Raw genomic sequence first — 52,971 nt, 5'->3', positions numbered from 1 at the left:
AGCACGTTGTTGCAGCCGATGAAGCCGGCCGCGCCGGTGACGAGAATGCTCATTTCTTTTTCCTGAATGTTGGGCGGCCCGCCTCTCACGGGGAGCCGCCTGGGGAACGGTGCTGCGAAAGGACTCCGGGCTTATTCGCCGAAGAGCTCCTCGTAGGAAACGGATGCGGTGCCGAGCTTGCCGACGACGATGCCGCCCGCGCGGTTGGCGATGGGAACGGCCTCCTCGATGGGCATGCCGGTGGCGAGCATCGCCGCGAGAATGCCGATCACGGTGTCGCCCGCGCCCGAGACGTCATAGACCTCGCGGGCCTGGGCGGGGACATTGAGCTGCCCGTCGGGCCCGAAGAGCGTCATGCCTTCCTCGCTGCGGGTGAGGAGCAGGTACTGCAGATCGAGCTCGCGGCGCAGGTTCTGCGCGCGCTCGATCAGGGCCTCCTCGCTCGACCAGCTGCCGATCACCTGGCGCAGTTCGGAGCGGTTCGGCGTGATCACCGTCGCGCCGCGGTAGCGGCTGTAGTCATCGCCCTTCGGGTCGATGAGGATCGGGATCTGCGCGGCGCGGGCGCCGGCGATCATCGCGATGATGTGGGAGAGCCCGCCCTTGCCGTAGTCGGAGAGCACGAGCGCCTCGTTCGTGCGCATGAGCTCGGTGAAGAGACCGAGGTGGCGCTTCAGGCACTCCTCGCCGGGCGCGGCTTCGAAGTCGCAGCGCACGAGCTGCTGCTGACGGGCGACCACGCGCAGCTTCACGGTGGTCTTCAGAGCATCGTCGAACTCAAGCTTCGGCGTGATGCCCTCGGCGATGAGGAGCCGCTCGATCGAGCGGCCGGCCTCGTCACCGCCCACGACGGAAAGGAGCGTCGAGGAGGCGCCCACTGCGGCGATGCTGCGGGCGACGTTGGCGGCGCCGCCGAGACGTTCCTCGGTGCGCACCACATTGACGACCGGCACGGGAGCCTCGGGCGAGATGCGGTCCACGTCGCCGAACCAGTAGCGGTCAAGCATCGCGTCGCCGGCAACGAGCACACGGGCGTTTTTGAGCAGGGTTCTGTCCATAAAAAATCTCCAGTGCTGACGTGCCGGGAGGGCACGTCAGCCGTGCGACGAATTTTAAGGGAGCCACTGCGTGTGCGCGAGGGTGGTTAAAAGTGGCTCGAACTGCAGGGTGCACAAGGCTAAAATTGAAAGTTCTACCTCAGGCAGGGACGTGTCGGCGGGATGCCGAGTCCAATTTGCCCGACGCGCGGAGAGACCCCTCTGCGCGGCTGAGGAGCCCGAACAAAACTGGAGAATTTTCTGATGCAGCTCGATCCGTCCATTTTCAAGGCCTACGACATCCGCGGTGTTGTCGACAGCACGCTCACCGAGGAGGCGGTCCGCGCGATCGGCCGCGTGCTCGGCACGCTTGCGATCGAGGCGGGCGCGCCCTCCTTCTGCGTGGCGCGCGACGGCCGTGTGTCGGGTGAGCGCCTGCTCGGCGCCCTGATCGACGGCATCTCCTCGACGGGCATCAAGGTGCTCAACGCCGGCGCCGTCCCGACCCCGGTCCTCTACTACGCCACCAAGCACTTCGGCAACGGCACGGGCGTCGCGGTCACGGGCTCGCACAACCCGCCCGACTGGAACGGCCTCAAGATGATGGTCGCCGGCGTCACGCTCTTCGCCGACAAGATCCAGGACATCCGCCGCCGCGCCGAAGCCGGCGACTGGATCACGGCTGAGCAGCCGGGCGAGGTCGAGTCGGTCGACGCGGTCGATCCCTACATCGAGAAGGCCCTGAACGGGATCAAGATCTCCCGCCGCCTCAAGGTCGTCGCTGACGCCGGCAACGGCATCGGCGGCCCGACCCTTCTCGCGCTCCTCTCGCGCCTTGACGTCGACGTGACGCCGCTCTTCTGCGAGCCCGACGGCACGTTCCCGAACCACCACCCGGATCCCTCGAAGCCGAAGAACCTCGCCGACCTCATCGCGAAGGTGAAGGAAATCGGCGCCGACTACGGCTTCGCGCTCGACGGCGACGGCGACCGCCTCGGCGTCGTCACGAACACGGGCGACGTGATCTTCCCCGACCGCCTGATGATGCTCTTCGCAGCGGACATTCTCACGCGCCACCCGGGCGAGCCGATCGTCTACGACGTGAAGTGCTCGCGCCGTCTCGTCGACTGGATCGCCGAGAAGGGCGGCGTGCCGACGATCAGCCCGACGGGCCACTCGCTCGTCAAGGCCAAGCTCCGTGAGACGCAGGCCCCGTTCGCGGGCGAGATGTCCGGCCACATCTTCTTCAACGACGAGCGCTGGACGGGCTTTGACGACGGTCTCTACTCGGCCGTGCGCCTCCTTGAGATCCTCTCGCGCTCCGACGATCCCTCGGAGACGCTCCGGAGCCTCCCGAACGCGGTGAACACCCCCGAGCTCCAGATCCCGATGAACGAAGGGGAGCCGAAGCGCTTCATCGAGCGCTTCAAGAGCGAGTGCAAGTTTGACGATGCCGAGCACGTGATCACCGTGGACGGCGTGCGCGTCGAGTGGAAGGACGGCTTCGCGCTCGCCCGCTCGTCCAACACCACCCCGGTCGTCGTGATCCGTTTCGAGGGCGACACCGAGGAAGCGCTCAAGCGCATCGAAAAGCGCTTCACCGAGGAGATGCGCCGCGTCGAACCGACGCTCCGTCTTCCCGAATAATTTCCCGGAACAGAACCCTCAAGCCTGCTGAAATCTCCACCATGCCGAAGAAGGAAAAGAACCAGAACATGCAGCCGAGCCACATTCCTTTCCTGCGCGAGAGCGCGCCCGAACGCGCGGTTGCCTGCGCCTGCGGCATCAAGCTTGACATCTCCCGCCAGCGTCTCACGGGCGAGGACCTGGACGAACTGATCGGTTTCGCCGAGAAGAAGGACCTTCTCGGCGCGCATGCCCGCATGTGCGCGGGCGAGACCGTGAACGCCGCCGAGGGCCGCGCGGCTCTGCACACGTCGCTGCGCGCCTTCTCGGCCGCGGCGCCGAAGTACGACGAGGTCGTCGCCGAGCGCAACCGTCTCTTCGCCTTCACGAAGGCGGTCCGCGAGGGCCGCTGGCGCGGCTGCCGCGGCGACCGCATCACGGACGTGATCAACATCGGCATCGGCGGCTCCGAGATGGGCCCGCACGCCGTCTGGCAGGCGCTCCGCACGGCGAACCCTGATCTCAAGCTCCACTTCCTCGCTTCCGTGGACGGCGTGCTCCTCGAGCGCATCCTCTCGGTCTGCAAGCCCCGCTCGACCCTCGTGATCGTGAGCTCGAAGAGCTTCACGACCCGCGAGACGCAGGTCAACGCCGCGGCCGTGGACCAGTGGCTCCTCGAGGGCGGCGTCGTGGGCGGCGACCGCGCCCGCCACATGGTGGTGGTCTCCTCCAACACGGCGGCGGCCGACGCGATGTGCCTGCCCCCGGAGAACCAGTTCCGCATCTGGGACTGGGTGGGCGGCCGCTTCTCCGTCTGGAGCGCGATCGGACTCCCCGTGATGCTCGCTCTCGGCACCGAGGCCTTCACGGAGTTCCTCATGGGCGCGAACGAGATGGACCGCCATTCGCTCGAGACGCCCGTGGGGCAGAACCTCCCGGCGCTCCTCGCGCTCCTTGAGTACTGGAACGCCAACCGTCTCGGCATCACCTCGCACTGCATGCTCCCCTATGACGAGCGTCTGCGCACGCTCGTGCCCTGGCTGCAGCAGCTCGAGATGGAGTCGCTCGGCAAGACCACGGGCGCCGACGGCAAGCACGTCGAGGGCTTCACGGGCCTGCAGGTCTGGGGCCACAACGGCAACGAGGGCCAGCACAGCTTCTACCAGTGGCTGCGTGACGGCACGGGCCGCACGAGCATTGACCTCCTCTGGAGCGAGATGCCCGGCCACCGCTATGCCGAGCACTACCGCGTGCTCCTCGCGAACGCCCGCGCTCAGGCCGAGGCGCTCGTGATGCGCGGTCCCGGCAACCCCTTCTTCAACGCGGTCTCGACGATCGTGCTCGACGCCGTGACGCCGCGCCGTCTCGGCGCCCTCATGGCGATGTACGAGCACAAGACCACGATGCTCGGCCACATCCTCGGACTCAATCCGTTCGACCAGCCCGGCGTCGAGCTCGGCAAGCGCCTCTCGCGGCGCGCGGAGGGCGGCGCTGACCTTCAGGCCATCCTTGCCGAGGTTGCGCTTCAATGAGCACGCCGAAGAAGATCCTGATCATCAAGTCCTCCTCCATGGGGGACATCATCCATGCGCTCCCCGTGGCGCATGACATCCGGAAGGCTCTCCCTGACGTGCGCATCGACTGGGTCGCCGAGGAGAGCTTCCGGGACATTCCGACGCTCGCCCCCGCGGTGGAGAAGGTCCAGGTGACCGCCTTCCGCCGCTGGCGGAAGTCGCTCCTCTCGGCCGGGACCCGCGCCGAGATAGCCGCCTTCAAAGAGGGGCTCCGTGCCGAGCGCTATGACTGCGTGCTCGACATCCAGGGCCTGATGCGCTCCGGCCTCGTCGCCCGCTGGACGGGCGTCCCCTCGACGGGCTACACCTTCGGCACCATCCGCGAGCCCCTCGCGGCGCTCGCCTACTCGAGGCGCCTCGATCTCCCCGAGTCGCTCGGCGCCGTGAAGCGCTATCGCATGGCAGCGGCCGAGACGCTCGGCTACACGATCGACCCGGAGCACCCGGTCTTCGGGCTTGAGGCCCGCGGGAAGGCTCCGGTCGAGGCCGATGGCCCCACGGTCTCCTTCGCGGTCAACACGAGCCGCGACGAGAAGCTCTGGCCCGAGACGCACTGGACCGAGCTCGGTCTCGCGCTCCGCGCCCGCGGCTTCACGCCCGTCATCTACTGGGGCGGCAAGGCCGAGGAGGAGAGGGCGAAGCGCATCGCCGCCACGATCCCCGGCGCGCTCGTGTCGCCCAGGGCCCGTCTCTCCGACGTGGCCGCTGGCCTGCAGAAGGCGAGCCTCATGATCGGCGTCGACACGGGCCTCGCGCACCTCGCCGCGGCGCTCGGCTGCCCGAGCGTCGGCATCTTCGTCGCCACGCCCACCGAGACGCTGGGCCTGATCGGTGACGGCCCGACGGAAAACCTCGGCGGCAAGGGACAGATCCCCTCGGCCGCCGCCGTGCTCGCCGCCTGCGAGCGCGTGCTTGAGAAGAAGAACAACCGATGAAAATCACGCCCGGGATATACCGCTGCGTCACCACGGTGGCGCTTCCGCTGGCGAGCCTCTATCTGATGTGGCGCTCCCGCCGCCAGCCCGCCTATCGCGACTACTGGGACGAGCGCTTCGCCTGGGGCACGTATCCGCTGCGCCAGGACTCCCGCCCCCGCGTGTGGATCCACGCGGTGAGCGTGGGCGAGACGAACGCGGCGCGTCCGCTCCTTGAGGCGATGCTCAAGGCCTGGCCCGAGTGCGACGTGGTGCTCACGCACATGACGCCCACGGGCCGCGAGGCCGGCAAGAAGCTCGTGCGCCTCGCGCCCGAGCGCATCCACCAGTGCTACCTGCCCTATGACGCGCCCTACGCGGTCGAGAAGTTCGTCCGTCAGACGCGCCCCACGCTCGGCGTCATCATGGAGACCGAGGTGTGGCCGAACCTGATCGAGGAACTCGCCCGCCGCCAGATCCCCGTCGTGCTCGCCAACGCCCGCGAGAGCGAGAAGTCCCGCGCGCAGGCTGAGAAGGTGATCGACGTGATGCGCCCGGCCTTCGGGTCCTTCTCGGCGGTGCTCGCGCAGAGCGACGAGGACAAGGAACGCCTCGAGAGCCTCGGCGCCCGCGACGTCGAGGTGACCGGCAGCCTCAAGTTCGACATCCGCGCCGACGCTTCGCAGGTGGCGACCGCGCACATCTGGCGCGAGGCCATCGGCCGCCCGGTGCTGCTTCTCGCCTCCACCCGCCAGGGCGAGGAGGAGATGTTCCTCGATGCCCTCAAAAAGCATCCCGAGCTCACGAAGACCGTTCAGATCGTGCTCGTTCCGCGCCATCCCGAGCGCTTCACCCCCGTCGCGGAGCAGATCCGCGCCGCGGGCCTCAAAGTCGCGCGCCGCTCCGGGCTCTCGGACCCGAAGGACATCCCCGAGGGCACCGACGTGATCCTCGGCGACAGCATGGGCGAGATGAGCTTTTACTGCGCACTCGCGACCTTCACGATCATGGGCGGCTCGTTCGCTAACTGCGGCTCGCAGAACGTGGTCGAGCCCGCGCTCGCCGGGTCCCCGGTCATCGTGGGGCCCTCGACCTTCAACTTTGACCGCATCATCCGCGAGGGCATCGCCGCGGGCGGCATGGTGCAGGTGAAGGACGCCGACGGCGCCTTCGGCGTTGTCGAGGGCTGGATCGCCGAGCCCGGGCGCCGCGCCGCCGCGGCCGAGGCCGCGCGCACGTTCGCCCAGGGGTGCGCCGGCGCCACGGACCGCATGATGAAGATTCTGGAGAAGCTATGGAGCTACGCAAGGAAGAACGAGTCCCGAATGTACTGACCATCGCGGGCATTGATCCCTCGGGCGGCGCGGGACTGCTCGCCGACGTGAAGGCCATGAGCGCGCTCGGCGTCTACGCCGCGGGCGTGCCCACGGCGCTCACCGCGCAGAACACGCGGGGCGTCACGGGCGTGCAGGCGATCACGCCGGAGTTCGTGCGCGCCGAGCTCGAGGCCGTCTTCTCCGACCTCGCGATCGACGCGGTGAAGATCGGGATGCTCAACGACAGCGCCGTGATCGGCGAGGTCGCCGGCGCCTTGAGGAAGTACCGCCTCCGCTGGGTCGTGCTCGACCCGGTGATGGTCGCGAAGAGCGGCGACAGGCTGCTGCGCGCCGATGCGCTCGATGCGCTGCGCCGCGTGCTCCTTCCCTGCGCGACCCTCATCACGCCGAACATCCCCGAGGCGCTTGACCTTCTCGATCTGCCGGAGAACGCCATCACCACCCGCGAGACCATGTCCCGCGCGGCGAGGGCGCTGCAGAGCCGCTTCGGCGTGCCCTGGGTGCTCGTGAAGGGCGGCCATCTCACGGGCGAGGAGTCCCCGGACTGCCTCGCCGGCCCCGGAAACGCGCTCGTGTGGTTCGAGGGGAAGCGGACGCCCACGAAGAACACGCACGGCACGGGCTGCACGCTCTCGTCCTCGATCGCGGCGCGTCTCGCCTATCTGAACGACGTTGCCCAGGCGATCCAGGAGGCGAAGGAGTACCTCTCGGTCGCGATCGCGCACGCCGACGAACTCAATGCCGGCGGGGGCCACGGCCCCGTCCACCACTTCTGGTCTCTCTGGAATGCAACAAAATGTAACTGAACTCAAGGTCACCCTTGACGGATGGTTCTAGGTCAGGCAATATTCGCATCCTCACGGCGCATTAGCTCAGTCGGTTAGAGCAGAGGAATCATAATCCTTGTGTCCGCGGTTCGAGTCCGTGATGCGCCACCAGACATCCTGAAGAAAGCCTCGCGGAATCCGCGGGGCTTTTTTCTTAAGCCGCCTCCGGATCTAAACCGTGCCCGCGACAGACACCCCCAAGCTTTCCAAGCTTTACCTGCGCAGCTTCGGCTGCCAGATGAACGACTACGATTCCGCCCGCATCGCCGACCTCCTGAAGGAGGACATGGGTCTCGAGAAGACCGATGTCCTTGAGGAAGCCGATGTCGTGGTTCTCAACACCTGCTCGATCCGTGAGAAGGCCCAGGAAAAGGTCTTCTCCGACCTCGGACGCATCCGTGAGGCGAAGAAGCTTCACCCCGGCATGATGATCGCCGTGGGCGGATGCGTGGCGAGCCAGGAGGGCGAAAAGATCCTGAAGCGCGCCCCCTGGGTCGACGCGGTCTTCGGCCCCCAGACGCTCCACCGCCTCCCCGAGATGCTCCGCGAGCGCGCCGCCACCGGCCGCCCGCAGGTGGACATCAGCTTCCCCGAGATCGAGAAGTTCGACGCGCTCCCCGCCCCGCAGGCCGAGGGCGCCGCTGCCTTCGTCTCGATCATGGAGGGGTGCTCCAAGTACTGCACCTACTGCGTCGTGCCCTACACCCGCGGCGAGGAGATCTCGCGTCCGCTCGTTGATGTCCTCGTCGAGTGCGCGCAGCTCGCCGACCAGGGCGTGAAGGAGGTGACGCTCCTCGGCCAGAACGTGAACGCCTACCAGGGCAGGACCCCGGACGGCGACACGGCTGACTTCGCTCTGCTCCTTGAGTATGTGAGCGAGATCTCCGGCATCGAGCGCATCCGCTACACGACGAACCATCCGAGGGAGTTCACGCAGCGCCTGATCGACGCCTATGCGAAGCTCCCGAAGCTCGTGAACCACGTGCACCTGCCCGTCCAGTCGGGCTCGGACCGCATCCTCGCGGCGATGAAGCGCGGCTACACGGTGCTCGAGTACAAGTCGATCATCAGGCGTCTCCGTGCGGTGCGCCCGAACATCTCGATCGCGACCGACTTCATCGTGGGCTTCCCCGGCGAGACCGCAGAGGACTTCGAGCGCACGATGGACCTGATTGAGTTCGCGCACTTCGACGCGAGCTTCAGCTTCGTCTACAGCCCGCGCCCGGGCACGCCCGCGGCGCGCCTGCCCGATGACACGCCCTATCAGGTGAAGCTCGAGCGCCTGCAGCGCCTGCAGAAGCGGATCGACGAGAATGCGACCGAGATCAGTGAGGGCATGCTCGGGAATCTCGAGCGCGTGCTCGTTCTCGGACCGTCGCGCCGCGGCGGCAGCGAGCTCATGGCGAGGACGGACAACAACCGCATCGTGAACTTCGAGGGCTCCCCCGATCTCATCAACCGCATGGCGACCGTGCGCATCACTTCGGTGTATCCGCATTCCCTCGGCGGCGAACTCGTCACCGAATAACTTCCAGAGAGGACAGAGAGTGGCAGACGAAAAGAAGAACCCGGTCGAGCACTACACGCTCGCGGCGGACGCTGCCGGCACGGTGCTCGCGCACCTCTGCGGGCCGCTTGACGAGAACATCCGCCAGATCGAGACGATCCTCTCGGTGACGATCTCGCGCCGCGGCGGCCAGTTCCGCGTCTCGGGCGAGCAGCACGCCGCCCGCAGGGCGCTCCGTGCGCTCGAGGTGCTCCTTGACCGCGTGAAGCGCACCGGGGTCGAGCTCTCCCCCGATGACATCCAGTGGCACTTCGTCGGCAATGACGACGAGGCGAGGGAGGCCGAGGGCGATGGCGCCGGCACGGGCGAGATCATGCTGAAGACCCGCCGCCGCGACCTGCGCGGCCGCACGCCCAACCAGCGCGCCTACCTGCAGGCCATCCTCTCGCACGACATCAGCTTCGGCATCGGGCCGGCGGGCACGGGCAAGACCTACCTTGCCGTCGCGGCGGCCGTCGACGCCTTCGAGCGCGGCACCGTCGAACGCATCGTGCTCACGCGCCCCGCGGTCGAGGCGGGCGAACGCCTTGGGTTCCTCCCGGGCGACCTCGCGCAGAAGGTCGACCCCTATCTGCGTCCGCTCTATGACGCGCTCTTCGACCTGATGGGCTTTGACAAGGCGCAGCGCCTGATGGAGCGTCAGGCGATCGAGGTGGCGCCCCTTGCCTACATGCGCGGCCGCACGCTCAACAACGCCTTCGTCATCCTCGACGAGGCGCAGAACACCACGGGCGAGCAGATGAAGATGTTCCTCACCCGCATCGGCTTCGGCTCGAAGGCGGTGATCACGGGCGACATCACGCAGATCGACCTCCCGAAGGGCGTCCTCTCGGGCCTCAAGCAGGCCTCGAAGGTGCTCGAGGGCGTGCGCGGCATCAGCTTCACCCACTTCCGCTCGAGCGACGTCGTCCGCCACCCGCTCGTGGCGCGTATCGTTGAGGCGTACGAGGCGGCTTCCGCTGCCGAGGAAGCCGCGAGAAAGGCCGAGCGCGAGGCGAGGAAGGCCGCGCACCTGGCCGCGGAGAAGGAAGAATGACGACTGAGAAGAAGCCGGAGCTCACGCTCCACCTGCAGCAGGCCGCGATGTTCCGCGACAAGCTCCCCGACCGCAAGGTGATGGCGCGCTGGATGCGCGCCGCGCTCGAGCACGACGGCGAGTTCACCGTCCGCTTCGTCGACGAGGAGGAGGGCAGGGCGCTCAACAGCCAGTACCGCGGCAAGGATTACGCGACGAACGTGCTCACCTTCGACTACACCCGCGAGCCCGTCGTCACCGCCGACATCGTGATCTGCCCGGCGGTGCTCGAGCGCCAGGCCGCGGAGCAGGAGAAGCCCTTCCGCGACCACCTCGCGCACCTGCTCGTGCACGGGGTGCTCCACGCCGAGGGGTACGACCACCTCGACGACGAGGAAGCCGAGGAGATGGAGTCCCGCGAGACCGAGATTCTCACCGGTCTCGGTTTTCCAAATCCTTACAGTGACCGAATCGGTATGGTCCACGACTGAGGCCCGAAAAAGGCTAATATCGAAGACGTTTCCCCCATCAACCGACTTAAATGTCCACCGAAGAACCATCCTCACAAAGCCGGAAACAAGGCTTTTTTGACCGCATCACCTCCCACTTCCGCGACGAACCGGACGACGAGGGAACCGCGAAGAACGATCTCGCCGAGGCGCTCTCCGAAGCCCGCGCAAGCGGCGTCATCGCGGCCGATGCGTTTTCCATGATCGAGGGCGCGCTGAAGGTCTCCGACCTGCGCGCCTCGGATCTGATGATCCCGCGCGCTCAGGTTGACGCCGTTGACCTCACGGACAACCAGAACGACTGGATCCGCAAGGTGATCGAGTCCGGGCACTCGCGCTTCCCTGCCGTCGAGGGCGACCTTGACGAAGTGGCCGGCATCCTGCACGCGAAGGACCTCCTCAAGCTCCTCATCGACCCCAAGATCGACCCGAGGACGATGCTGCGCCCGGCGCGCTTCATCCCGGAGAGCCAGCCGATCAACGTGCTGCTCAAGGACTTCAAGGCGACGCGCAGCCACCTCGCGCTCGTGATCGACGAGTTCGGCAGCATCTCGGGTCTCATCACGATCGAGGATGTGCTCGAGCAGATCGTCGGCGACATCTCCGACGAATTCGACCGTGATGACTCGAAGGCGAACATCGTCCCCGAGGGGGACGGCACCTGGCGCGTGCGCGCCTACACGCCGATCGAGCAGTTCAACGACTACTTCGGCGCCCGTCTGCAGGACGACTACTGCGAGACGATCGGCGGTCTGGTGACGGACCGCTTCGAGCACGTGCCGAAGGTGGGCGAGACCATCGAGGAGAACGGCTTCCTCTTCCGCATCATCCGCGGCGACGACCGTCAGGTCGAGCTCCTCAGTGTGGAGCGCCACTGACGTGGGTGATCCGTTCGCGCCTCTGAACAAGTTTGTTCACTCCCGCAGCGGCCGCTGGCTCACGGCGGTCGCGGCGGTTGCCTTGGGCGGCCTCTACTCGACCGCCTTCGCGCCCCTTTCGCTCAAGGTTCCGGGCTTCATCGGCCTCACTGCGGGCCTCGTTCTCATGGCAGCCCATCGGAGCGCCTGGCCTGCGTTCTTCCTCGGGTTCCTCTTCGCGCTCGGCGCCTTCGTGCCGGGTCTCTCCTGGACGGTGCGCTCCATGGCGGAGTTCGGCCGGATTCCGATGCCGGTCGCCCTCCTCGGGCTCGTGGCGCTCGCCGCTCTCTGCGCGCTCTTCTGGGCCGTCGCGGCTGCGGTGACGGCGAAGTTCTGCCGGACCTTCACGCCGAGGCTTCTCGGGCTGGCCGGCGCGCTCACGGTCTTTGAGTGGCTGCGCGGCTCCGGATTCGCTGACTTCGGGTGGCTGACGCCCGCGCTCGCGACGCTCGACACGGCGTTCACGGGCTTCGCGCCCCTCGGGGGCGGCCATCTCGTCAACCTGATGCTGCTCCTTTCGCTTGCCGGCTTCGCGGCGGCTCTCATCGGCAGGGCGAGAAGGCAACTCCTGCCCACGTTCCTCCTCGCGCTCCCCGCCGTGCTCATCATGGCCGGCATCTGGAGCGGGGCGCACACGTGGTCCGAGCCCGCGGGCAAGGTGAACGTGCGCCTCGTTCAGGCGAACCTGCCCGTAGTGGACGGCTGGACGCGTGCCAGCGCCGCCGACCGTCTTGATGTCGCTTCAGAATTGATGCGCACGCCCTGGGACGCTGAGGTGAAGTCCCCGAGACTCGTCCTCACCGCCGAGGGCATCATCTCGAGCGACATCCTTCGCTTGAATCAGAAGGGCCAGGAGGCGCTCGAGAAGTTCCTCGAGAGCGCGGGCGGCCCGGTGCTCTTCAACGGCTTCCGCAGGGACGAGAACCGCAGCTGGCTCAACTCCTCGTTCCTCGTCGAGGGCGCGACCGTCGCGGTCACCGACAAGCGCAAGCTCGTGCCCTTCGGCGAATACGTCCCGCCGGGCTTCCGCTGGTTCGTGGACGCGATGGGCATTCCGTTGACAGACCTCACCGCGGGCGGGTTCGAACAGACGGCGCTTCCCGTCGCGGGCATCCGCGCGGGCATTCTCATCTGCTACGAGAACCTGGACGGCGAGGTCCTGAGGAGCCTCTGGCGCGATCCCGAGGCCGCGCCGAACCTCCTCGTCGTCACCGCGAACCTCGGCTGGTTCTCGCCCTCGATCATCCCGCAGCACCTCGACATGACGAGGCTTCTCGCCATCGCCTCGGCGAGACCCGCCGCGAGTGTGAACATGAGCGGAAGATCCGCTCTGATCGATGAAAAGGGGCGCAGGATAGCCCAGGCTCCGGTGAAGGGAGCCGCGGTTCTGACGCGCGAGATCTCCGTCACCGCCGGTTCGCCCACGCCGTTCATCCGCTTCGGCGATGTCCCGGCGCTGATCCTCGCTGTGCTCACGCTCCTCGGCTGCGCGGTTTACTCGAGGAAATTCAGCTGATCCAACCCCTCCGGAGGTACCGTTCTCCGGGCTGAAGAGACTTCAAGGGCGCATCACCTGCTTCGCCGGGAGGTGCGCCTTTTCGCATCCGGGGAGGCGTGGCTCAAAGCGAACTGAGAGCGATTGCGAGAGTGGGAAACGGCGTGCGAATACGAGCGAATCTCATTCTGTTGCTTAACTAACACAGTCTAGTTTTTTGCTAAGTAACTGTTATTTGGGGAAGTGCTCGGGGGCTCCTGAAACGAAATGAGACGAATTGCTAACGAACCTGTACGATCAGCGTCAGCCTTCAGGAAACGGTGACTCCGACTCCGTGTGTCTGAACGGCACCGGGAAGACGAAAGTCCTTCCTGAACGCACAAATTTACGTTCATGTCGCGAGGGCTCGCGACAGGACAACTCTCAGGGCTTTACACATCATGAAGAAGACTCTTGCTGCTCTCGCCGTCCTCGGCGCTTTTGCCGGCACGGCTGCCGCCGCTGACGTCACGCTCTACGGCGTGGTCGATACCGGCCTTATGTATTCCTATTCCAAGTCGAACTCCTTCACCGCCAACGGCGATGACGTGAACAAGCTTGAAATGTCCTCCGGCGTCAACTCCGGCTCGCGCTTCGGCCTGAAGGGCACCGAGGATCTCGGCAACGGCATCAAGATCGGCTTCCGTCTTGAGAACGGCTTCAGCTCTGACGACGGCACGCTCGGTCAGGGCGGCCGCCTCTTCGGCCGTGAGGCTCAGGTCTCCGTCTACACCGACTACGGCACGCTGTCCCTCGGCCGCATGGGCGCCCTCGGTGGTGCTGCTGGCACGTACGACATCATCTACGCGATCGGCGACTCCTTTGACGGCGGCGACGAGTTCGTCTTCGGCATGCCCGGCACGGATCGCTTTGACAACCTCGTTGTCTACCAGACCCCGCAGTTCGCCGGCCTCCAGGTGACCGGCATGTACTCCTTCAAGAAGGATTCTTCTGGCCAGGGCACGGAAGGCACCTTCTCGAGCGAAGACCGCTATGCTGGCCTCTCGCTGACGGGTGAGTACGGCCCCGCCCAGTTCGTCCTCGCCGGCGAAATGACGAAGTATGGCTATAACGGTGCTGGTGCCTCCCGCACGCTCCCGGACGATGCCTACATCATCTCCCTCGGCGGCAACTACAACTTCGAGGTTGTTCAGGTCTTCGCGATGGCGCAGTACTTCAAGAACCTTGATGACTTCACGGTTTCGGATGAAGACACCGGCTTTGGCCTTACCCCGGCCAAGGGCTATAAGGGCTACAGCGTGCATCTCGGTGCGATCGCCCCGATCGCCGGCGGCGACCTGACGGTCGGTGCGTACTACACGGATGGCTCGGCTGAGGAAGTCGCCACTGGTGTTGATGCTGACCTCACCTACTACGGTCTCGCTGCCCGCTACTGCTACCCGCTCTCCGAGCGCACCACGATCTACGTGGGCGGCGGCTACGGCGAAGTCACTGCTGACAAGTACGATGCTGCTCACACGCAGGATGCTGAGTACAAGCTCGGCGGCGTCTACGTCGGTCTCGACCACCACTTCTAATCCGTCAGACCGCCTGAGCATCACGGCTCAGGCCTGAGGATTAAAAGATGCTTTCGGCGCATTCTCTTCGGAGGGTGCGCCGAATTCTTTTTGGGTGCTGTCCACACTGGCGGACGGTTCCGGCCTGAAGACGGGCGCCGAGGGTCGCGAAGCCCCGGGCGGGCCTCGTATAATTCAATATTTGCTCGAAACGCCGCTTCGAACCCCGGGGCGGCTCTTTCCTTTCACTCAAGCGCCGCCCGCCAGAGCGGTGCGGACAAGACAATGATTACTTTTCAGGAAGTGATCCTGCGCCTGCAGGAATACTGGAACCGGCAGGGCTGCGCGCTGCTGCAGCCGATCGACATGGAGGTCGGCGCCGGCACCTCCCACACCGCCACGTTCCTGCGCGCCCTCGGCCCCGAGCCCTGGCGTGCCGCGTACGTCCAGCCCTCGCGCCGTCCGAAGGACGGCCGCTACGGCGAGAACCCCAACCGCCTGCACCAGCATCACCAGTACCAGGTCGTGCTGAAGCCCGCCCCCACGAACATCGTTGACCTCTACCTCGGCTCGCTCCGCGCCCTTGGCGTCGACACCGAGGTGAACGACATCCGCTTCGTCGAGGACAACTGGGAGAACCCGACCTTGGGCGCCTGGGGTCTCGGCTGGGAAGTCTGGATGAACGGCATGGAAGTGACGCAGTTCACCTACTTCCAGCAGGTCGGCGGCCTCGAGTGCAAGCCGATCACCGGTGAGATCACCTACGGTCTCGAGCGTCTGACGATGTACCTGCAGAACTGCGACAACGTCTTCGACCTCGTCTTCACGACCTGGAAGGAGCCCGACGGCTCCGAGCGCAAGCTCACCTACGGCGACGTCTTCCACCAAAACGAGGTGGAGCAGTCGACCTACAACTTCGAGGCGAGCGACTGCCAGAAGCTTCTCGGCCAGTTCGACTACTACGAGACCGAGGCGAAGCGCCTGATGGATCTCAACCTCGCCCTCCCGGCCTACGAGATGGTTCTCAAGGCCGGCCATACCTTCAACCTGCTCGACGCCCACGGCGCGATCTCGGTGACGGAACGCGCGCACTACATCGCCCGCATCCGTGCCATTTCGAGGAACGTCGCCCAGAGCTACTACGACTCGCGTGAACGCCTCGGCTTCCCGATGCTGCGCAAGCCCGCGGCCTGCTGATCGACAAGGAAGGAGAAAAGAACAAAATGACGAATCTTCTCGTTGAATTGCAGACCGAGGAACTCCCGCCGAAGGCGCTCCGCAAGCTCTCCGACGCGTTTGCCGAGGGTGTGAGGAAGAGCCTTGAGGAAGGTCACTTCCTCGAGGCCTCGAGCCAGGTCAAGGCCTACGGCGCCCCGCGCCGCCTCGCCGTGCACATCACGGACGTCCGCGCCAAGAGCCCGGACGAGACCTTCCGCCAGAAGCTCGTGCCGGTCAAGGTCGGCATCGCCGCCGACGGCTCCGCCACGCCCGCCCTCGTGAAGAAGATGGCCGCGCTCGGCATCACCTGCGATGTCGCCAAGCTCGAGCGCGTCTCCGACGGCAAGAACGAACAGCTCGTCTACGAAGGCGTCCGTCCGGGCGTCGAGCTCGCCCCGGCCCTTCAGAAGGCCCTTGACTACGCCGTCAAGCACCTCCCGATCCCGAAGGTCATGACCTACCAGCTCGCCGACGGCGAGACCACGGTCTCCTTCGTCCGCCCGGTCCGCTATCTCACGGCCCTCTACGGCGCCGAGATCGTCCCGGTCGAACTCTTCGGCCTCAAGTCCGGCCGCACGACGCGCGGTCACCGCTTCCACGCGCCCGAGCCCGTCGAGATCCCGAATGCCGACGCCTACGAGTCCGTGATGAACTCGGTCAAGGTCAACCCGAGCTTCGACGCCCGCCGCGACGAGATCAAGGCTCAGCTCGAAGAGCGCGCCGCCGCGCTCTCCGCCACCGCGATCATGCCCGAGGACCTCCTTGAGGAAGTCACGGCTCTGACCGAGTGGCCGGTGATCTATGAGAGCACGTTCGAGAAGGAGTTCCTCTCGGTTCCCGAGGAATGCCTCATTCTCACGATGCAGCTCAATCAGAAGTACTTCGCGCTGCGCGACGCCGAGGGCAAGCTCATGAACCGCTTCCTCCTCGTCAGCCAGCTCGTCGCCAAGGACGGCGGCAAGGCGATCAGCGAGGGCAACGCCCGCGTGGTCCGCGCCCGCCTCGCCGACGCGAAGTTCTTCTACGACCAGGATCAGCTCCACACGCTCGAGAGCCGCGTCGAAGGCCTTGAGCACGTCGTCTACCACAACAAGCTCGGCAGCCAGCACGAGCGCATGCTCCGCGTGCGCGCGATCGCGGGCGGCATCGCCGATCTGATCGGTGCGGACCGCACGCAGGCCGAGCGCGCCGCCACCCTTGCGAAGGCTGACCTCCGCACGCTGATGGTGGGCGAGTTCCCCGAGCTCCAGGGCATCATGGGCGAGTACTACGCCCGTCACGACGGCGAACCGGCCGACGTGGCCCTCGCGATCCGCGAGCACTACCAGCCCCGCTACGCCGGCGACGAGCTTCCCTCGACGCCCGTGAGCCTCGCCGTCGCGCTCGCCGACAAGCTCGAGACCCTCGTGGGCCTCTTCGGCATCGGCCAGCTCCCGACCGGTGAGAAGGATCCGTTCGCGCTGCGCCGTCATGCGCTCGGCGTCCTTCGCATGCTCATTGAGAAGCAGCTCGACGTGAGCCTCCCCGAGATGATCGACGCGGCCTGGGCGGCCGAGCAGACCGTCGCGGGCGTCACGGACAACCGTGCCGCGCTCCTCGAGTTCTTCGCCGACCGTCTGCGCGTGATGCTCCGCGACCGCGGCGCCTCCGCCCAGGAAGCCGACGCCATCCTCGCCCTCAACCCCGCGAAGCTCGCCGACATCCCGGCCCGCGTGGCGGCCCTCCAGGCCTTCATGCAGCTTCCCGAGGCCGAGTCCCTCACCGCCGCCAACAAGCGCATCGGCAACATCCTGCGCAAGGCCGAGGGCGTGGTCGAGAGCACGGTCAACGAGTCGCTTCTCACCGAGGCCGAGGAGCGTGCGCTCTTCGCCGCCCTCACCGAGGTCGAGCCGAAGGCCGAGGCGCTCTACGCCGAGGGTCGCTTCGAGGACATGCTCGTCGCGATCGCGGCGCTGCGCGCCCCCGTCGACGCCTTCTTCGAGAAGGTCATGGTGAACGCCGAGGATCCCGCGCTCCGTGCGAACCGTCTCGCGCTTCTCTCGCGCCTCTACGGCGTGATGAACCGCGTCGCGGAAATCGCCCGCCTCGCGAAGTAATCCATCCCTCTTTTGAGCGGGGCCGCCCCGGGCGGCCTCGTCAGAAAGAGTTCCGAGGGCCCGCGGCCCGCTTCTGATAATCTTCTCCGCAGTCGCCGGCGGGAGGGTTTATGGGCGGCGCGGGCCTTTGCTTTATGGGGATTTCAGTCTCATGAATTTCATCCACACGCTGCGCGGATGGCTCTTCTATCTGCTCTTCTCGGTGACCGTCATCCTGCTCACGGCCGCGCTCCTCGTGACGTGGCCCTTCATGAGCTACGAGCGCCGCTACGAGCTCGTCTGCCGCCCCTGGGCGAAGATGATCCTCTGGCTCCTCAAGGTCACCTGCGGGGTGGACTACCGCGCCTCGGGCCTTGAGAACATGCCCGACTACCCCGTGGTCGTGCTCGCGAAGCACCAGTCGGCCTGGGATCCCTTCTGGCTCGGCGCCTACCTGAGGCACCCGCCCTGCTTCATCTACAAGAAGTCGCTCCACCTGCTTCCGTTCTTCGGCTGGGCGCTCAAGAGCATGAACATGATGGCGATCGACCGCGGCAAGGGCAGGAAGGCCTTCGAGCAGGTCATGAGCCGCGGTCCCGAGTTCGAGAAGCGCGGCTGGTGGATCACGCTCTTCCCCGAGGGCACGCGCGTGCCGCCGGGCGAGCACGTCCGCTGGAAGACGGGCGGCGCGCGCTTCGCCTGCGCCCTGGGCCTTCCCGTCCTGCCGGTCGCGCACAACGCCGGCTACTGCTGGCCGAAGAACAGCGTCGCCAAGATTCCCGGCACGATCGACGTGGTCGTGGGGCCTGTCATTGAGACCAAGGGCCGTGATCCGCACGAGGTGACCGACGAGGTCGAGCAGTGGATCGAGGCCAATGTGAAGCTTCGCTGAGAAAAAGCACCATGCCGTTCAGACTGCCGAGAAAGGAAATAATTGCCGTCGCAACGCCCAAAGGGACGTTCCGAGTGCTGATCATTCGCAGCGGACGTACAAAGACCAGCACACTCCGCGTGGATACTGCGATGACAGGGCGCCTTTACATGACGGCCTCTGATGGACTGACAAGGGAGCGCGTGATCGGGTATGTGTCCGAGAATGCCGACTGGGTTTACGGAGAACTCGGTCGGGCAGGCATTTCGCCTGAGGAGTCGTTTGATGCCTTGGAGAAATGCGCCGTCAGCAGGGGGATCAATGTTGTCCGACGCGAGATCGGCGGGGTGATGACGGAGGTCAGGCTGGTAAGAAACAGCCGCCTTGAGTCGATAAGACCGGAATGGACGGAGCCCTCAATTCTGACGGTTGAAATGGATCCCTGGACATCCGAGTCGGCTGTCATGAAGTGGCTGGATAGGAAGGGGGAGTGGATCGCAGGCAGCAGGCCGTCCGAACAGGGCTCGCTCTCGGCACGAAATGAGACAAGTGAAACGCCGGAGAGGAAGGAGAGTCCGATAGTCTCTGACGAAGAACTGGAATCGCTGTACCGGAAATTCTGCGGGGAATGGGCTCAGTGCGTGATGATCAGGACGCTGAAGTCAGATTGGAGGGAACTGCTTCGCGAGGATCATAAAGATCAGTTTTGGTATGGAAGCAAGAAGGAAGCAGTGCTTCTGAAGATGCCGTGGGGAAGACACAGGGTGGTTCTGGAATATTTGGACACGGAAGAAACCCCTGATGGCGGACTTGACAATGTAACCGGGGTCTTCCGTTTTACTGTGCCCAAGGGAATGACAAGATCGCGGGCGATTGAAATCTTGCAGGAGGAGAGAACAATAAATTTCATGCGCAGCAATCTGGATCTGCAGGGAATTACCGTGCAGGACTCTTCAGACAGCGTTTCTCCTCGCCCGTTGCCGGACAAGATGTGGGCTTTCGAGTACGACCTGGCGGATCTAAAGGTTGCAGTACTGGTATCCCGGGATGCGCGTCTGAGAAGAAGCCTCTATTCGGTGAACGGAATGGCAAGGACAATCATGCTGTGGCTCGGTCCGTTCAGTCCGGAAGATACGCCGAGAAAATGGCTTAAAAGAAAGGAACGGCATCTTAGAAGCATGTTCCCCGATATTCCGGAGTTGCCGGAATTAAAGGCAATGCTGATCGATGCGCGTTCGAGATTCAGTTCCCGTGAAGAATTTTATCTGGCTACGGGAACTGTAATGGGACGCCTAAAAAAGAAAGTCTCTGAAGGGTCGTAATCTTGAATTCACGTAACCTCGATCCGCAGAGCGTGGAGATTCGCGGCGTGCGAATTCCCTACGTGATCCGTGAGAACGGCCGCCGCCGCAGACTTTCTCTCTATGCCGTGGGCGGCGCCCTCGAGGCCCGCGTTCCTCCGGGAACGACGCGCCGGGAAATAGAGGCCTTCATCCTCAGGAGCGCGGACTGGGTGCTCGCGCAGATCAGGCCTGGCGAGGAGCAGAGACCGCGGCTCACGGCTGACCGGCTCTCCGACGGCGTTGAGATCCCCTGGCGCGGCGGCAGGGCCGTGCTGAGGCTCGGGATGAAGACCTGCGTCAAGATGCCGATGGGCGACGGGAAACTGGAGCTCTGGCTTAAAAGCCCGGCTGATGCGCCGAAGGAGAAGATCCGTGATGAGCTCGTCGGAATGCTCAAGGAAGAGGCCGACCGCGTCTTCAACGCGTGCTTCACGCGGTTGATCGGCGACGCCTCGCATCTGCCGCAGCGCCTGCCCTTCAGGATCTCCATCACCTCAGCGCGCGGGCGCTGGGGAAGCTGCTCGGCGAAGGGCAGCATTCGCCTCACGTGGCGCATGATGGCGCTCACCGACGGCGAGATCGAATACGTGATCGCCCACGAACTCGCGCATCTCGTGGAGTTCAATCACTCGGCGCGCTTCTGGGCCGAGGTGGGGCGCATCTGTCCCGGATGGGAAGAGGCCGAGAAGCAGATGCGGGCGAGGAAGCCCGACGAACTGCTTCACGACCTCTGAGGCGGGTTTATTCCGCAGTTGCCCTGGCCGCAGCGGCGGCGTTGGCGAGCGCGATGAAGTCCTCGACCGCGAGCGTCTCGGCACGTGCCGTGGGGTCAATGCCCGCGGCGCGGATGCCTTCCTCGGTGAGGAAGGCCGAGATGGCGTTCCGCATCGTCTTCCTGCGCTGCTGGAAGGCGGCGGCGACGAGCTCGCCGAACACCTCCTCGTTGACGGGGGCGAGCGACTCGACGGGGCGCGGCACCATGCGCACGATCGACGAGGTCACCTTCGGCGCCGGCGTGAAGGCCCCGGGCGGCACGTCAAAGAGCTTGTGCATGACGTAACGGCGCTGGAGCATCACGGAGAGGCGCCCGTAGGTCTTCGAGCCCGGGCCCGCGATCATGCGGTCCACGACCTCGCGCTGCAGCATGAAGTGCTGGTCGATCACGCGGCCGGCCGCGGGGAGCAGCGCAAAGAGAATGGGCGAGGAGATGTTGTAGGGGAGGTTGCCGAAGATGCGGAGGCGCTCGCCCGGCTTGATCCCGGCCCAGTCAAGCGTGAGCGCGTCGGCCTCAATGAGCTCGAGCGACCCGTCCGGGAACTGCGTGCGAAGAAAGGCCGCGAGGTCACGGTCGATCTCGACGGCGGTTTCCTTCCCGGCAAGGGCGATCACCTCGCGGGTGAGCGCGGCCTGGCCCGGGCCGATCTCAATCAGGGCGTCACCGGGCTTCGGGTCGATCGAGCGCGCGATGCGCTCGATCCAGTGGTGATCGTGGAGGAAGTTCTGTCCGAAGCGTTTGCGGGCGCGGTGCCCTTCAAGCCATTGCTGAGTCACGGTTGTCTGCGAGGGTTTGAGCAAGAAGAATGGCAGCGGTCATGCTGCGGGCGTCGGCGATGCCGCGGCCGGCGATGTCAAGCGCCGTGCCGTGGTCGACCGAGGTGCGCACGTAGGGGAGGCCCAGCGTCACGTTGACACCGCGCTCGAACCCGACGTGCTTCAGGGTCGGCAGCCCCTGGTCATGGTACATGCAGAGGACGGCGTCCCACCGCTTCATCTTCGAGGGAACGAAGATCGTGTCGGCGGGGAGGGGCCCGACAAGCTCCGCCGTGTCGCCGAAGAGAATGCGGGCGCGGCCGAGCGCGGGCTCGATCACCTCGATCTCCTCGCGGCCCATGTGGCCGTTCTCGCCCGCGTGCGGATTGAGGCCCGCGACGGCGATGACGGGCTTCCTGATCGCCCAGGAGCGGTGGAGGTCGTTGACCAGGATCGAGAGCACCTCGCGCAGCAGGTCCGGCGTGATCGCGTCGGGCACCTCGCGCAGCGGCAGGTGCGTCGTGGCGAGCGCCACGCGCAGCGCGTCCGCCTCGGGCGAGGAGACGAGCATCATCACGACGCGGGAGACGCCGGCCGCCTCGGCGAAGAACTCCGTGTGGCCCGTGAAGCAGTGCCCGGCCTCGATGAGGATGCTCTTCTGCACGGGGGCGGTGACGATCGCGCGCGCCGCGCCCTCGGTGACGAGCCGGTGGGCCTCGGCGAGCGTCCTGATCACGTATTCGGAATTGGCGAGCGAGAGCTCGCCCGGCACGGGCGTCGTGCCAAGCGGCACGTGGTGGAAGGTGACGCACGCGGGGGGCTCGGGCGCAAGCCCCAGTCTGCGGGCGGTCTCAAGCAGCATGCCGCGGTCGCCGACGAGGACGAGCGGCGTCTCCGCGGCCCAGGCGGCGCGCACGGACACTTCCGGTCCGATGCCGGCGGGTTCGCCCGTCGTGATGGCGAGCGGCTTCGGGTAGGCGGTCATTTCGGAAAAAATCGGGGAGGGAGAAACAAATCGAGGACGGCCGCGGGGCCGTCCTCAGTCGGAAAAGTTGACCTGAGTCCTTTTCGGGAATCAGCGGCCCAGCGTTTCCTTCAGCTGCGGGTCACGGATCTCAACATAGGCCTCGTCACGCAGTTCGCGCTCCCAGTTGTAGCTCGCCTCGGCGAGCTTCTTCTGGCGGATGGCCTGGCGGGCGGCGACGCGCATGCGTTCGGGGTTGCCTTCCTTCTCGGTGCGGCGCTCGACCACCTGGATCAGATGGTAGCCGTAGGGCGTGCGCACCGGCTCGGAGATCTGGCCGGGACGGAGACCGGCGAGGGCCTGCTCGAACTCGGGAACCGTGTCGCCGGGCTGGAGCCAGCCGAGGTCACCGCCGCGGGTCGCGGTCGAGTCGACGGAGTGCAGGCGGGCCATCGTGGCGAAGTCCGCCTCTCCCGACTGGACGCGGTTGCGGATGTCGTTGAGGCGCCGGATCACATCGCCCTCGGGCGTGATCTCGGAGACGAACATCAGGATGTGGCGGGCGTGAGTCTGCTCGACCGGGCCGCCGCCGAGCTTCGCCTGAACGCCGTCGCGCTTGTCGGAGACCTTCACGACGTGCCAGGCGCGCTTGTCGGAGAAGACGTAGATCTTCTCGTTCGGGCGCTCGCGCAGGATGTCGGAGAGCGCGACCGGCATGTCGGAGAGCGTCTTCCAGCCGAGGTCGCCGCCCGTCATCGCGTCATCGGCGCGGGAGAAGGCGGCGGCGAGCTGGGCGAAGTCCTCGCCGTTCCTCGCGCGCTCGGCGAGCGAGTCGGCGGCGCGGTGCACGCTTTCCTCCTCCTCGGCGGTCTCGACCGGAATGAGGATGTGCTCGAGGTGATACTCGGTCGCGGAGTCGCCCTTGAAGCCGGCCTGCTCGAGGAGGAAGGCGTCGATCTCGCTCTCGTTGATCTCGAGCTTCTCGTTCACTTCGCGTTCGCGCAGGCGCTGCGAGGTGATCTCGTCGCGGATCTCGTTGCGGAAGGCCGCGAACGTCACGCCGTCGGCGAGCAGACGCTGGCGGAGCTCCTCGACCGTGAGGTTGTTCTGGCGGGCGATCTGCTCGATCGAGGCGTTCACCATCTGGTCATCGACGCGGATGCCGGTCTGGCGGGCGCGCTGCAGGATCGAGCGCTCGGAGATGAGGCGCTCGAGCACCTGGGCGCGCAGCAGCTCCATCGGCGGGAGGTTGATCTGCTGGCGGCGCAGGTTGATGGCCACCGTGTGGACACGCTGCTCGAGCTCGTGCTCGGTGATCACGTCGTTGTTGACGATGGCCACGATGCGGTCAAGCTCGGCGGTGATGGCAGTCGGCTGCTGTTCCGACCCGGCAGCGTCGGTCATGGTCGCGGCGCCGGCCGTGCCGGCGAAGAACGCGATCGTCGCGGAAAGGCCGAGCGCGGGAAGGAGATTGAATTTAGTCATAGTAGTCGTAGGGACCTGTCGCAGTGGGCAGCGGATTGGTCGACTGGTAGCCGCGGATGTTGCGGCGCAGTTCGTTAAGCGGATTGATGCCTATGCTACCGAGGCCGTTGAGCTCGAGTTGTAAGAAGAAGTTGGTTTCCTCCTCGTTGGCGGCCGTGGTGTAGCGCTGTGCGGCGAAGCGCAGCGTCCAGCAGTCGTCGAGCCACTCGAAGCCGCCGATCAGCTCGATGGGCTTCTTGCGGTAGAGCGAGTAGTTATAGCGGAAGAGGGCGTAGAGGCGCTCGGTGATCGGCCACTGCATCTGGAAATCGATCTGCTTGATGTTGTCGCCGTCGATGCCCGTGGAGGTGGCCGAGTAGTTGTAGCGGTAGTAGAGACCGAGGACGGAGCGGTTGTCCGGCTTCCAGGTGACGCCGGTCTTCGCCTTCACCACTCGGTTCAGGGAGGACGAGTACTGCACCGTCGCCGAGCCGTAGAGGTCGCGGGTGAGGCGCGCGCCCACGCTGCCCAGGAGGTCGCTTCGCACGTCGGTGTTCGGATCGTTGATGCCCGCGTAGTACGGGTCGTAGAGCGCGCCGCTCCTCTTCTCCTCGGGAATGAAGCGCACGTTCTGGTCGCTGAAGTACTGGCGCTGGCCGACGCTTGCGCGGAAGAGCTCGAGGCCGGTGTCGCGGTCGATGTAGCGCGTCGAGAGCACTGCGGTGAGCTGGTTCGCCTCGGAGACGCGGTCGTAGCCCGAGTAGAGGTTCGGCGTGAAGAGCGTCGCGAACGAGAGGTCGGTCACGGTCGAGTCGAAGACCGGGATGTCGTCCTGGTTGCGGTACGGCGTGTAGGCGTAGTAGATGCGCGGCTCGAGGGTCTGGAAGGCGCTGCGGCCGAAGTAGCTCGAGTCGCGCTCGAAGACGAGGCCCGCGTCAAGGGAGAGCGTATGGGTGTAGCGGCTCGGATTGCTGTCGCGGCCGTTGTAGTAGGCGTCGCGGGACATGTCCTCGAGCTCGTACCAGGCGCCCATGAACTCCGCCTTCGGGATGATGAACCAGCCCGCGCCGCGAAGCGGATAGCTCACGGTCTGGTTCGCGACGACACGCGTGCCGCCCATGCGGAAGGGGTGCGTGAAGTGCGTCGCGTCGAACACGGTCGAGAGCTCGAACCCGCCCACGTCCGCGGCGTAGCCGTTGAAGACGAACTGCGGCTCGCGCTCGTACGGGATGATCGTCGTCACGCCCGAGATTCTGAGCGTCTGGTTCTGGGTGACGCGAAGCCTCGCGTTCCAGTAGGTGTCCGTCCAGCTGAGCGCGTAGTCCTGCGGGAGCACGGCCTCGGAGGATTCGCGGATGCTGCCCGAGAAGTCCGTGAGGAAGTCGTCGTCCGACACACGGTTGTAGTCCATGTTGAACGCGAGCTTGTCCCAGCGGTAGGAGGCCGCGATGTGGGCGCTCCAGCGCTTCTCGCTCGTCAGGCGGTCGTTCGGGAGGTAGTTGACGTCAACGAGGCCCTCGAAGTTGTAGTACTTCGCGCGGATCTCGTTGCCGAGCATCACGCCGCGCTTGCTCATCACGCGCGGGGTGAGCGTGTAGTCGTAGTTCGGCGCGAGGTTGAAGTAGTAGGGCACGGCGATGTCGACGCCGCGCGTCGAGCTCATGCCGTAGGTGGGCGTCAGGATGCCCGAGCGGCGCTCGCCAGAGATCGGGAAGGCGAACCACGGGGTGCCGAGGATCGGCACGCCCTGGAAGTGCAAGAGCGCGCCCGTGCCGGAGGCCGTCTGGTCGTACTCGTCGATCTCCATCTCGTTCATGGAGATGTACCACGAGTCGTCGCCGCGCTTGCAGGTGGTGAGCGTCACGTCCTCGAAGGTCGTGCGGTCGCCCGAGAGGAAGCGCACGTTTTTCGCGCACCCGCGGACGTTTCTCGGCCCGTACTCCCAGTCGGCCTCGTCCATGGAGCCCGAGCGGCTCGTGAGACGGAACTGCATGCTCGGGCCCGAGAAGCTCACGCCCTCGCGCGACATGCGCGCGTTGCCCGTGGCGGAGACCTCGTCGGTGCGCTGCACGTAGGTGATCCTGTCGGCCGTGAGCACGGTGCCCGCATGACGGACCTCGGCGTCGCCGATCAGGTGGAGCTCGTCCTCGGGGCTGCCCTCGATGCGCTCGGCGCTCGCGATGCTCATCGCCTCGCCGTCGGGGGTCTGGGCTCTCGCGGGATCAAGTGAACTCACGCTTTCGAGGTCAACGCGCACGTTGCTCGGAGCGGCTGAGGCGCTCTCGGCGGCGGAAATGGCTGCGAGCGCGGCGGCCACGCTGAGCGCAAGCGCTCGGACGGGAGGCAGATGCATGGAGGACTGTAAAATGTTCGACTTCACGGGAAAAGCCGCGGTCATCTCCGACGGCGGCCGTTCACCCGTCCCGAGGGACGGGGACGGATGCCCCGGACCTTCAGAAAGTCCGGAGCGTCCGAAATTTTAACAGTTTAGCCTCTGCCTTCCCGCGGGTTCCCTCCCGCAGCGGGGAAAGCGGGGCGGGACACGGGGCCCGGAGGCCCCGATCAGAAGGAACCTCACCGATGACAGACCGCGACAGCGCGCTCCATGCCTGGCTCGAGAAAGAGCAGCCGAGGCTCGGCTTTGACCTTGACAGCATGGCGCCGGCGAGCTCCGACGCGGGCTTCCGCCGCTACTTCCGCGTGACCTGCCCCGGCGGCGGCACGCTGATCGTGATGGACGCGCCCCCGGCCACCGAGAACCTGCCCGCGTTCCTGCGCATCGACCGCCTGATGGCCGACGCCGGCCTCAACGTCCCCGTGATCCACGCCGCTGACGAGGAGCAGGGCTTCGCGATCATCTCGGACCTCGGCCGCGAGACCTTCCTCAATGTGATCAACGAGGAAAACGCCGCCCGCCTGATGGACGCCGCCACGACGGCGTTGGTCAAGTGGCAGCTCGCGAGCCGTCCCGGCGTGCTCCCGCCCTATGACCGCGCGGTGCTGCTCCGTGAGATGAATCTCTTCCCCGAGTGGTACGTCGGCCGCCACCTGGGCGTCACCTGGGACGCCAAGCGCGAGGAGTGGTGGAAGATGACCACCGACGCGATCATCGAGGTGAACCTCGCCGATCCGACGGTCTTCGTGCACCGCGACTTCATGCCGAGGAACCTCATGATGAGCGATCCGCTCCCGGGCGTCATCGACTTCCAGGACGCGCTCATGGGGCCGATCACGTACGACATCGCGTCGCTCCTTCGTGACGCCTTCGTCTCCTGGTCCGAGTCCTTCGTGCTTGACATCACGATCCGCTACTGGGAGAAGGCGAGGAAGGCCGGGCTCCCCGTTCCGGAGGACTTCGGCAGCTTCTGGAGAAGCGTCGAGTTCATGGGGCTGCAGCGCCATCTCAAGGTGCTCGGCATCTTCGCGCGCATCAACTACCGCGACGGGAAGCCGAAGTACCTCGCCGACACGCCGCGCTTCATGGCCTACGCCCGCCAGACCGCGGGCCGCTACCGCGAGCTCTCGCCCCTGAGGCACCTCCTCGACGAGCTCGAGGGCGTCCAGGAAAAAGCGGGCTACACCTTCTGATGCGTGCGCTCATCCTTGCCGCGGGCGAGGGCAGAAGGCTCCGTCCGCTCACGCAGATTCATCCGAAGCCCCTGACGTGCGTCGCGGGCGTGCCGATGATCGAGCGGCAGATCGCCGCATTGAAGGCGGCCGGCATCCGCGAGTTCGTCGTGAACGCCGCCCACGGGGCGCGCGTGCTGACGGGCGCGCTCGGGGACGGCTCGCACTTGGGCGTCCGCATCCTCTGGTCGCACGAGGGCGACTCGGCCGGCGAGGCGCTCGAGACCCGGGGCGGCATCGTGCGGGCGCTCCCGCTCCTCGCCGAAGGCGGGGAGGGCGGCGGCTTCATCGTGGTCGCGGGCGACATCGTCACCGACTATGACTACCGTGCGCTCGTCGGCCGCGCCGCCGCGCTCTCGGAGGAGGGGGCCCTCGCGCACCTGATCCTCGTGCCGAACCCGGACTTTCATCCGCAGGGCGACCTCGCGCTCACCCCGGACGGCCTCATCGCCCGGGAGGGCACGAAATACACCTTCTCGAGCCTCGCCGCCTACCATCCGGCGCTCTTCCGGGGCGTCCCCGACGGCCGCGCGAAGCTCTTTCCCTGGCTCCTCGGCGCCGTCGACGCGGGGCGCGTCACGGGCGAGCTTTTCTCCGGCCGCTGGGCCAACGTGGGCACGCCCGTCGAGCTCGAGCGCGCGGAGAAGCTCTTCGGGAGCGATGCGGCGTGAAAATCGGCGCGCACCAGCTCCCCGATCCCGCGCTGATGCTCGCCCCGATGGCGGGCTTCACGGATCTCCCGTTCCGCGAGCTCTGCCGCAGCTGGGGCGCGGACTACGCCGTCGCCGAGATGACCGCGAGCCGCGCGGACCTGAGGGACCGTGAGAAGAGTCTCACGCGCTGGGTCGAGCCCGGGGAGTCCGGCATAAAGGTCGTGCAGCTTCTCGGCGCCGACCCGGCCGTGATGGCCGAGGCCGCCGCGGCCGCCGAGGCCGACGGCGCGGACGTGATCGACATCAACATGGGGTGCCCCGCGAAGAAGGTGCTCCACGCCGAGTGCGGCAGCGCCCTCATGCGCGACGAGGGGCTCGTGCGCGAGATCCTCACCGCCGTCACCGGGGCGGTCACGATCCCCGTCACCCTCAAGATCCGCACGGGCTGGGAGCGGGCGCACCGGAACGCCCCGGCGGTCGCGCGGATCGCCGAGGAGTCGGGCATCGCGATGCTCGCGATCCACGGCCGCACCCGCGAGGACGCCTTCCGCGGCGAGGCCGAGTACGAGACGATCGCCGCGGTGAAGCGCTTCTCCTCGATTCCCGTCGTCGCGAACGGCGACATCACCTGTCCCGCAAAGGCGCTCCGGGTGCTCGAGCTCACCCGCGCCGACGGCCTGATGATCGGCCGCGGCGCCGTCGGGCGCCCCTGGATCTTCGCCGCGGTGCGCGCGGCCATTGAGGGGAAACCCTTCAGCGAACCCGGGCCCGGGGAGCTTCTCAGGGTCATTCTCGATCACAGGGCCCGGCATTTCGACTACTATGATGGCCGCCGCGCGGTGCGCACGTTCCGCAAGCATCTCGCCGCCTATCTCAGGCCGCTCGCAGGGTCCGAAGAGGCTCTTCCCGCCCTCCTCGCCGAGGAGGATCCCGAGCGGCAGATCGCGATGGTGCGTGCGTTCCTTGAGCGTGCGCGAGCGTTCTCCGAGCCTTCCTCAAGTCCGGATCCCGAATGACCCCTGAAGCCTTTCCTGATGAACCGTTTCCCGCCGATGACGCCGGGAACGGGGCGGATGACGCCGAAGCGTTCGAATTCCAGGACGAGGGCAATTCGCTTGAGGAAGCCGTCGTCCGTCAGCTCGACCTCTATTTCGCCCGGCTCGGCGGCCGGACCCCGCATCCCCTTTATGAACTTGTCGTGCACGCCGTGGAGCGGCCTCTCATCGACTACGCGATGACGATGTGCCGGAACAACCAGTGCGCGGCAGCGGAATTACTTGGCATTAACCGGAACACTCTGCGCAAGAAGCTCCAGGAACATGGAATCGTTCAGGCCCGGGGTGTTCCACGAAAATTGAAGGAAAAGTGAACCATGCGCAAACAGGCACTTCTTAGCGTCTCCGACAAGACGGGCATCGTCGACTTCGCCCGCGGTCTCGTCGAGGCCGGCTATCACATCCTCTCGACGGGCGGCACCGCCAAGCTCCTCGCGAAGGAAGGCATCGAGGTCGAGGAGGTCGCTCACTACACGGGCTTCCCCGAGATGCTCGACGGCCGCGTCAAGACCCTCAACCCGAAGATCCACGCCGGCATCCTCGCCCGCCGTCCCTCCGAGGAGCACATGGCCGCCCTCGCCGCGCACGGCATCGACCCGATCGACATCGTCTGCGTGAACCTCTATCCGTTCGAGCAGACCGTCGCCCGCCCGGACTGCACGCTCGAGGACGCCATCGAGAACATCGACATCGGCGGCCCCACGATGATCCGCGCCGCCGCGAAGAACTGCGAGTCCGTCGCGGTCGTGGTCGACCCGGCCGACTATGACGACGTGCTCGAGGAGATCCGCGCCACCGGCGGCGTCGAGCCGGCCACGCGCTTCGCCCTCGCGAAGAAGGTCTTCGCCCACACCGCCCGCTACGACGGCATGATCACCAACTACCTCACGAGCCTCGACGAGGAGAACCATCCGGGCAAGTTCCCCGAGGTCCTCACGCGCCAGTGGGAGAAGGTGCAGGATCTGCGCTACGGCGAGAATCCCCACCAGTCCGGCGCCTTCTACCGCGAGGTCCACGTCGCCCCGGGCCTGCTCGCCGGTTACGAGCAGCTCCAGGGCAAGGAGCTCTCCTACAACAACATCGCCGACAGCGACGCCGCCTGGGAGTGCGTCCGCTCGTTCGAGGCTCCGGCCTGCGTGATCATCAAGCACGCGAACCCCTGCGGCGTCGCCGTCGCGGAGAACTGCGAGGCCGCCTACGCCAAGGCCTTCCTCACGGACAGCAAGTCGGCCTTCGGCGGCATCATCGCCTTCAACGGCCCGGTGACGCTCGGCTGCGCCGAGAAGGTCTCGCACCAGTTCGCCGAGGTCATCATCGCGCCGGAGTTCGAGCCCGCCGCGCTTGAGCTCTTCTCGAAGAAGAAGAACCTGCGCCTCCTGAAGATCGCCCGCGGCCGCGCCCACAACGACTTTGACTTCAAGCGCGTCGGTGGCGGCATCCTCGTGCAGTCGCCCGACATCCAGCTCGCCACGGCCGAGCAGCTGCGCTGCGTCACCGAGAAGCAGCCCACCCAGGCCCAGATCATTGACCTGCTCTTCGCCTGGAACGTCGCCCGCTTCGTGAAGTCGAACACGATCGTCTACGCCCGCGACGGCATGACGCTCGGCGTCGGCGCCGGCCAGATGAGCCGCGTCGACTCCGCCCGCATCGCCGCCATCAAGGCCGAGGAAGGCGGTCTCTCGCTCGTCGGCAGCGTCGCCGCCTCGGACGCCTTCTTCCCGTTCCGTGACGGTCTCGACGTCGTGGTCGACGCCGGCTGCACCGCCGTCATCCAGCCGGGCGGCTCGATCCGTGACCAGGAGGTGATTGACGCCGCCAACGAGCGCGGCATCGCCATGGTCTTCACGGGCGAGCGCCACTTCCGTCACTAAGACTGACTGACGAAAGAGCGGCAACTTCTGTTGCACTTCGGCGCCGGGACCCGCAGGGACACCCCGGCGCCGTTTCGCGTATATTGATTCAAGAATTTTCAGTCCGCGCCTTCGCTCCCCGTCTCCGGGGTTCATCCCTTCGGAGCGAAAAGGGCGCGTCATCTCCGGAGTACCAAAGAGTGAAAGAGTCGAGCGAATCGATGCGTCTCTCGCGCCGCGCGCTCCTCGGCGCCGGCCTGTCGGCCGGCGTGCTCGGAGCCTGTCCGGCGCTTGCCGATCTGCGCATTGAAATCACCGGCGTCGGGGCGAACCAGCTCCCGATCGCCATCCGTTCCTTCCAGGGCGCGGGTTCCGCGCCCGTCGATCCCGCGCAGGTGATCGGCGCCGACCTCGTGCGCTCGGGCGCCTTCCGCCTGATCCAGCTGCGCGGCGGGGATGCGAACGAGGATCTCACCAAGCCCTCGGGGCTCGCCGCCGCGAAGCAGGCGGGCGCCACGGTCTACGTCGTGGGCTCCGTGCAGCCGCTCGGTCCCGCGCGCTGGGACGTGCGCTGCCTCTTCTATGACACCGTCACGGGCGAGCAGATCAATTCCGTGGGCTTCTCCTCGTCCACCGACCTGCTGCGCATGGCCGCGCACCGCTGCGCCGACGAGATCTACAAGAAGATGACGGGCGAGGGCCCGATGTTCGCCTCGCAGCTCGCCTATGTCGCACAGCTCGGCCCGCGTCGCTACGAACTCATCATCACCGACTGCGACGGCGCCGTGCCGAGAACGGCGCTCTCCTCGCCCGAGCCGATCATCTCGCCGGCGTGGTCGCCCGACGGGCGCCGCCTCGCCTACGTGAGCTTCGAGAACCGCAAGCCGATCGTCTTCGTTCACGAGCTCTCGACCGGCGCCCGCCGCCCGGTCGCGGCCTTCCGCGGCAACAACTCGGCGCCTGCCTGGTCGCCCGACGGCCGTCAGCTCGCCGTGGCGCTCTCGCGCGACGGACTCACGCAGATCTACCTCATCAACGCCGACGGCTCGGCCGCCCGCCGCTTCTCGCGCAGCTACGGCATCGACACCGAGCCCTTCTTCACGAAGGACGGCCAGTGGATCTACTTCACGAGCGACCGCGGCGGCACGCCGCAGATCTACCGCCAGGCCGTGAACGAGCCCGAGGGCCGCGCCGAGCGCGTCACCTTCGGTTCGAACTACGCCATCAGCCCGGTGGTCTCGCCCGACGGCAAGCGCCTCGCCTACATCTCCAAGATCGATGACAGCTTCCGCGTCGCGGTGATGGACCTCGAGAACGGCCAGGATCTCCTCGTGACGAACTCCGACCGCGACGAGTCGCCGTCCTTCGCCCCGAACGGCCGCTTCATCGTCTATGCGACCGAGGTGAGCGGACGCGGCATCCTCGGCACCTGCTCGGCGGACGCGCGCCTCTCGACCCGTCTCTCGGGCGAGGGCAACATCCGCGAACCCGCCTGGAGTCCGATCCTCGGCTGACCAAGGCATCCAAGTTTTTTTGAGAAGAAAGGAAGAACAAAATGACCATTTCCTGGAAGGCTCTTGCTGCCGCGGCCGCCGTCGCCGCTCTCCTCTCGGGCTGCTCCTCCGTCTCGCTCGACGAAGGCGCGCTCGAGGGCACTCTCGCCGGCGAACAGAAGGCCGCCGCCGTGAACCCGTTCGAGGATCCCTCGAACCCGCTCTCGCGCCGTTCGGTCTACTTCGACTTTGACTCCTACGACGTCTCGCCCGAGTACGCGGCGATCGTCGAGGCGCACGCGAAGTGGCTCGGCGACCATCCGCAGGTCAACATTGTCGTGCAGGGCCACACCGACGAGCGCGGCGGCCGCGAGTACAACCTCGCGCTCGGCCAGAAGCGCTCCGAGGCCGTGCGCCAGCGCATGCAGCTGCTCGGCGTCTCGGGCGACCGCGTCGAGGCCGTCTCCTTCGGCAAGGAGAAGCCCTTCGCCGAGGGCCACACCGAGGAGGCCTGGGCCCAGAACCGCCGCGCGGACATCGTCTACCCGGCCAACTACGGCGAGACCGTCCCGCAGCCTGCGTCCGCTGCCCGCTGATAGGAACCTGACCTGACGGCGCGCCGCTCCCCTTGAGGCGCGCCCGGGTTCCCTCTCGAGAGACCGGCGGCACCGCCGGGGCCCTTTAAACAAGGGCTCCCGGAGGCGGCTGACCGGTCCTTTTCGTTTTATCCCCCTCCAAACCGATTTCCACTTGCGATGACTTTCACTCTTTCGACGCTCTCGCGCGGCGTGCTCGCCGCGGCGCTCTCGCTCGCGCTCGCCGGCGAGGCGCTTGCCTTCGCTGACGATGACGCCCGCCGCGCGATTCTCGACCTGCGCGAGCAGGTCAAGCAGATGCAGGCCGACATTGACGTGCTGCGCCGCTCCCAGCTCTCGCTCTCGAACGAGATCAACGGTCTGAAGGACCTCAACCGCAGGCTCACGGGCCGCGTCGAGGAGCTCTCGAACAGTCTCGCGCAGGAGAAGCGCTCGAACCGCACGCTCTACGAATCGATGGACAAGCGCCTCGGCGTCTTCGAGCCGCAGACCGTCACCGTCGACGGCGTCACGGTCACGGTGGACGCCGAGGAGAAGAACTCCTTCGATGCGGCGCTCGAGCTCCTGCAGGGCGGCAAGTACGCCCAGGCCGAGCGCGCCTTCAGGGACTTCACCCGCAAGTGGACGAAGTCGCCCTATCGCCCGGCCGCGCTCTTCTGGTGGGGCACGAGCGCCTTCGGCGCCGAGCACTACAAGACAGCGATCTCCTCGCAGAACCAGCTGCTCCGCGACTATCCGAAGAACCGGCGCGTGGCTGACGCGATGCTCCTCGTCGCCTCGTCGCAGGCCGCGAGCGGCAGCGTCACGGCGGCTCGCAGCACGCTCCAGAAGATCGTGCGCGCCTATCCGAAGACCGATGCCGGCAGGGAGGCCGCCAAGCGCCTGAAGGAACTGCCGCCCGAGCCCGAACCCGCGCCCGAGCCCGCGAAACAGTAAATCCATTTCCCGGCTGTGCCTTGAGTCAGGGATTTCCCCCACGTCTTTTGGCGGAGCACTGTTACCCCTCATTAGGCAGTGCCTAAAATACCCAAAAGATTTGCGGGACTCCCTCCGACGGCCGATGCCGGGACAGGGAAAAACCCGTATAAGCACTTTTAAGCATGCGCCGCCGCTTTCCCGGTGAGGAAGAGACGACCATACTGTCAACCCCAGAGCTAATTCAAGCCGCCCATCCCGACCCCGGGCGGCTTTTTCGGAGGTGAACTCACATGTCTCAATGCTGCAAGCACACCGGCACTGCCGCCCTGCGCTGCCCGCTCCAGAACAAGGGCGTGGCCTTTACGAAAGAGGAGCGCGAGGAGCGCGGTCTGAGCGGCCTCATCCCCACGGCCGTCTCCACGGATGACCAGCAGGTCGAGCGTATGCGCGAGATTCTCGGCCGTTTTGAGAAGCCGATTGACAAGGCCCTCGTCCTCGAGAGCCTGCGCGCCACGAACGAGCGTCTTTATTTCCAGCTCCTCACCCGCTACACCGACGAGTACATGCCGATCGTGTACACGCCGACCGTCGGCGAGACCTGCCAGCGCTTCAGCCACTTCTTCCGCTATCCGCGCGGTCTGTTCCTGTCGCTCGAGCACGTCGGCCATGTCCGCGAGGTGATCGAGCGCGCCCCGAACCAGGAAGTTGACGTGATCGTCGTCACCGACGGCGAGCGCATCCTCGGTCTCGGCGACCAGGGCCTCAACGGCATGGGCATCCCGGTGGGCAAGCTCGCCCTCTACACGGCCTGCGCCGGCATCCACCCGGCCAAGACCCTCCCGGTCGTGCTCGACGTCGGCACGAACCGCGAGGAGTACCTCAACGATCCTCTGTACCTCGGCCTGCGCCAGCAGCGTTGCCGCGGCCCCGAGTACGACCAGCTCGTCGATGAGTTCATCACCGAGGCCCGCCGCCGCTGGCCGGGCGTCCTCATCCAGTTCGAGGACTTCGGCAACTCCAACGCCTTCCGCCTGCTCAGCAAGTACCAGGACAAGGTCCTCTGCTTCAACGATGACATCCAGGGCACGGCCTCCGTCGTCGTCGCCGGCATGTACTCCGCCATGCGCATCAAGAAGGAGAAGATCGAGGATCAGCGCTTCCTCTTCTTCGGCGCCGGCGAAGCCGCCTGCGGCATCGCCACGCTGCTCGCGGACGCCATCGCGAGCGAGGGCGTTGACCCGGCCGAGGCGCTCAAGCACTGCGCCCTCTTCGACTCGAAGGGCCTCGTGACGGCCCAGCGCACGGACCTCGCGGCTCACAAGAAGCCGTTCGCCCATGAGCTCGCCGACACGAAGTGCTTCATCGAGGCGATCCGCCAGTACAAGCCGACCGCAATCATCGGCGTCGCGGCCCAGCCGAAGACCTTCACGAAGGAAGTGCTCGAGGAGATGGCCAAGCTCAATGAGCGCCCGATCATCTTCGCGCTCTCCAACCCGACCTCGCGTGCCGAGTGCACGGCCGAGGAGGCCTATGTCGCGACGAAGGGCAAGGCGCTCTTCGCCTCCGGCTCGCCGTTCGCTCCGGTCGAGTACGAGGGCAAGACCTTCGTGCCGCGCCAGGGCAACAACAGCTACGTCTTCCCGGCCCTCGGCCTCGGCGCCGTCGTCAGCCGCTCGAAGTGGATGCCCAACGAGATGTTCCTCGTCTCCGCGAAGAAGCTCGCCGAGCTCGTCACGGAAGAGGATCTCGCCCAGGGCTCGCTCTATCCGCCGCTCTCCGACATCCGTCCGGTGTCCGTGAAGGTCGGTGCCGCCGTCGCCGCCTATGCGTACGACAAGGGCCTCGCCCAGAACGAGCGTCCGGCCGACCTCGAGAAGGCGGTTGATGAGTTCATGTATCGTCCGTAATCGGCAAGTCTTTGCGGAATGACGGATCCGGCGCGCCGGTTCCCTGCGGTACCGGCGCCGTCTCCCCGGGTCCTCGTTCCCACTGACGGCGATTGACAGCGGCCTTCGGCCGAGCTCTCACAGGGGCTCGCCGGAGGCCGTTATCATTTCGGGCGTCATGGCAGACGAGAACACACAGGCTCCAGAGGAGACGGGCGCGGCACAGGCCGCGGAACGCACGCCGGCGGCGGCCGGCGGGCGCGTCTTCGCGCGCCTCTACGGCGAGCCTCTCACGGAGCTCCCCGACGGGCTCTACATCCCGCCCGACGCGCTCGAGGTGATCCTCGACCGCTTCGAGGGACCGCTCGATCTGCTGCTCTGGCTCATCCGCAGCCAGAAGTTCGACGTGATGGACATCCCGATGGCGAAGCTCACCGAGCAGTACATGGCCTACGTGGAGCTCATCCGCCGCACGAACCTCGAGCTCGCGAGCGCCTACCTCGTGATGAGCGCGACGCTCATGTCGATCAAGAGCAGGATGCTTCTGCCCAAGCGCCCCGACGCCGTGACGGGCGAGGAGCCCGAGGATCCGCGCGCCGAGCTCGCCCGGCGCCTCATCGAATACGAAATGATGCGCGAGGCCGCGCGGGAATTGAATGACATGCCGCGCCTCGGGCGCGACTTCCTCGTCTCGACGGGCACCTGGGAGACCCCGGTGCGCGAGCGCCCGACGATCACGCCCGACGACCTCTCGGTCGCCTGGGAGGCCGTGGAGGCGCTGCTCGCGCTCACGGCGCATCACCATGTCACGCGCGAGGAGCTCTCCGTGCGCGAGCACATGTCCGGGATTCTGAAGCGGCTCAAGGACCGCGAGTTCATCCGGCTCGACGAGCTCTGGGGCGCGGGCGCCGACCGCGGGCAGGTCACGGTGTGGCTCCTTGCCACGCTCGAGCTCGGAAAGATCTTCCTCGTGCGCATCCAGCAGGCCGAGCCCTACGCGGCGGTCTATCTCTCCACGGAGACCGAGGCCGCGCTCGAGATGGAGGAGGCGGGGGCGCTTCCCGCGGCGGGCGGGGACCGCGACCCCGAGGCCGACCTCGACGCCTTCTTCGAGGGCGGCGGCATCAGCGGCTCCTCCGGCTCACTCTTCTGAGAAGCGCGCGGCATCAAGGAAAACGGCCGCCCCGTTCTTCACAGGGCGGCCGCGATTCACTTTCGGATCAGGAATCCGGGGCTCAGGCGACGGGCTTGTCGGAGGACTTCTCCTCCTTCGTCTCCTCGGCCTTCACTTCCTCGGCAGGGGCGGCCTCAGCGGCCTTCTCAGCCGGGGTCTCGGCCTCGGTCTTGACCGGGGTGACCTCGAGGGGCTTCGTCTCGGGAGCCGCGGGCTTCTCGGCCGCGGCGAGCTCGGCGAGCACCTGGTCGGCGCGGGCCATGGCGAACTCCATGTCCGGAACGAGGTTGGACCCGAGCTCCTGGTCGATGCCGGTGCGCTGGAGCTGACGGAGCGGGTGTCCGGAGGCGCCGGCGATGATGAGCTCATGCTTGTGGCGGTGGAGCGCCCTCACGAAGACCTCGATCTGGTCCATCGCCGAGTTGTCGATGTTGACGAGGTCGGTGAAGTCGAGGATGACGATCTTCGCGGAGTCGGCGGCCATCAGGCGGTGCGGATCCGTGACGTGCTCGAGCTTGCTGATCGAGCCGAAGAAGAGGGCGCCGCGGATGTGCCAGGCCTCGACCGTCTCGGGCATGTGGAAGGGCAGCGTCGCGGGCTCGACCACGGTGATGTTGTTCATGCGGAAGAGGAAGAAGCCGCACGCGCAGACAAGACCGAACTCAACGGCGACCGTGAGGTCGAAGATGACCGTGAGGAAGAACGTGAGCAGCAGCGTCACCTTGTACGACATCGACATGCGGCGCAGGCGGAGGAACTCGCGCCAGTTGCCCATGTTCCAGGCGACGAAGACGAGGATCGCGGCGAGCGCGCAGAGCGGGATGCTCGCGGCGAGCGGGGCGGCGACGAGAATCACGACGAGGAGCGTGACGGCGTGCACCATGCCGGCGACCGGCGAGAAGGCGCCCGACTTGATGTTCGTCACCGTACGGGCGATCGTGCCCGTGGCGGGGATGCCGCCGAAGAACGGAACGATGAAGTTCGCGATGCCCTGGCCCATGAGCTCCTGGTTGGGGTCATGGCGGTCATCGGTCATCGTGTCGGCCACGCGCGCGCAGAGCAGGCTCTCGATCGAGCCGAGCACGGCGAGCGTGAGCATCGCGCCGTAGAGTTGCTTGGCGCTCTGCCAGTCAAACTCCGGGAACTGGATCGAGGGCAGGCCCTGCGGGATGCCGCCGAACTTGCTGCCGATCGTCTCGACGGGGAGGTTGAAGAGCGAGACGGCGAGCGTCGAGAGCACGAGGACGACCACGGTGCCCGGCAGGTGCGCGAGCCACTTCACCCACTGCGGGCCCTTCATCGAGTAGCCCTTCGGCCAGAAGAAGACGATGAGGAAGCTCGCGAGCGCGATGCCGAAGGCCCAGGGATTGAAGGTGCCGATGTGCGCGATGATCGTCTTGATCATCTCGAAGAAGTCCGCCGGCATCTTCGCGACCGTGAGGCCGAGGAAGTCCTTCACCTGCTGCAGACCGATCATCACGGCGATGCCGTTCGTGAAGCCGATCACGATCGAGATCGGGATGAACTTGATGAAGCCGCCGAGTTTGAAGAGGCCCATGAAGAAGAGAATGATGCCCGAGCCGATCGTGGCGAGCATCAGGTTCGAGAGCCCGTACTGCGCGATGATGCCGTAGATGATCACGACGAAGGCGCCGGCCGGACCGCCGATCTGCACGCGGCAGCCGCCGAGGAGCGAGATCAGGAAGCCCGCGATGATCGCGGTGTAGAGACCCGACTCGGGCGGCACGCCGGAGGCGATGCCGAAGGCCATCGCAAGCGGGAGCGCGACCATGCCGACGGTGAGGCCCGCGGAGATGTCGCGGGTGAGCATGTGGCGGCTGTAGCCGCTCAGGGATTCCATCAGAACCGGTCGGAACTTCGCGAGCGGCAGATGATGCAGGACTTCTCCTGCCTGCTTTGAGAGTCGCATTTTGTGAGAAAACAAAGGGCGGAAGGAAAAAATTGAGGCCCATTAGTGTAAAGAAAAAGGCGCGGCCGTTTGGCCGCGCCAGTTTGCGCTAACTCAATCAGTCACCGGATAGGCGGCTCGGGATTGAGGTGTGCCGTTTTTTCCTCAGCGGACGCGCATGCCGGGCACCGCGCCCGTGTCGGGCGAGAGCACGAAGATGCCCTGGGCCTTGTCGCTCACATGCGAAGCGGAGAGGATCATGCCCTCGGAGACGCCGAAGCGCATCTTGCGCGGGGCGAGGTTGGCGATCATGATGATCAGCTTCCCTTCGAGGTCGGCGGGCTTGTAGGCGCTCTGGATGCCGGAGAAGACGTTGCGGGTGCGGCCCTCGCCCACGTCGAGCGTGAAGCGCAGGAGCTTGGTGGAGCCCTCGACCGCCTCGCACTTCAGGACCTTCGCGACGCGCATGTCGAGCTTGCTGAAGTCGTCGATCGTCACCTCGGGCGCGATCGCCTCGCCGCCGGGGAGCGCGGGCTCGGGAGCCTTCTCGGGCTCGGGGGCGCGCTCGGGGATGAGGCGGTTCAACTGCTTCTCCATGTCGACGCGCTGCATCAGGTGCTGGTAGGGCTTGATCGGGTTCGCGCTCGAGAGCGGGACGCCGGCGCTCGCCCAGGTGAGCGGAGCGATCGAGAGGAAGTTCTCGACGCGCTCGGCCGTGGCGGGAAGCACGGGCTTCAAGCAGAGCGTGAGCAGGCGGAAGCACTCGAGGGCGACCGACGAGACGTACTGCAGTTCGTTCATCTTCTCGGGGTTCTTCGCGAGCTCCCAGGGCTTCTGCTCGTCGACGTACTCGTTGACGAGGTCGGCGAGCTCCATCACGAGGCGGGTCGCGCGGGCGAACTCACGGGCCTCGTAGTAGGCGGAGACCTCGGGCACGCGGCTGCGGATCTTCTCGACCAGGGCGTCCTTCATGGCGGCGTCGTTGACGCGCCCCTCGAAGCGCTTGACGATGAAGCCGGCGGCGCGCGAGGCGATGTTGACGTACTTGCCGATCAGGTCGGAGTTGACGCGCTGCGCGAAGTCGGTCTTCGTGAAGTCGACGTCCTCGACGCGGGAGTTCATCTTCGCGGCGAGGTAGTAGCGCAGCCACTCGGCGTTCATGCCGAGCTCGAGGTACTCGAGCGGCGAGATGCCCGTGCCGCGGCTCTTGCTCATCTTCTCGCCGTTCACGGTCATGAAGCCGTGGGCGTTGACGTGGTCCGGCGTGCGGAAGGGCTGGCCGGAGAACTTCAGCATGGCCGGCCAGAAGAGCGTGTGGAAGTAGATGATGTCCTTGCCGATGAAGTGGATCTGCTCGGTCTCGGGGTCGGAGAGGAACGCTTCGAAGTCGAAGCCCTTCTTCTCGCTCCAGGCCTTGAGCGCGGCGAGGTAGCCCACCGGGGCGTCAAGCCACACGTAGAAGTACTTGCCCGGATGGTCCGGGATCTCGATGCCGAAGTAGGGCGCGTCACGCGAGATGTCCCAGTCGGAGAGGTGGCCGTCGGCGCCGAGCCACTCGCTGTCCTTGGCGAGCACCTCCTCCTGCACGGAGGGCGTGCCGTCCTTGCCCTTGCCCGTGGTCCAGGAGCGGAGGAACTCCACGCACTGCGGGTCGGAGAGCTTGAAGAAGTAATGCGTCGAGCTGCGGATCTCCGGCGTCGAGCCCGAGAGGGTCGAGTAGGGGTTGATCACCTCGGTCGGGGCGTAGACGGCCGAGCACTTCTCGCAGTTGTCGCCGTACTGGTCCGGGGCGCCGCAGCGCGGGCAGGTGCCCTTGATGAAGCGGTCGGCGAGGAACATGCCCTTGACGGTGTCGTAGAACTGCTCGACGTCCTTCGTGTAGATGAGGCCGCGGGCCTTGAGGCGGCGGTAGACCTCCTGCGAGAGGGCGTGGTTCTCGGGCGAGTCGGTGCTGCCCCAGTAGTCGTGGCTGATGTGGAAGCCGTCGAGGTACTGGCGGCGGCCGGCGGCGATCTCGGCGACGAAGGCCTGCGGGGTGAGGCCGCGCTTCTGGGCGGCGATCATGATCGGAGCGCCGTGCACGTCGTCCGCGCCGACGAAGTGCACGATGTTGCCGCACATGCGTTCATGACGAACCCAGATGTCGGCCTGGATGTATTCCATGATGTGACCCATGTGGAAGGCGCCGTTGGCATAGGGAAGCGCCGTGGTCACGAAAAGTTTGCGCTGAGTCATGTTGTGTTTTTTAGGGTGCGTGAAGAGCCCGGGGCCGGGGACAAGCCTGATGGAAGCCGTCCTGAAGGAGCCGGCGGACCGGGGAATTTTTAGAAACGTAAAACTTTAGCATTTTGCACTGCTCCGCGAGGCCCCGCAGGGCCCCCCGTGCAGGCCCCGGACGGCTAGAACTTTCGGCGTAAGGTTTTCGCCGTGCTCGCACCTATAGAATGCACGTCAAATTCAGAAGGGACTGACCGCGCGCGGCCGTGTCCCGTCCGTCTCAGTTCAAGTTTTAGGATTCCCCAAGATGACCATCTCCACCGCTCAGGTTGAGGAGCGCCTCAGGCAGCTCGTCGATCCCGTCGTGGGCGAGGACTACGTCTCCGCCCGCATGCTGAAGGGCATTGAAACCGATGACGCCGGCGGCGTCACGGTGCACATCGAGCTCGGCTATCCGGCCCGCTTCCACATCGAGTCCGTGAAGGCCGCCGTCGAGGCCGCCGTGAAGGAGCTCGGCGCCGAGCGCGTCACGGCCGACGTGAAGCAGAACATCATCGCCCACAAGGTGCAGGGCACCCAGCGCGTGATGCCGGGCGTGAAGAACATCATCGCCGTCTCGTCGGGCAAGGGCGGCGTGGGCAAGTCCACGGTCTCCGCGAACCTCGCCCTCGCGCTCGCGCACGAAGGCGCCCGCGTGGGCGTGCTTGACGCCGACGTCTACGGCCCCTCGCAGCCGACGATGCTCGGCTGCCACGGCCAGCCGATGACCGTCGACGGCAAGACCATGGAGCCGCTCGAGGCCCACGGCCTGCAGATCAACTCCGTGGGCTTCATGGTTGACGAGGACGAGCCGATGATCTGGCGCGGCCCGATGGCCTCCGGCGCTCTGCAGCAGCTCCTCACGCTCACGAACTGGCACGACCTCGACTACCTCGTGGTCGACATGCCCCCGGGAACGGGCGACATCCAGCTCACGATCTCGCAGAGCTCGCCCTTGACGGGCGCCGTCGTCGTGACGACCCCGCAGGACATCGCACTCATCGACGCGAAGAAGGGCCTCAAGATGTTCGAGAAGGTCAACGTGCCGCTCCTCGGCATCGTCGAGAACATGTCCGTCTTCATCTGCCCGTGCTGCGGCCAGGTCGAGCACATCTTCGGCGAGGGCGGAGCTAAGCGCATGAGCGAGCAGTACGGCGTGCCGTTCCTCGGGGAGCTCCCCCTCTCGGCCTCGATCCGCGAGGCCGCCGACAGCGGCAACCCGACCGTCGCGGCCGATCCGGACGGCACGGCCGGAAAGATGTACCGCGACATCGCGATGAAGATCGCGGGCGCCGTCGCGCGTCTCGGCAAGGACTACTCGGCCCGCATGCCGACGATCTCGGTGAAGAACGACTGAGTTTCGTCCGGACCGCAGTGAAAGGAGCGCTCCTGCGGGGGCGCTCCAGAAAAGCAATCCGCCCCGAAGGTTTCCCCCGGGGCGGATTTCTTTTGGGCGTTTCAGCGGCAGACCGCGCCTCAGAGCGGGCTGAAGCCCGATCCGGGGCGGACGAACGGAAGATTCACCTGCCGGACTTCGTGGTCGGGACAGAGGACTCGCGGGACGCGGACGTGCAGGTAGCACGGGAACTGGAAGAAGCTCGCGTGCCGCCAGACGAGATCCCGGGTGTCATGCACGGGGCAGGCCTTCCCGCAGCCGTCTGCGGGGCAGGGGAACTCGGCCCCCTTCCGGAAGTCAATGTGGATGTGGAGCTCGCGCGCGGCCGAGGTGCCGGCCGTCCCGGGAAAGTCGACTTTGGTGATGAACCAGGGGGCCGAGAGCTGGAGCGCCGCAGCAAAGAGGTCTTCGTTCTTCATGTTCGGGTCGGGATAGGGGGGCTCAATAAAAATCCGCCTCAGGGTCTGCCCCGGGGTGGATTTTCAACTGTCAGAGGACGTCAGACCGGTCAGTCGTCGAAGGTCGGCGTCTCGACGCCGAGCACCTTGTGAAGCTTCGGCGACGTGGTCGTGTACTGCAGGAAGACGCGCTTCTCGGGGAAGACGTAGTCGCAGGCCGCGAAGGCGGCGAGGGCGCACTCGTGGAAGCCCGAGAGGATGAGCTTCTTCTTGCCGGGGTAGGTGTTGATGTCGCCCACGGCGAAGATGCCCGGGATGTTGGTCTCGAAGCGGGCGGTGTCGACGACGATCTGCTTGCGCTCAATGTTGAGGCCCCAGTTCTCGATCGAGCCGAGCTTGGGCTGCAGGCCGAAGAAGACGAGCAGGTGGTCGAGCGGGATGCGGCGGGTGACGCCGTCGGCGCCGGAGACGGCGACCTCGGTCAACTTCCCGTCCTCCTCGGTGAAGCCCGTGACCTGACCCACCTCGAACTGCATCTGCCAGTCCTCGCAGAGCTCCTTCATGCGGTTCACGCTGGCGGCGGCGGCGCGGAAGCCGTCGCGGCGGTGGACGAGCACGACGCTCTCGGCCTTGCCGACGAGGTTCAGCGTCCAGTCGAGCGCGGAGTCACCGCCGCCGAGGATGACGACGTTCTTGCCCTCGAACTTCGACGGATCCTTGCAGCTGTAGTGGAGCTGCGTGCCCTCGAACTTCTCGATGCCCTTCACGCGCAGCGGACGCGGCTGGAAGGAGCCGACGCCGGCGGCGATGATCACGGCCTTGCAGTGGAACTTCGTGTCGAGCGAGGTCTTGACGTGGAACGTGCCGTCCTCGAGCTTCTTCACGTCGGTGACTTCCTGCCCGAGGTGGAAGACGGGCTGGAAGTGGTGGTTCTGCTTGAGGAGGTTCTCGGTGAGCTCGTAGGAGGAGCAGACCGGGACGGCCGGGATGTCATAGATCGGCTTCGTGGGATAGAGCTCCATGCACTGGCCGCCGACGTTGCGGAGCGAGTCGACGACGTGGCACTTCATCTCGAGGAGCCCGAGCTCGAAAACCTGGAAAAGCCCGACGGGGCCGGCGCCGACGACAACGACGTCGGTCTCGATCATTTCGCCGCCCGGCTGGGCAACGGTAAGGTAGTCTTCAATGGCCATTTTTCTGCGGATGGTGGTCAGACAGGCAGGCGGATCCCCGCTGATGGGGGACCGGCACCGGCGTCATGAGAAAAGCGGAAAGCGCCCTCGTAAGGGGACAGGGATCCCCCGGCGCGAAAATGCGGCTATTTTCGCACAGTCGCCCGGGGAAAAACGTGCCCCGGAAGGGAGAGTTGGGGATTCAGACGGACTAACGCATCCGGGGAGAATCTCACCGGCGCTTCTTCTCGTCGTCGAAGTCCCGGCGCAGCTCGCGCAGGCGCGCGTCGATCTCGCTCATCACGTAGTAGTCGCCGTCGTTCGCTTTCTGCGCGAGCCCGTACTGGTAGACCGCGGCCTCGGTGCCGCCCTGGAGCGCGTACATCTCACCGGTGTGCATGTACTGCAAACTTCTGCGGCCGAGCGCCTCATAGGAGCGCGCGAGGATCGCGTGGTAGTCGCTCGAGTTCTCCGAGAGCGCCTGGCCGCTTCTCAGGAAGGCGATCAGGTCCTCGTGACGGCCGAGCGCGTAGAGGAGGTCGACGTAGTTCATCGCCATCATCGCCGAGAGCGGATAGCGGGTGACGGCCTTGCGGGCATCCTCGAGCGCGGCGAGCTTCTCCTTCATCGAGTCCGCGGCGTCGAAGCGCGTGCGGGTGAGGTTGCGCTCGAGGATCGCGGACTTCATGCCGCAGCGCATGGCGTTCCGGGCGGCCGCGTACGCCTGCTTCGGGTTCTTGAGCTCCTGCTCAACGACCGAGATGCCGTAGTTGATCGCGCAGGCCTTCTTGCCGGAGGCGGCGGCGAGCTCGCGCTGGAACTGCTTTTTGAGCTTCGTCCAGCCGTCCCAGTCATCGAGCTGCAGCACGCGGGCGCGCATCTGGACGAGCGGGAAGTCGTCCGAGTCGACGTGCATGCGCGTGTGCAGCTGCCGCGAGCGGTTTTCCATGTCGGCCATTCGCTCCTCGGTGAGCGGGTGGGTGGAGAGGTACGCCGGGGCGGCCGAGCGGTAGTAGCGGTTGTTCGACTGGAGCCGCGCGAAGAAGTCCTCCATGCCGCGCGGATCGAAGCCGGCGTTGTAGAGGGTGCTGATGCCCATGCGGTCCGCCTCGCGCTCGGCGTTCTGCGAATAGTTGAGCTGCGACTGGATCATCGCGGCCTGGCTGCCGAGCACAATGCCCGCGGCGGCGTTGCCGCCCGAGCTTCCGCCCGCGCGGGCGGCGAGGATGGCGAGCAGGATCGAGCCGAGCGTGATCGCGAGGTTGCCGCTCTGCCCCTCGATCATGCGGGCGATGTGGCGCTGCGCGACGTGGCTCACCTCGTGGGCCATGACGCCCGCGAGCTCGCTCTCGCTCTGCGCGGAGATGATCGTGCCCGTGTGGACGGCGATGAAGCCGCCGGGAAGCGCGAAGGCGTTGAGCGAGTCGTCGCGGATCGGGAAGAAAAAGAAGTTGTAGGTGCTCGTGCGGGCGTGCGAGACGAGCTGGTAGCCGAGGTGCCCGAGGTACTCCATGAGCTCGGGATCCGCAAGGTAGCTCGCGTCCGAGCGCACGCGCTGCATGAGCTGCACGCCGAGCCGGTACTCGTCCTGCGGCGAGAGCCCCGCGTCGGCCGTCGAGCCGAGCGAGGGGAGGTTCAGGTCAAGCGCGGACGCGGCCGTCGCCGAGAGCGGCGTGACGGCCGTCATCAGGGCTGCCCCGACGGCGACGACGGACTTGAGGAACTTGAGCTTCATGCGGTGAGCGGAAGGAGGACGGGATCGCGGCCCGGGGCCGGATGCGGTAATCTCGCGGCACAGTTTCTTCCCCTGAGGGGAGGCCGCGGCGAGGTTTCGCGGCAGTCATTATGGCCCGTGCCCGGTCTCCGGCGCACTAACAGAACGTTTTGAAAGGTGACAAAAAATGGGTGAGCTCACGCATTTCGACGCAAAGGGTGACGCGCACATGGTCGACGTCGGCGCCAAGGCGAGCACGAAGCGCATCGCCCGCGCGAGGGGCGAGATTCACATGGCGCCGGCCACCTTCGCGCTCGTGAAAGCCGGCAGCGCCAGGAAGGGCGACGTGATAGGCGTGGCGCGCATCGCCGCGATCATGGCCGCGAAGCGCACCTCGGACCTCGTGCCGCTCTGCCACCCGATCGCGCTCACGCGCGTGGCGGTGGACTTCGAGCTCGACGAGGCCGCGAGCCGCGTGATCTGCGTCGCCCAGTGTGAGTGCAACGGGCAGACGGGCGTGGAGATGGAGGCCCTCACCTCGGTGCAGGTGGGGCTGCTCACGGTCTATGACATGCTCAAGGCCGTTGACCGCGGCATGGTGATGACCGCGATCGGGCTCCTTGAGAAGGACGGCGGAAAGTCCGGCCACTGGCTGCGCGAGGGCGGGATCTGACGATCACGCCCCCGGGCGGGAATTTCAGTCTGATCAGCCGCCGAGGATGCGGTCCGGGAGGATGCCCATGACGGAGGCCTCGTAGACCGCCTCGCCGCGCGAGTGCACCTGAAGCTTGCGGTAGATCTTCTTGATGTGGGCCGTCACCGTGTGCGGCGAGATCTGGAGGACCTGGCCGATGTCGGCGAACGAGATGCCCTTGGCGAGCAGACCGAGAATCTCCGTCTCACGCTGCGAGAGCGGCATGGGGTCGGAGGTGTCACGCTTCTTCGGCACAAGGAGCTGGGGCGCGAAGGAGCGCGAGTGGATCGCGCGCAGCACGCTTCTCGCGACCGTCGGGGAGACCGGGGAGCCGCCGCCGCGCAGCAGCCTCACACTCGTCTTGAGGTCTTCCTGGCTGTCCGAGAGGATGTAGCCCGTCGCGCCGGCGAGGATCGCGCGGATCACGCAGCTGTCCTGCGAGTTGTTCGTGAAGACGAGGATGTCGATGCCTTCGTTCTGACGCTTGATCTGCGTGAGAACGGGGGTCATGTCGACCTCCCTGATCATCACGTCGCTGATGAGCACGTCAACGTTCGTGGCGCAGCAGAGCGCCTCTTCAAGTCGGTCGGCTTCCGAGACGGTTCCGACAACTTTCATGTCCGGCGCGTCGGAAAGCTTCTCGGCGATCCGTTCGCATTCATCGGCGGATTCCGCGGCGATGAAAATCCGCAGAGGTTCGCGGATCGGTATGTTGTTGGTGTTTTCGTCCATCGTCATGCGTTTCTTCAGACTGCAACTGGAGGGAGACCGGCGCAGAGCAGAACAAGCTGCGCGCTCGGCAGTGAAGTTCGAGATCGGGAAAAACCCGAATAGCTGATGTTATCACGAGGCTCCGCGGCAGGGCTCTCCCGAAGTGCCCTTAAACGACAGGCACGGACGGACGGGCGGGGGCGGGAAGCTTCGCGCGTGTTTCTTCCGGGCGGGGATGCGGGTGAAGCGCGCTTCAGTCAACAAGAAACCCGGGACTTTCGGGGGGCGGATGCCTCTTGAAAGTTCCCGGGTCTTCGTCATATGGCGGCTTTAGGCCTGGCGGATCACCAGGAGCGGCACGTCGCCGGAGGCGGCGATGCGGGTCGCGGTCGAGCCCATGATGGCGCTCTTGAAGCGGCCGTAGCCGTGCGAGCCCATGACGACCATGTCGAGCTTGCGCTTCTTGGCGAAGGCGGAGATCTCATCGCCGGGGTTGCCGACGAGACAGACTTCCTTCACCTTGATGGCGGCCTTCGAGAAGAACGGACGGAGCGGCTCGACGGCCTCGTTGAACTCCTCGCGCTGCAGGTCAAGCACTTCCTCCTCGGAGAGGGCGGGAAGGGCCATGCCGGCCATGTCGGGCATCACGGCGCCGGCGTAGTCGCTGACGACGTTGATGAGATAGAACGTGGCGCCGGCGCCGAAGAGCGAGACGTGCTTGATGGCGTAGCGCACGGCGGCGCGGCCGTACTTCGAGCCGTCAACCGCGATGCCGACGCGGAGCGCATCAGACTCGGTCGGAGCCTTGCCGCGGATGACGAGCATCGGGCACTTCGACTGGGCGAGCACGCCGTTCGAGACGGAGCCGAAGAAGAGGCCCTTGATGGCGCTCTGTCCGCGGGAGCCCATGACGACGAGGTCGGCGTTGGTCTTCTCGGCGGCCTTGCTGATCGACGGGGCGGCCTCGCCCACGACGAAGGACTCGCTCGCCGTGAAGCCTACCTTCTGGAGGATCTTGCGGGCGGGCTCGAAGACCTTCTCGGCCTCGTCCTCGTAGTAGCGCTGGATGGCGTCCTGGCCGACGAGGCGGCAGGCGCGGGCGGGAAGCGGAAGCTGAATGTTGAGCAGTTCGATCTCGGGGTTGCTGCCGAGCAGCGTCTGGCGAGAAGCGATGAACGAAACGGCGTTGAGCGAGTTGGTGCTGCCGTCAACCGGAACGAGTATGCGCATATGGCCTCCTGGCGGAAATCTGCGGAAGGCGGTCGTCGGCATGCGAAGGGATATCCACGGGCGGGAAACCTTCGGCGACGATGCGAAACCTTCCTGAATTGGATAAGTGAACGTTACCACGTCGGCGGCCCGGCGGGGCGTTTTTTTGAGGGAATTCTTCTTCAATTTGCGCTTTGTCATTCCGACGCCCGAAAGCTTACGTAATCGAAACCGGTCTGAATGCAAAATGCAGACGCTTGAATTCGAAGGAATTCGGATCGCAGATTGTCCGCAGTGACGAAGGGGCGGGTATCAGAGGGTTACAAATCTCAATCAGGCGGACCTCATCGTGATGTGTCGCGAAGAGAAGATTTGTCTCCGAGGGACCCGCGAATCCGGGGAGTGCTTTTCGCCGGGGGCCTGACCGTCCTCCGGGACCGGTTCTGATTCCGTGATGCTGAAGCCGCGGTTTGTAAACAAATGTGACGAACCTGGGCGGGAGTTCCAACAAGGGTCTCGCGGAGACGGCGGAATCCGTCTTAGGGTTCGGTGACTCCGCAGCGACGCCCTGTCCAACAGGTGAGGGTGCGCAGGGCCGACGCCGCTCTCGCTCAAAACCGGCGGAGGCCGTACCATCTGATCGTTCCGCGGATTCCCCGGCCCGGGGGCGGGTCGCTCGCAGTCGCTCAGGCCGGGCCAAGCAGGCCCCCTGAGGCCCTAAAATAACAGGATGGCCTTCTGATAGAGGACATCCCGCCCTTCAGTCGTGCCTCGAACAAAGAATCTGCAGAACAAAAGGAAACATCATGTACAAGCGCATTCTTGTGCCGACGGACGGATCGGAGCGCTCAGTGAAGGCTGTTGAGGGTGCCGCGCGCTTCGCCAAGCCTCTCGGTGCCACGCTCGTTCTCATGACCGTGGTCGAGCCCTACTCCTACACGAACCTCGCCGAGTACCGTCCTGAGTCGATCGAGCAGTACGACGAGCGCGTGACCGCCGAGGCCGAGGACCGCCTCATCGAGGCCCGCCGCATCGCCGACGCCGTCGGCGTCGAGAACAAGACGGTGATGGTGAAGAGCTTCTCGCCCTCCGAGGCGATCATCGAGCAGGCCGAGAAGAACGGCTGCGACATCATCTTCATGGCGAGCCACGGCCGCAAGGGCATCGCCGCGGTGCTCCTCGGCTCCGAGACCCAGAAGGTGCTCACGCACTCGCGCTTCCCCGTGATGGTTTATCGCTAAGATTCGCGCCTCCCAGGCGGCTCCGCCCGTTCTGCTCGCACGGGACGGCGGGGCCGGAGAGCAATCAGAATTTCCTTTTCAGAGAGAACAAATGGCTGAAGACACTCAGACCGGCATGGACGAGCTTGACGCTCAGATGGACCCGACGAGCCTCTACCGCGAGGACATCATCTCCGACCGCCGCGTCGGCACCCTGCGCATGCTCACCCCGATCACGACGGAAGGCACGCGTGACGAGTCCCGCGACATCATCTTCCTCGGCGAGGCGCAGATCATGACCCAGGTCGGCCCGATCCCCATCAACTTCGAGATCCCCGCGAAGACGCTCGCCGAGGCCGTGGCCGGCTACGGCGCCGCCGCCAAGCAGGGCCTGCACGACACGGTCGAGCGCCTGCGCGAAATGCGCCGCCAACAGGCGAGCCAGATCGTCACGCCGGGCATGCCCGGCTTCCAGGCTCCGCCCGCCGCGGGCGGCAGCGGCATCGTGATGCCCTGATCCGGAAATCCAAAACCCGGCGGGAAGCCAGGGGGTTTCCCGCTCCAGACACCCGACGGCGCTTTCACTCCCCTCAGCAAAGCGCCGTTCGTGTCTGAGGAACTGGTGATTTTTTTATGCAGCCCGAAAGCAGAAGCAACGATTCCTTCACCCGGGAGGAATTCGAGAAGGCCCCGAAGCGCCTTCTGCGGGACGGACGAAGTGCAAATGCAGTGGTCTGGCGGGTCGAGCTCGCCGGCCGCGAATGGACCGTCAAGGACTTCTCCGGCAGGAACTGGATCGTCCGGAACCTTTTCGCTCCCTATCTGATCGGCCGCGAGCTCGGTGCCTTCAGGCGGCTCGCCGGCATCGACGGCATCGCCGAGCATGCCTTCAGGATTGACCGCCACGCGATCGCGATCGAGTTCCAGGAGGGCCAGGCCACCGACAAGGCCGATCCCGCCCGGATCACGAACGAGTATCTCGAGCAGCTCGAGAACCTCATGAACGAGATGCACGCCAGGGGCGTGGTGCATCTTGACGTGCGCGGCGAGGGCAACGTCCTCATCCGCCCGGACGGCAGACCGGCGATCATCGACTTCCAGGCCGCGGTCTTCACCGAGGGGCTGCCGAAGTTTCTCCGCTCGACCCTCGAGGAGATCGACCTCTCGGGCGCATGGAAGAAGTGGGTCAAGTATCGCCCCGACGATCTCGGAGAGGAGCGCCGGGCCCGGCTTGACCGCATCAACCACATCCGGAAGTTCTGGGTGCTGCACGGCTACTTCGGTCTGAAGAAGAAAGGCTGATACGCCAAAAATCAGCCAGTTAGGGTGGAGAGCGGGCCCGCTGATCAGGTATGATCACGGGCCCGAAATCCTGTGCGCGCCGTTCCCCGACGGACGGGGCGCACTGCACTGCAAGAGAATCTCTCGACACCTATGGCACAGTACGTTTTCACGATGAACCGCGTGGGGAAGATCGTTCCCCCGAAGCGTCAGATCCTCAAGGACATCTCGCTCTCCTTCTTCCCGGGCGCCAAGATCGGCGTTCTCGGCCTGAACGGCGCGGGCAAGTCCACGCTCCTCAAGATCATGGCGGGCGTTGACAAGGATCACGAGGGCGAGGCGATCCCGATGCCCGGGATCAAGATGGGCTACCTGCCGCAGGAGCCGAAGCTCGACCCTGAGAAGACCGTCCGTGAAACCGTCGAGGAAGGCATGGGCGAGGTGATGCAGGCCCAGGCGAAGCTGGACGCCGTCTACGCCGCCTACGCCGAGCCCGACGCGGACTTCGACGCGCTCGCCGCCGAGCAGGCCCGTCTCGAGGCGATCATCGCCGCCGCAGGCACCGACGCCTCGACGCAGATGGAGATCGCCGCCGACGCGCTGCGCCTGCCGCCCTGGGACGCGAAGATCGGCGTGCTCTCGGGCGGCGAGAAGCGCCGCGTGGCGCTCTGCCGCCTCCTCCTCTCGCGCCCGGACATGCTGCTCCTCGACGAGCCGACGAACCACCTCGACGCCGAGAGCGTCGACTGGCTCGAGCAGTTCCTGCACCGCTTCCCCGGCACGGTCGTCGCCGTCACCCATGACCGCTACTTCCTCGACAACGCCGCCGAGTGGATCCTTGAGCTCGACCGCGGCGAGGGCATTCCCTGGAAGGGCAACTACTCCTCCTGGCTCGACCAGAAGGAAAAGCGCCTCGAGCTCGAGAAGCGCCAGGCCGACGCCCGCGCCAAGGCCATCCGCCACGAGCTCGAGTGGGTCCGCCAGAACCCGAAGGGCCGTCAGGCCAAGAGCAAGGCCCGTCTCACGCGCTTCGAGGAGCTCTCCTCCTACGAGTACCAGCAGCGCAATGAAACCAACGAGATCTTCATCCCCGTCGCCGACCGCCTCGGCAACAATGTGATCGAGTTCAGCCACGTCTCGAAGGGCTTCGGCGACAGGCTCCTCATCGACGACCTCTCCTTCGTGATCCCGCCCGGCGCCATCGTCGGCGTGATCGGTCCGAACGGCGCCGGCAAGTCGACGCTCTTCAAGATGATCGAGGGCCGCGAGCAGCCCGACTCGGGCGAGATCAAGATCGGTTCGACGGTGAAGCTCGCCGCCGTGGATCAGATGCGCGACTCGCTGCCGAACGACAAGACGGTCTTCGAGGCCGTCAGCGACGGTCAGGACATCCTGCAGGTGGGCAAGTTCTCGATGCAGAGCCGCGCCTACATCGGCCGCTTCAACTTCAAGGGCGGCGACCAGCAGAAGCTCGTCGGCAACCTCTCGGGCGGCGAGCGCGGGCGCCTGCATCTCGCGAAGACGCTTCTCGCGGGCGGCAACGTGCTGCTCCTTGACGAGCCCTCGAACGACCTTGACGTCGAGACGCTGCGCGCGCTCGAGGAGGCGCTCCTCGAGTTCGCCGGCTGCGCGCTCGTCACGAGCCACGACCGCTGGTTCCTCGACCGCATCGCGACCCACATCCTCGCCTTCGAGGGTGACTCCAAGGTCGTCTTCTTCAACGGCAACTACAACGAGTACGAAGAGGACAAGCGCCGCCGTCTCGGCGCCGAGGCCGCCGCGCCGAAGCGCCTGCGCTTCAAGCCGCTCAAGCACTGACCGGTGCTCTCGCCCGGGCCCTCGGGCCCGGGGTGCGCTCGATAAGCAAAAAGCCTTCCGACGGAGAGGTCTCCGCGGAAGGCTTTTTTTCACCGGCGGAGC

43 protein-coding genes, 1 tRNA gene and 1 pseudogene are annotated in these 52,971 nt (G+C 66.0%); 33 read left to right on the top strand and 12 right to left on the bottom strand.

Going from position 1 to position 52,971, the window contains the following annotated elements; all coding sequences use genetic code 11:
* Positions 1–131 precede the first annotated feature (131 nt).
* The gene (rfaE1, locus tag Q4F91_RS03420) at positions 132–1,058 is read right to left on the bottom strand and encodes a D-glycero-beta-D-manno-heptose-7-phosphate kinase (RefSeq protein ID WP_303334561.1); all 927 of its coding nucleotides are present in this window, start codon (positions 1,056–1,058) and stop codon (positions 132–134) included.
* Positions 1,059–1,301: 243 nt separating this feature from the next.
* On the opposite strand from rfaE1, the gene Q4F91_RS03415 reads away from it, so the two are divergent.
* The 17 genes from Q4F91_RS03415 to Q4F91_RS03335 all read left to right on the top strand — a co-directional run bounded on the left by Q4F91_RS03415 (position 1,302) and on the right by Q4F91_RS03335 (position 20,615).
* The gene (locus Q4F91_RS03415; RefSeq protein WP_303334559.1) at positions 1,302–2,684 is read left to right on the top strand and encodes a phosphomannomutase/phosphoglucomutase; all 1,383 of its coding nucleotides are present in this window, start codon (positions 1,302–1,304) and stop codon (positions 2,682–2,684) included.
* 41 nt (positions 2,685–2,725) lie between these two features.
* Positions 2,726–4,195 carry a glucose-6-phosphate isomerase gene (locus tag Q4F91_RS03410; RefSeq protein ID WP_303334557.1) on the top strand — a complete coding sequence of 490 codons (1,470 nt, stop codon included), beginning with the start codon at positions 2,726–2,728 and terminating at the stop codon, positions 4,193–4,195.
* Positions 4,192–5,172: a lipopolysaccharide heptosyltransferase I gene (waaC, locus tag Q4F91_RS03405; RefSeq protein ID WP_303334555.1), complete on the top strand. Its 981-nt coding sequence runs from the start codon at positions 4,192–4,194 to the stop codon at positions 5,170–5,172. The genes Q4F91_RS03410 and waaC overlap by 4 nt, the downstream gene beginning before the upstream one ends.
* Positions 5,169–6,485: a 3-deoxy-D-manno-octulosonic acid transferase gene (locus Q4F91_RS03400; RefSeq protein WP_303334553.1), complete on the top strand. Its 1,317-nt coding sequence runs from the start codon at positions 5,169–5,171 to the stop codon at positions 6,483–6,485. The genes waaC and Q4F91_RS03400 overlap by 4 nt, the downstream gene beginning before the upstream one ends.
* Entirely contained in the window at positions 6,446–7,294 is an 849-nt protein-coding gene (thiD, locus tag Q4F91_RS03395; RefSeq protein WP_303334551.1) for a bifunctional hydroxymethylpyrimidine kinase/phosphomethylpyrimidine kinase, read from the top strand. Before Q4F91_RS03400 ends, thiD begins: the two co-directional genes overlap by 40 nt.
* A gap of 55 nt (positions 7,295–7,349) precedes the next feature.
* Positions 7,350–7,426: transfer RNA gene (locus tag Q4F91_RS03390), tRNA-Met, on the top strand.
* Positions 7,427–7,553: 127 nt separating this feature from the next.
* Positions 7,554–8,843 (top strand): tRNA (N6-isopentenyl adenosine(37)-C2)-methylthiotransferase MiaB, encoded by a 1,290-nt coding sequence (miaB, locus tag Q4F91_RS03385; RefSeq protein WP_303334568.1) that lies wholly within the window; start codon positions 7,554–7,556, stop codon positions 8,841–8,843.
* A gap of 82 nt (positions 8,844–8,925) precedes the next feature.
* Positions 8,926–9,918 (top strand): PhoH family protein, encoded by a 993-nt coding sequence (locus tag Q4F91_RS03380; RefSeq protein WP_303334566.1) that lies wholly within the window; start codon positions 8,926–8,928, stop codon positions 9,916–9,918.
* On the top strand, positions 9,915–10,388 hold the full coding sequence (ybeY, locus tag Q4F91_RS03375; protein ID WP_303334549.1) for an rRNA maturation RNase YbeY: 474 nt from the start codon (positions 9,915–9,917) through the stop codon (positions 10,386–10,388). The genes Q4F91_RS03380 and ybeY overlap by 4 nt, the downstream gene beginning before the upstream one ends.
* A gap of 50 nt (positions 10,389–10,438) precedes the next feature.
* Entirely contained in the window at positions 10,439–11,284 is an 846-nt protein-coding gene (locus Q4F91_RS03370) for an HlyC/CorC family transporter (RefSeq protein ID WP_303334547.1), read from the top strand.
* Entirely contained in the window at positions 11,268–12,839 is a 1,572-nt protein-coding gene (gene lnt, locus Q4F91_RS03365) for an apolipoprotein N-acyltransferase (RefSeq protein ID WP_303334545.1), read from the top strand. Before Q4F91_RS03370 ends, lnt begins: the two co-directional genes overlap by 17 nt.
* A gap of 419 nt (positions 12,840–13,258) precedes the next feature.
* Positions 13,259–14,395: a porin gene (locus Q4F91_RS03360; RefSeq protein ID WP_303334543.1), complete on the top strand. Its 1,137-nt coding sequence runs from the start codon at positions 13,259–13,261 to the stop codon at positions 14,393–14,395.
* A 264-nt stretch (positions 14,396–14,659) separates the two neighbouring features.
* Entirely contained in the window at positions 14,660–15,571 is a 912-nt protein-coding gene (gene glyQ, locus Q4F91_RS03355; protein WP_303334542.1) for a glycine--tRNA ligase subunit alpha, read from the top strand.
* A gap of 26 nt (positions 15,572–15,597) precedes the next feature.
* Positions 15,598–17,688, top strand: a complete 2,091-nt coding sequence (gene glyS, locus Q4F91_RS03350) for a glycine--tRNA ligase subunit beta (protein WP_303334540.1) — start codon at positions 15,598–15,600, stop codon at positions 17,686–17,688.
* 151 nt (positions 17,689–17,839) lie between these two features.
* The gene (locus tag Q4F91_RS03345) at positions 17,840–18,559 is read left to right on the top strand and encodes a 1-acyl-sn-glycerol-3-phosphate acyltransferase (protein WP_303334538.1); all 720 of its coding nucleotides are present in this window, start codon (positions 17,840–17,842) and stop codon (positions 18,557–18,559) included.
* Between the two features lie 11 nt (positions 18,560–18,570).
* On the top strand, positions 18,571–19,860 hold the full coding sequence (locus Q4F91_RS03340; protein WP_303334536.1) for a hypothetical protein: 1,290 nt from the start codon (positions 18,571–18,573) through the stop codon (positions 19,858–19,860).
* A 2-nt stretch (positions 19,861–19,862) separates the two neighbouring features.
* A complete protein-coding gene (locus Q4F91_RS03335) occupies positions 19,863–20,615 on the top strand; it encodes a M48 family metallopeptidase (RefSeq protein WP_303334534.1) in 753 nt (250 codons plus the stop codon).
* Between the two features lie 7 nt (positions 20,616–20,622).
* Here Q4F91_RS03335 and rsmA read toward each other — a convergent pair whose 3' ends face one another.
* The 4 genes from rsmA to Q4F91_RS03315 form a co-directional block, all read right to left on the bottom strand.
* Positions 20,623–21,432 (bottom strand): 16S rRNA (adenine(1518)-N(6)/adenine(1519)-N(6))-dimethyltransferase RsmA, encoded by an 810-nt coding sequence (rsmA, locus tag Q4F91_RS03330; protein WP_303334532.1) that lies wholly within the window; start codon positions 21,430–21,432, stop codon positions 20,623–20,625.
* On the bottom strand, positions 21,413–22,396 hold the full coding sequence (gene pdxA, locus Q4F91_RS03325) for a 4-hydroxythreonine-4-phosphate dehydrogenase PdxA (protein ID WP_303334530.1): 984 nt from the start codon (positions 22,394–22,396) through the stop codon (positions 21,413–21,415). Before pdxA ends, rsmA begins: the two co-directional genes overlap by 20 nt.
* A gap of 90 nt (positions 22,397–22,486) precedes the next feature.
* Positions 22,487–23,860 carry a peptidylprolyl isomerase gene (locus tag Q4F91_RS03320; protein WP_303334529.1) on the bottom strand — a complete coding sequence of 458 codons (1,374 nt, stop codon included), beginning with the start codon at positions 23,858–23,860 and terminating at the stop codon, positions 22,487–22,489.
* On the bottom strand, positions 23,853–26,237 hold the full coding sequence (locus Q4F91_RS03315) for an LPS-assembly protein LptD (RefSeq protein WP_303334528.1): 2,385 nt from the start codon (positions 26,235–26,237) through the stop codon (positions 23,853–23,855). Before Q4F91_RS03315 ends, Q4F91_RS03320 begins: the two co-directional genes overlap by 8 nt.
* 182 nt (positions 26,238–26,419) lie before the next feature.
* Between Q4F91_RS03315 and Q4F91_RS03310 the strand changes: the two genes are divergently transcribed.
* From Q4F91_RS03310 to Q4F91_RS03265, 10 genes and pseudogenes are all read left to right on the top strand, one after another.
* A complete protein-coding gene (locus Q4F91_RS03310; RefSeq protein ID WP_303334527.1) occupies positions 26,420–27,427 on the top strand; it encodes an aminoglycoside phosphotransferase family protein in 1,008 nt (335 codons plus the stop codon).
* The gene (locus Q4F91_RS03305; protein ID WP_303334526.1) at positions 27,427–28,137 is read left to right on the top strand and encodes a nucleotidyltransferase family protein; all 711 of its coding nucleotides are present in this window, start codon (positions 27,427–27,429) and stop codon (positions 28,135–28,137) included. Before Q4F91_RS03310 ends, Q4F91_RS03305 begins: the two co-directional genes overlap by 1 nt.
* Entirely contained in the window at positions 28,134–29,135 is a 1,002-nt protein-coding gene (dusB, locus tag Q4F91_RS03300) for a tRNA dihydrouridine synthase DusB (RefSeq protein ID WP_303334523.1), read from the top strand. Before Q4F91_RS03305 ends, dusB begins: the two co-directional genes overlap by 4 nt.
* A gap of 92 nt (positions 29,136–29,227) precedes the next feature.
* Positions 29,228–29,488, top strand: a pseudogene (locus tag Q4F91_RS03295) (helix-turn-helix domain-containing protein); the annotation flags it as partial.
* Between the two features lie 3 nt (positions 29,489–29,491).
* The gene (purH, locus tag Q4F91_RS03290; protein WP_303334520.1) at positions 29,492–31,045 is read left to right on the top strand and encodes a bifunctional phosphoribosylaminoimidazolecarboxamide formyltransferase/IMP cyclohydrolase; all 1,554 of its coding nucleotides are present in this window, start codon (positions 29,492–29,494) and stop codon (positions 31,043–31,045) included.
* 200 nt (positions 31,046–31,245) lie between these two features.
* Positions 31,246–32,538 carry a Tol-Pal system beta propeller repeat protein TolB gene (tolB, locus tag Q4F91_RS03285; protein ID WP_303334565.1) on the top strand — a complete coding sequence of 431 codons (1,293 nt, stop codon included), beginning with the start codon at positions 31,246–31,248 and terminating at the stop codon, positions 32,536–32,538.
* 41 nt (positions 32,539–32,579) lie between these two features.
* Positions 32,580–33,113, top strand: coding sequence for a peptidoglycan-associated lipoprotein Pal (pal, locus tag Q4F91_RS03280; protein ID WP_303334518.1), 534 nt, complete (start codon positions 32,580–32,582; stop codon positions 33,111–33,113).
* 159 nt (positions 33,114–33,272) lie between these two features.
* Entirely contained in the window at positions 33,273–34,049 is a 777-nt protein-coding gene (ybgF, locus tag Q4F91_RS03275) for a tol-pal system protein YbgF (RefSeq protein ID WP_303334516.1), read from the top strand.
* Positions 34,050–34,321: 272 nt separating this feature from the next.
* Positions 34,322–35,938 carry an NAD-dependent malic enzyme gene (locus Q4F91_RS03270; protein WP_303334514.1) on the top strand — a complete coding sequence of 539 codons (1,617 nt, stop codon included), beginning with the start codon at positions 34,322–34,324 and terminating at the stop codon, positions 35,936–35,938.
* 157 nt (positions 35,939–36,095) lie between these two features.
* Positions 36,096–37,070, top strand: a complete 975-nt coding sequence (locus Q4F91_RS03265) for a ScpA family protein (protein WP_303334512.1) — start codon at positions 36,096–36,098, stop codon at positions 37,068–37,070.
* A gap of 82 nt (positions 37,071–37,152) precedes the next feature.
* Here the strand turns inward: Q4F91_RS03265 and Q4F91_RS03260 are convergent, their stop codons facing one another.
* Together Q4F91_RS03260 and metG are read right to left on the bottom strand one after the other, a co-directional pair.
* On the bottom strand, positions 37,153–38,952 hold the full coding sequence (locus tag Q4F91_RS03260) for a SulP family inorganic anion transporter (protein ID WP_303334511.1): 1,800 nt from the start codon (positions 38,950–38,952) through the stop codon (positions 37,153–37,155).
* Positions 38,953–39,165: 213 nt separating this feature from the next.
* Positions 39,166–41,286 carry a methionine--tRNA ligase gene (gene metG, locus Q4F91_RS03255; RefSeq protein ID WP_303334563.1) on the bottom strand — a complete coding sequence of 707 codons (2,121 nt, stop codon included), beginning with the start codon at positions 41,284–41,286 and terminating at the stop codon, positions 39,166–39,168.
* Positions 41,287–41,524: 238 nt separating this feature from the next.
* Here metG and apbC point away from each other — a divergent pair, with 238 nt between their 5' ends.
* On the top strand, positions 41,525–42,613 hold the full coding sequence (gene apbC / locus Q4F91_RS03250; protein WP_303334509.1) for an iron-sulfur cluster carrier protein ApbC: 1,089 nt from the start codon (positions 41,525–41,527) through the stop codon (positions 42,611–42,613).
* Between the two features lie 119 nt (positions 42,614–42,732).
* On the opposite strand, the gene Q4F91_RS03245 is transcribed toward apbC, so the two are convergent.
* From Q4F91_RS03245 to Q4F91_RS03235, 3 genes are all read right to left on the bottom strand, one after another.
* Positions 42,733–43,071 (bottom strand): transposase family protein, encoded by a 339-nt coding sequence (locus Q4F91_RS03245; protein ID WP_303334507.1) that lies wholly within the window; start codon positions 43,069–43,071, stop codon positions 42,733–42,735.
* An 89-nt stretch (positions 43,072–43,160) separates the two neighbouring features.
* Entirely contained in the window at positions 43,161–44,243 is a 1,083-nt protein-coding gene (locus Q4F91_RS03240) for an NAD(P)/FAD-dependent oxidoreductase (protein WP_303334505.1), read from the bottom strand.
* A 211-nt stretch (positions 44,244–44,454) separates the two neighbouring features.
* Positions 44,455–45,957 (bottom strand): M48 family metallopeptidase, encoded by a 1,503-nt coding sequence (locus Q4F91_RS03235; protein WP_303334503.1) that lies wholly within the window; start codon positions 45,955–45,957, stop codon positions 44,455–44,457.
* Positions 45,958–46,123: 166 nt separating this feature from the next.
* On the opposite strand from Q4F91_RS03235, the gene moaC reads away from it, so the two are divergent.
* A complete protein-coding gene (gene moaC, locus Q4F91_RS03230; protein ID WP_303334501.1) occupies positions 46,124–46,609 on the top strand; it encodes a cyclic pyranopterin monophosphate synthase MoaC in 486 nt (161 codons plus the stop codon).
* Between the two features lie 33 nt (positions 46,610–46,642).
* Here moaC and Q4F91_RS03225 read toward each other — a convergent pair whose 3' ends face one another.
* Entirely contained in the window at positions 46,643–47,368 is a 726-nt protein-coding gene (locus Q4F91_RS03225) for a response regulator transcription factor (protein ID WP_303334499.1), read from the bottom strand.
* 303 nt (positions 47,369–47,671) lie between these two features.
* Positions 47,672–48,571 carry a universal stress protein gene (locus Q4F91_RS03220; RefSeq protein WP_303334497.1) on the bottom strand — a complete coding sequence of 300 codons (900 nt, stop codon included), beginning with the start codon at positions 48,569–48,571 and terminating at the stop codon, positions 47,672–47,674.
* A 785-nt stretch (positions 48,572–49,356) separates the two neighbouring features.
* Between Q4F91_RS03220 and Q4F91_RS03215 the strand changes: the two genes are divergently transcribed.
* From Q4F91_RS03215 to ettA, 4 genes are all read left to right on the top strand, one after another.
* A complete protein-coding gene (locus Q4F91_RS03215) occupies positions 49,357–49,791 on the top strand; it encodes a universal stress protein (RefSeq protein WP_303334495.1) in 435 nt (144 codons plus the stop codon).
* A 91-nt stretch (positions 49,792–49,882) separates the two neighbouring features.
* On the top strand, positions 49,883–50,287 hold the full coding sequence (locus tag Q4F91_RS03210) for a hypothetical protein (RefSeq protein WP_303334494.1): 405 nt from the start codon (positions 49,883–49,885) through the stop codon (positions 50,285–50,287).
* Between the two features lie 116 nt (positions 50,288–50,403).
* Complete coding sequence (locus Q4F91_RS03205; protein ID WP_303334492.1) at positions 50,404–51,072, top strand: hypothetical protein; 669 nt, start codon at positions 50,404–50,406, stop codon at positions 51,070–51,072.
* 132 nt (positions 51,073–51,204) lie between these two features.
* On the top strand, positions 51,205–52,869 hold the full coding sequence (ettA, locus tag Q4F91_RS03200; protein WP_303334490.1) for an energy-dependent translational throttle protein EttA: 1,665 nt from the start codon (positions 51,205–51,207) through the stop codon (positions 52,867–52,869).
* The last annotated feature ends 102 nt before the right edge of the window (positions 52,870–52,971 follow it).

This window comes from Sutterella sp., from assembly GCF_030539355.1.
Lineage (GTDB): Bacteria > Pseudomonadota > Gammaproteobacteria > Burkholderiales > Burkholderiaceae_F > Sutterella.
This window is presented reverse-complemented; position numbering and strand designations above follow the sequence as displayed.

Bases quoted from the DNA above. Each gene is read 5' to 3' on its own strand.
- rfaE1 (WP_303334561.1), bottom strand. From the start codon at position 1,058: ATGGACAGAACCCTGCTCAAAAACGCCCGTGTGCTCGTTGCCGGCGAC.
- Q4F91_RS03415 (WP_303334559.1), top strand. From the start codon at position 1,302: ATGCAGCTCGATCCGTCCATTTTCAAGGCCTACGACATCCGCGGTGTT.
- Q4F91_RS03410 (WP_303334557.1), top strand. From the start codon at position 2,726: ATGCCGAAGAAGGAAAAGAACCAGAACATGCAGCCGAGCCACATTCCT.
- waaC (WP_303334555.1), top strand. From the start codon at position 4,192: ATGAGCACGCCGAAGAAGATCCTGATCATCAAGTCCTCCTCCATGGGG.
- Q4F91_RS03400 (WP_303334553.1), top strand. From the start codon at position 5,169: ATGAAAATCACGCCCGGGATATACCGCTGCGTCACCACGGTGGCGCTT.
- thiD (WP_303334551.1), top strand. From the start codon at position 6,446: ATGGAGCTACGCAAGGAAGAACGAGTCCCGAATGTACTGACCATCGCG.
- miaB (WP_303334568.1), top strand. From the start codon at position 7,554: ATGAACGACTACGATTCCGCCCGCATCGCCGACCTCCTGAAGGAGGAC.
- ybeY (WP_303334549.1), top strand. From the start codon at position 9,915: ATGACGACTGAGAAGAAGCCGGAGCTCACGCTCCACCTGCAGCAGGCC.
- Q4F91_RS03370 (WP_303334547.1), top strand. From the start codon at position 10,439: ATGTCCACCGAAGAACCATCCTCACAAAGCCGGAAACAAGGCTTTTTT.
- Q4F91_RS03360 (WP_303334543.1), top strand. From the start codon at position 13,259: ATGAAGAAGACTCTTGCTGCTCTCGCCGTCCTCGGCGCTTTTGCCGGC.
- glyQ (WP_303334542.1), top strand. From the start codon at position 14,660: ATGATTACTTTTCAGGAAGTGATCCTGCGCCTGCAGGAATACTGGAAC.
- glyS (WP_303334540.1), top strand. From the start codon at position 15,598: ATGACGAATCTTCTCGTTGAATTGCAGACCGAGGAACTCCCGCCGAAG.
- Q4F91_RS03345 (WP_303334538.1), top strand. From the start codon at position 17,840: ATGAATTTCATCCACACGCTGCGCGGATGGCTCTTCTATCTGCTCTTC.
- Q4F91_RS03340 (WP_303334536.1), top strand. From the start codon at position 18,571: ATGCCGTTCAGACTGCCGAGAAAGGAAATAATTGCCGTCGCAACGCCC.
- pdxA (WP_303334530.1), bottom strand. From the start codon at position 22,396: ATGACCGCCTACCCGAAGCCGCTCGCCATCACGACGGGCGAACCCGCC.
- Q4F91_RS03320 (WP_303334529.1), bottom strand. From the start codon at position 23,860: ATGACTAAATTCAATCTCCTTCCCGCGCTCGGCCTTTCCGCGACGATC.
- Q4F91_RS03315 (WP_303334528.1), bottom strand. From the start codon at position 26,237: ATGACCGCGGCTTTTCCCGTGAAGTCGAACATTTTACAGTCCTCCATG.
- Q4F91_RS03310 (WP_303334527.1), top strand. From the start codon at position 26,420: ATGACAGACCGCGACAGCGCGCTCCATGCCTGGCTCGAGAAAGAGCAG.
- Q4F91_RS03305 (WP_303334526.1), top strand. From the start codon at position 27,427: ATGCGTGCGCTCATCCTTGCCGCGGGCGAGGGCAGAAGGCTCCGTCCG.
- purH (WP_303334520.1), top strand. From the start codon at position 29,492: ATGCGCAAACAGGCACTTCTTAGCGTCTCCGACAAGACGGGCATCGTC.
- tolB (WP_303334565.1), top strand. From the start codon at position 31,246: ATGCGTCTCTCGCGCCGCGCGCTCCTCGGCGCCGGCCTGTCGGCCGGC.
- pal (WP_303334518.1), top strand. From the start codon at position 32,580: ATGACCATTTCCTGGAAGGCTCTTGCTGCCGCGGCCGCCGTCGCCGCT.
- ybgF (WP_303334516.1), top strand. From the start codon at position 33,273: ATGACTTTCACTCTTTCGACGCTCTCGCGCGGCGTGCTCGCCGCGGCG.
- Q4F91_RS03270 (WP_303334514.1), top strand. From the start codon at position 34,322: ATGTCTCAATGCTGCAAGCACACCGGCACTGCCGCCCTGCGCTGCCCG.
- Q4F91_RS03265 (WP_303334512.1), top strand. From the start codon at position 36,096: ATGGCAGACGAGAACACACAGGCTCCAGAGGAGACGGGCGCGGCACAG.
- Q4F91_RS03260 (WP_303334511.1), bottom strand. From the start codon at position 38,952: ATGGAATCCCTGAGCGGCTACAGCCGCCACATGCTCACCCGCGACATC.
- apbC (WP_303334509.1), top strand. From the start codon at position 41,525: ATGACCATCTCCACCGCTCAGGTTGAGGAGCGCCTCAGGCAGCTCGTC.
- Q4F91_RS03245 (WP_303334507.1), bottom strand. From the start codon at position 43,071: ATGAAGAACGAAGACCTCTTTGCTGCGGCGCTCCAGCTCTCGGCCCCC.
- Q4F91_RS03240 (WP_303334505.1), bottom strand. From the start codon at position 44,243: ATGGCCATTGAAGACTACCTTACCGTTGCCCAGCCGGGCGGCGAAATG.
- Q4F91_RS03235 (WP_303334503.1), bottom strand. From the start codon at position 45,957: ATGAAGCTCAAGTTCCTCAAGTCCGTCGTCGCCGTCGGGGCAGCCCTG.
- moaC (WP_303334501.1), top strand. From the start codon at position 46,124: ATGGGTGAGCTCACGCATTTCGACGCAAAGGGTGACGCGCACATGGTC.
- Q4F91_RS03225 (WP_303334499.1), bottom strand. From the start codon at position 47,368: ATGACGATGGACGAAAACACCAACAACATACCGATCCGCGAACCTCTG.
- Q4F91_RS03220 (WP_303334497.1), bottom strand. From the start codon at position 48,571: ATGCGCATACTCGTTCCGGTTGACGGCAGCACCAACTCGCTCAACGCC.
- Q4F91_RS03215 (WP_303334495.1), top strand. From the start codon at position 49,357: ATGTACAAGCGCATTCTTGTGCCGACGGACGGATCGGAGCGCTCAGTG.
- Q4F91_RS03210 (WP_303334494.1), top strand. From the start codon at position 49,883: ATGGCTGAAGACACTCAGACCGGCATGGACGAGCTTGACGCTCAGATG.
- Q4F91_RS03205 (WP_303334492.1), top strand. From the start codon at position 50,404: ATGCAGCCCGAAAGCAGAAGCAACGATTCCTTCACCCGGGAGGAATTC.
- ettA (WP_303334490.1), top strand. From the start codon at position 51,205: ATGGCACAGTACGTTTTCACGATGAACCGCGTGGGGAAGATCGTTCCC.